56 protein-coding genes (2 of these 56 running past the window's edge) are annotated in these 55,586 nt (G+C 70.4%); 36 read left to right on the top strand and 20 right to left on the bottom strand.

Translation table 11 applies throughout. From position 1 onward, the window contains the following. The 4 genes in view from hypF to hypE are tightly spaced (at most 31 nt apart) and all read left to right on the top strand, a layout consistent with a single transcriptional unit that may run on beyond the window. Positions 1-641, top strand: the end of a protein-coding gene (hypF, locus tag ACGFWE_RS06190) for a carbamoyltransferase HypF (protein ID WP_393598244.1). 1,747 nt of this gene lie to the left of the window's left edge; only the last 641 of its 2,388 coding nucleotides appear in the window; the start codon falls outside the window, past its left edge; its stop codon occupies positions 639-641. 31 nt (positions 642-672) lie between these two features. Continuing rightward, complete coding sequence (locus tag ACGFWE_RS06185; protein WP_266444001.1) at positions 673-978, top strand: HypC/HybG/HupF family hydrogenase formation chaperone; 306 nt, start codon at positions 673-675, stop codon at positions 976-978. Further along, the gene (hypD, locus tag ACGFWE_RS06180) at positions 975-2,102 is read left to right on the top strand and encodes a hydrogenase formation protein HypD (RefSeq protein ID WP_352380976.1); all 1,128 of its coding nucleotides are present in this window, start codon (positions 975-977) and stop codon (positions 2,100-2,102) included. The genes ACGFWE_RS06185 and hypD overlap by 4 nt, the downstream gene beginning before the upstream one ends. Further along, positions 2,095-3,174, top strand: a complete 1,080-nt coding sequence (gene hypE, locus ACGFWE_RS06175; protein WP_393598239.1) for a hydrogenase expression/formation protein HypE — start codon at positions 2,095-2,097, stop codon at positions 3,172-3,174. The genes hypD and hypE overlap by 8 nt, the downstream gene beginning before the upstream one ends. A gap of 58 nt (positions 3,175-3,232) precedes the next feature. Here the strand turns inward: hypE and ACGFWE_RS06170 are convergent, their stop codons facing one another. Both ACGFWE_RS06170 and ACGFWE_RS06165 read right to left on the bottom strand, forming a co-directional pair. After that, the gene (locus ACGFWE_RS06170) at positions 3,233-3,607 is read right to left on the bottom strand and encodes a hypothetical protein (RefSeq protein WP_393598237.1); all 375 of its coding nucleotides are present in this window, start codon (positions 3,605-3,607) and stop codon (positions 3,233-3,235) included. Positions 3,608-3,736: 129 nt separating this feature from the next. Continuing rightward, on the bottom strand, positions 3,737-5,455 hold the full coding sequence (locus ACGFWE_RS06165) for a cellulase family glycosylhydrolase (protein WP_393598235.1): 1,719 nt from the start codon (positions 5,453-5,455) through the stop codon (positions 3,737-3,739). Between the two features lie 452 nt (positions 5,456-5,907). Here ACGFWE_RS06165 and ACGFWE_RS06160 point away from each other — a divergent pair, with 452 nt between their 5' ends. From ACGFWE_RS06160 to ACGFWE_RS06140, 5 genes are all read left to right on the top strand, one after another. Then, complete coding sequence (locus tag ACGFWE_RS06160; protein WP_393598233.1) at positions 5,908-6,480, top strand: ester cyclase; 573 nt, start codon at positions 5,908-5,910, stop codon at positions 6,478-6,480. Positions 6,481-6,588: 108 nt separating this feature from the next. Next, positions 6,589-7,353 carry an SDR family NAD(P)-dependent oxidoreductase gene (locus ACGFWE_RS06155; protein WP_393598231.1) on the top strand — a complete coding sequence of 255 codons (765 nt, stop codon included), beginning with the start codon at positions 6,589-6,591 and terminating at the stop codon, positions 7,351-7,353. Positions 7,354-7,378: 25 nt separating this feature from the next. Then, positions 7,379-8,359, top strand: coding sequence for an aldo/keto reductase (locus tag ACGFWE_RS06150; protein WP_352380964.1), 981 nt, complete (start codon positions 7,379-7,381; stop codon positions 8,357-8,359). A gap of 54 nt (positions 8,360-8,413) precedes the next feature. Next, positions 8,414-8,956, top strand: a complete 543-nt coding sequence (locus tag ACGFWE_RS06145) for an NAD(P)H-dependent oxidoreductase (RefSeq protein WP_352380962.1) — start codon at positions 8,414-8,416, stop codon at positions 8,954-8,956. A 204-nt stretch (positions 8,957-9,160) separates the two neighbouring features. Beyond that, on the top strand, positions 9,161-9,889 hold the full coding sequence (locus tag ACGFWE_RS06140; RefSeq protein ID WP_393598228.1) for an SDR family oxidoreductase: 729 nt from the start codon (positions 9,161-9,163) through the stop codon (positions 9,887-9,889). A gap of 127 nt (positions 9,890-10,016) precedes the next feature. Here ACGFWE_RS06140 and ACGFWE_RS06135 read toward each other — a convergent pair whose 3' ends face one another. Both ACGFWE_RS06135 and ACGFWE_RS06130 read right to left on the bottom strand, forming a co-directional pair. Next, entirely contained in the window at positions 10,017-10,682 is a 666-nt protein-coding gene (locus ACGFWE_RS06135; protein WP_393598226.1) for a TetR/AcrR family transcriptional regulator, read from the bottom strand. 16 nt (positions 10,683-10,698) lie between these two features. Continuing rightward, positions 10,699-11,457 carry an SDR family oxidoreductase gene (locus tag ACGFWE_RS06130; RefSeq protein ID WP_352380956.1) on the bottom strand — a complete coding sequence of 253 codons (759 nt, stop codon included), beginning with the start codon at positions 11,455-11,457 and terminating at the stop codon, positions 10,699-10,701. A gap of 113 nt (positions 11,458-11,570) precedes the next feature. Between ACGFWE_RS06130 and ACGFWE_RS06125 the strand changes: the two genes are divergently transcribed. Beyond that, a complete protein-coding gene (locus ACGFWE_RS06125; RefSeq protein WP_352380954.1) occupies positions 11,571-12,518 on the top strand; it encodes an NADP-dependent oxidoreductase in 948 nt (315 codons plus the stop codon). 89 nt (positions 12,519-12,607) lie between these two features. Here the strand turns inward: ACGFWE_RS06125 and ACGFWE_RS06120 are convergent, their stop codons facing one another. Continuing rightward, complete coding sequence (locus ACGFWE_RS06120; protein WP_352380952.1) at positions 12,608-13,063, bottom strand: MarR family transcriptional regulator; 456 nt, start codon at positions 13,061-13,063, stop codon at positions 12,608-12,610. Positions 13,064-13,135: 72 nt separating this feature from the next. Here ACGFWE_RS06120 and ACGFWE_RS06115 point away from each other — a divergent pair, with 72 nt between their 5' ends. From ACGFWE_RS06115 to ACGFWE_RS06085, 7 genes are all read left to right on the top strand, one after another. Then, the gene (locus ACGFWE_RS06115) at positions 13,136-13,927 is read left to right on the top strand and encodes an SDR family NAD(P)-dependent oxidoreductase (protein WP_352380950.1); all 792 of its coding nucleotides are present in this window, start codon (positions 13,136-13,138) and stop codon (positions 13,925-13,927) included. A gap of 163 nt (positions 13,928-14,090) precedes the next feature. Further along, complete coding sequence (locus ACGFWE_RS06110; RefSeq protein ID WP_393598222.1) at positions 14,091-15,626, top strand: aldehyde dehydrogenase family protein; 1,536 nt, start codon at positions 14,091-14,093, stop codon at positions 15,624-15,626. Between the two features lie 173 nt (positions 15,627-15,799). Next, complete coding sequence (locus ACGFWE_RS06105; protein WP_393598220.1) at positions 15,800-16,738, top strand: ATP-binding cassette domain-containing protein; 939 nt, start codon at positions 15,800-15,802, stop codon at positions 16,736-16,738. Next, positions 16,735-17,574, top strand: a complete 840-nt coding sequence (locus tag ACGFWE_RS06100; protein ID WP_352380944.1) for an ABC transporter permease — start codon at positions 16,735-16,737, stop codon at positions 17,572-17,574. The genes ACGFWE_RS06105 and ACGFWE_RS06100 overlap by 4 nt, the downstream gene beginning before the upstream one ends. Before the next feature lie 18 nt (positions 17,575-17,592). Then, the gene (locus tag ACGFWE_RS06095; RefSeq protein ID WP_393598218.1) at positions 17,593-18,885 is read left to right on the top strand and encodes a sensor histidine kinase; all 1,293 of its coding nucleotides are present in this window, start codon (positions 17,593-17,595) and stop codon (positions 18,883-18,885) included. Then, positions 18,882-19,550: a response regulator transcription factor gene (locus ACGFWE_RS06090; RefSeq protein WP_352380940.1), complete on the top strand. Its 669-nt coding sequence runs from the start codon at positions 18,882-18,884 to the stop codon at positions 19,548-19,550. Before ACGFWE_RS06095 ends, ACGFWE_RS06090 begins: the two co-directional genes overlap by 4 nt. A gap of 69 nt (positions 19,551-19,619) precedes the next feature. Next, entirely contained in the window at positions 19,620-20,204 is a 585-nt protein-coding gene (locus ACGFWE_RS06085; RefSeq protein WP_393598215.1) for a TetR/AcrR family transcriptional regulator, read from the top strand. A 9-nt stretch (positions 20,205-20,213) separates the two neighbouring features. Here the strand turns inward: ACGFWE_RS06085 and ACGFWE_RS06080 are convergent, their stop codons facing one another. Further along, on the bottom strand, positions 20,214-21,890 hold the full coding sequence (locus ACGFWE_RS06080) for an FAD-dependent monooxygenase (protein ID WP_352380936.1): 1,677 nt from the start codon (positions 21,888-21,890) through the stop codon (positions 20,214-20,216). A 226-nt stretch (positions 21,891-22,116) separates the two neighbouring features. Here ACGFWE_RS06080 and ACGFWE_RS06075 point away from each other — a divergent pair, with 226 nt between their 5' ends. Genes ACGFWE_RS06075 through ACGFWE_RS06055 form a run of 5 tightly spaced genes read left to right on the top strand, consistent with a single transcriptional unit; the run spans position 22,117 to position 25,901 of the window. Further along, positions 22,117-22,860 (top strand): hypothetical protein, encoded by a 744-nt coding sequence (locus ACGFWE_RS06075; RefSeq protein ID WP_393598213.1) that lies wholly within the window; start codon positions 22,117-22,119, stop codon positions 22,858-22,860. Positions 22,861-22,898: 38 nt separating this feature from the next. After that, positions 22,899-23,891: a hypothetical protein gene (locus ACGFWE_RS06070; RefSeq protein ID WP_393598211.1), complete on the top strand. Its 993-nt coding sequence runs from the start codon at positions 22,899-22,901 to the stop codon at positions 23,889-23,891. Then, the gene (locus ACGFWE_RS06065) at positions 23,888-24,502 is read left to right on the top strand and encodes an alcohol dehydrogenase catalytic domain-containing protein (protein WP_393598209.1); all 615 of its coding nucleotides are present in this window, start codon (positions 23,888-23,890) and stop codon (positions 24,500-24,502) included. Before ACGFWE_RS06070 ends, ACGFWE_RS06065 begins: the two co-directional genes overlap by 4 nt. After that, positions 24,451-24,990 (top strand): zinc-binding dehydrogenase, encoded by a 540-nt coding sequence (locus ACGFWE_RS06060; protein ID WP_393598207.1) that lies wholly within the window; start codon positions 24,451-24,453, stop codon positions 24,988-24,990. The genes ACGFWE_RS06065 and ACGFWE_RS06060 overlap by 52 nt, the downstream gene beginning before the upstream one ends. A 20-nt stretch (positions 24,991-25,010) precedes the next feature. Further along, positions 25,011-25,901, top strand: a complete 891-nt coding sequence (locus ACGFWE_RS06055) for an SDR family oxidoreductase (RefSeq protein ID WP_393598205.1) — start codon at positions 25,011-25,013, stop codon at positions 25,899-25,901. Here ACGFWE_RS06055 and ACGFWE_RS06050 read toward each other — a convergent pair. The 3 genes from ACGFWE_RS06050 to ACGFWE_RS06040 are packed head-to-tail and all read right to left on the bottom strand — an operon-like array spanning position 25,882 to position 28,010. Beyond that, entirely contained in the window at positions 25,882-26,433 is a 552-nt protein-coding gene (locus tag ACGFWE_RS06050; protein WP_352380927.1) for a TetR-like C-terminal domain-containing protein, read from the bottom strand. The two genes, ACGFWE_RS06055 and ACGFWE_RS06050, sit on opposite strands and share 20 nt — an antisense overlap. A 9-nt stretch (positions 26,434-26,442) precedes the next feature. Then, on the bottom strand, positions 26,443-26,925 hold the full coding sequence (locus ACGFWE_RS06045; protein ID WP_352380925.1) for a MarR family transcriptional regulator: 483 nt from the start codon (positions 26,923-26,925) through the stop codon (positions 26,443-26,445). 32 nt (positions 26,926-26,957) lie between these two features. Then, positions 26,958-28,010: an ABC transporter permease gene (locus ACGFWE_RS06040; RefSeq protein ID WP_393598202.1), complete on the bottom strand. Its 1,053-nt coding sequence runs from the start codon at positions 28,008-28,010 to the stop codon at positions 26,958-26,960. An 85-nt stretch (positions 28,011-28,095) separates the two neighbouring features. Here ACGFWE_RS06040 and ACGFWE_RS06035 point away from each other — a divergent pair, with 85 nt between their 5' ends. Continuing rightward, positions 28,096-28,569: a MarR family winged helix-turn-helix transcriptional regulator gene (locus ACGFWE_RS06035; RefSeq protein WP_393598200.1), complete on the top strand. Its 474-nt coding sequence runs from the start codon at positions 28,096-28,098 to the stop codon at positions 28,567-28,569. 86 nt (positions 28,570-28,655) lie between these two features. On the opposite strand, the gene ACGFWE_RS06030 is transcribed toward ACGFWE_RS06035, so the two are convergent. After that, positions 28,656-29,720 carry a zinc-binding alcohol dehydrogenase family protein gene (locus tag ACGFWE_RS06030; protein WP_393598198.1) on the bottom strand — a complete coding sequence of 355 codons (1,065 nt, stop codon included), beginning with the start codon at positions 29,718-29,720 and terminating at the stop codon, positions 28,656-28,658. Between the two features lie 318 nt (positions 29,721-30,038). On the opposite strand from ACGFWE_RS06030, the gene ACGFWE_RS06025 reads away from it, so the two are divergent. Then, a complete protein-coding gene (locus ACGFWE_RS06025) occupies positions 30,039-31,259 on the top strand; it encodes an amidohydrolase family protein (protein ID WP_393598196.1) in 1,221 nt (406 codons plus the stop codon). A 9-nt stretch (positions 31,260-31,268) separates the two neighbouring features. Here ACGFWE_RS06025 and ACGFWE_RS06020 read toward each other — a convergent pair whose 3' ends face one another. Next, positions 31,269-32,255 (bottom strand): aldo/keto reductase, encoded by a 987-nt coding sequence (locus tag ACGFWE_RS06020; RefSeq protein ID WP_393598194.1) that lies wholly within the window; start codon positions 32,253-32,255, stop codon positions 31,269-31,271. A gap of 97 nt (positions 32,256-32,352) precedes the next feature. Between ACGFWE_RS06020 and ACGFWE_RS06015 the strand changes: the two genes are divergently transcribed. After that, positions 32,353-33,219 carry a helix-turn-helix domain-containing protein gene (locus tag ACGFWE_RS06015; RefSeq protein WP_393598946.1) on the top strand — a complete coding sequence of 289 codons (867 nt, stop codon included), beginning with the start codon at positions 32,353-32,355 and terminating at the stop codon, positions 33,217-33,219. A 22-nt stretch (positions 33,220-33,241) separates the two neighbouring features. On the opposite strand, the gene ACGFWE_RS06010 is transcribed toward ACGFWE_RS06015, so the two are convergent. The 7 genes from ACGFWE_RS06010 to ACGFWE_RS05980 all read right to left on the bottom strand — a co-directional run bounded on the left by ACGFWE_RS06010 (position 33,242) and on the right by ACGFWE_RS05980 (position 39,295). Next, positions 33,242-34,201: an amidohydrolase family protein gene (locus tag ACGFWE_RS06010; protein WP_352380914.1), complete on the bottom strand. Its 960-nt coding sequence runs from the start codon at positions 34,199-34,201 to the stop codon at positions 33,242-33,244. A gap of 75 nt (positions 34,202-34,276) precedes the next feature. Further along, positions 34,277-35,863 (bottom strand): Na+/H+ antiporter, encoded by a 1,587-nt coding sequence (locus ACGFWE_RS06005; protein WP_393598192.1) that lies wholly within the window; start codon positions 35,861-35,863, stop codon positions 34,277-34,279. Between the two features lie 67 nt (positions 35,864-35,930). Next, a complete protein-coding gene (locus ACGFWE_RS06000; protein WP_393598190.1) occupies positions 35,931-36,302 on the bottom strand; it encodes a DUF2255 family protein in 372 nt (123 codons plus the stop codon). Positions 36,303-36,354: 52 nt separating this feature from the next. After that, positions 36,355-37,371, bottom strand: a complete 1,017-nt coding sequence (locus tag ACGFWE_RS05995; protein ID WP_352380909.1) for a zinc-dependent alcohol dehydrogenase family protein — start codon at positions 37,369-37,371, stop codon at positions 36,355-36,357. Between the two features lie 113 nt (positions 37,372-37,484). Then, a complete protein-coding gene (locus tag ACGFWE_RS05990; protein ID WP_393598188.1) occupies positions 37,485-37,817 on the bottom strand; it encodes a carboxymuconolactone decarboxylase family protein in 333 nt (110 codons plus the stop codon). A gap of 364 nt (positions 37,818-38,181) precedes the next feature. Then, the gene (locus ACGFWE_RS05985; protein ID WP_393598187.1) at positions 38,182-38,880 is read right to left on the bottom strand and encodes a type 1 glutamine amidotransferase domain-containing protein; all 699 of its coding nucleotides are present in this window, start codon (positions 38,878-38,880) and stop codon (positions 38,182-38,184) included. Between the two features lie 22 nt (positions 38,881-38,902). Beyond that, positions 38,903-39,295, bottom strand: coding sequence for a nuclear transport factor 2 family protein (locus ACGFWE_RS05980; protein WP_393598185.1), 393 nt, complete (start codon positions 39,293-39,295; stop codon positions 38,903-38,905). A 475-nt stretch (positions 39,296-39,770) separates the two neighbouring features. On the opposite strand from ACGFWE_RS05980, the gene ACGFWE_RS05975 reads away from it, so the two are divergent. Further along, positions 39,771-42,998 carry a family 78 glycoside hydrolase catalytic domain gene (locus ACGFWE_RS05975; protein WP_393598183.1) on the top strand — a complete coding sequence of 1,076 codons (3,228 nt, stop codon included), beginning with the start codon at positions 39,771-39,773 and terminating at the stop codon, positions 42,996-42,998. A 111-nt stretch (positions 42,999-43,109) separates the two neighbouring features. Here the strand turns inward: ACGFWE_RS05975 and ACGFWE_RS05970 are convergent, their stop codons facing one another. After that, on the bottom strand, positions 43,110-43,883 hold the full coding sequence (locus ACGFWE_RS05970) for an IclR family transcriptional regulator (protein ID WP_393598181.1): 774 nt from the start codon (positions 43,881-43,883) through the stop codon (positions 43,110-43,112). A 120-nt stretch (positions 43,884-44,003) separates the two neighbouring features. On the opposite strand from ACGFWE_RS05970, the gene ACGFWE_RS05965 reads away from it, so the two are divergent. The 7 genes from ACGFWE_RS05965 to ACGFWE_RS05935 all read left to right on the top strand — a co-directional run bounded on the left by ACGFWE_RS05965 (position 44,004) and on the right by ACGFWE_RS05935 (position 53,017). Continuing rightward, complete coding sequence (locus ACGFWE_RS05965) at positions 44,004-45,080, top strand: cupin domain-containing protein (protein WP_352380898.1); 1,077 nt, start codon at positions 44,004-44,006, stop codon at positions 45,078-45,080. Further along, on the top strand, positions 45,077-45,907 hold the full coding sequence (locus ACGFWE_RS05960; RefSeq protein WP_393598179.1) for a fumarylacetoacetate hydrolase family protein: 831 nt from the start codon (positions 45,077-45,079) through the stop codon (positions 45,905-45,907). The genes ACGFWE_RS05965 and ACGFWE_RS05960 overlap by 4 nt, the downstream gene beginning before the upstream one ends. After that, complete coding sequence (locus ACGFWE_RS05955) at positions 45,904-46,629, top strand: maleylpyruvate isomerase family mycothiol-dependent enzyme (RefSeq protein ID WP_393598177.1); 726 nt, start codon at positions 45,904-45,906, stop codon at positions 46,627-46,629. The genes ACGFWE_RS05960 and ACGFWE_RS05955 overlap by 4 nt, the downstream gene beginning before the upstream one ends. 16 nt (positions 46,630-46,645) lie before the next feature. Further along, positions 46,646-48,199 (top strand): FAD-dependent monooxygenase, encoded by a 1,554-nt coding sequence (locus ACGFWE_RS05950; protein WP_393598175.1) that lies wholly within the window; start codon positions 46,646-46,648, stop codon positions 48,197-48,199. Then, complete coding sequence (locus ACGFWE_RS05945) at positions 48,196-50,253, top strand: acetate--CoA ligase family protein (RefSeq protein WP_393598173.1); 2,058 nt, start codon at positions 48,196-48,198, stop codon at positions 50,251-50,253. Before ACGFWE_RS05950 ends, ACGFWE_RS05945 begins: the two co-directional genes overlap by 4 nt. After that, positions 50,246-51,907, top strand: coding sequence for a (2,3-dihydroxybenzoyl)adenylate synthase (locus ACGFWE_RS05940; RefSeq protein WP_393598171.1), 1,662 nt, complete (start codon positions 50,246-50,248; stop codon positions 51,905-51,907). The genes ACGFWE_RS05945 and ACGFWE_RS05940 overlap by 8 nt, the downstream gene beginning before the upstream one ends. Positions 51,908-52,069: 162 nt before the next feature. Beyond that, a complete protein-coding gene (locus ACGFWE_RS05935; RefSeq protein ID WP_393598169.1) occupies positions 52,070-53,017 on the top strand; it encodes an amidohydrolase family protein in 948 nt (315 codons plus the stop codon). A gap of 77 nt (positions 53,018-53,094) precedes the next feature. Here ACGFWE_RS05935 and ACGFWE_RS05930 read toward each other — a convergent pair whose 3' ends face one another. Beyond that, a complete protein-coding gene (locus ACGFWE_RS05930; RefSeq protein WP_393598167.1) occupies positions 53,095-53,697 on the bottom strand; it encodes a TetR/AcrR family transcriptional regulator in 603 nt (200 codons plus the stop codon). A 155-nt stretch (positions 53,698-53,852) separates the two neighbouring features. On the opposite strand from ACGFWE_RS05930, the gene ACGFWE_RS05925 reads away from it, so the two are divergent. The 3 genes in view from ACGFWE_RS05925 to ACGFWE_RS05915 are tightly spaced (each overlapping or abutting the next) and all read left to right on the top strand, a layout consistent with a single transcriptional unit that may run on beyond the window. Continuing rightward, complete coding sequence (locus tag ACGFWE_RS05925) at positions 53,853-54,410, top strand: 2Fe-2S iron-sulfur cluster-binding protein (protein ID WP_352380883.1); 558 nt, start codon at positions 53,853-53,855, stop codon at positions 54,408-54,410. Then, entirely contained in the window at positions 54,407-55,399 is a 993-nt protein-coding gene (locus ACGFWE_RS05920; protein ID WP_352380881.1) for a xanthine dehydrogenase family protein subunit M, read from the top strand. Before ACGFWE_RS05925 ends, ACGFWE_RS05920 begins: the two co-directional genes overlap by 4 nt. Continuing rightward, positions 55,396-55,586, top strand: the beginning of a protein-coding gene (locus tag ACGFWE_RS05915) for a xanthine dehydrogenase family protein molybdopterin-binding subunit (RefSeq protein WP_393598164.1). Its footprint extends 1,927 nt past the window's final position; the window shows 191 of its 2,118 coding nt (coding positions 1-191); it begins with the start codon at positions 55,396-55,398; its stop codon lies beyond the right edge, outside the window. Before ACGFWE_RS05920 ends, ACGFWE_RS05915 begins: the two co-directional genes overlap by 4 nt.

Genomic DNA, 55,586 nt, shown 5'->3' with positions numbered 1-55,586 from the left:
TGGCCCATCTGAGGGCGGCCGGGATCGACTGGTCCGACGACCTCGCCTGTACGACCGCCTGTCCTCCCCACGAACTCCACGTTCTGGAAAGGCAGTTGGAGCGCGACCTGAACTGTGTCCCCACGTCCAGCATGGGCCGCCTCTTCGACGCCGTGTCCTCGCTCGCCGGGGTGTGCCACCGAGCCGGATACGAGGCACAGGCCGCCGTCGAACTGGAGGGGGCGGCTCTGTACGCACCGGCCGACGACACCACCGCGTACGCCTTCGCCCTGCACGCGTCGCAGGAGAACCGGGACGGCGCCGTACGGGCCGATCCGGCACCCGTACTCGCGGCGATCGTCGACGACCTGCGCGGGGGCGCCGAGCCGGCCCTGGTCGCCGCGCGCTTCCACCGGGGTGTGACCGGCCTGGTGCACCGGATGTGCGCGCGGGCGCGGGAGCGGCACGGGCTGGACACGGTCGCCCTGACGGGAGGCGTGTTCGCCAACACGCTGCTCTCCTCGACTTGTGCCGCCACCCTGCGCGAGGACGGCTTCACGGTCCTGCGGCACCACCTGGTGCCGCCCAACGACGGTGGTCTGGCGCTGGGCCAACTGATGGTGGCCGCACGCGCCACCCCTGGTCCCACTCCCACCGACTGAGCAAACGCGCGACCACAGCGAGGAGAGGCTCATGTGCCTGGCGGTACCCGGCAGAGTGCTGGACATCGAGGAACGGGACGGCACCCGGATGGCCACCGTCGACTTCGGCGGCGTGGTCAAGGAGGTGTGCCTGGAGTACCTGCCCGACCTCCAGGTCGGCGAGTACGCCATCGTCCACGTCGGTTTCGCCCTGCAACGGCTGGACGAGGAGTCGGCGCGGCAGACGCTCGAACTCTTCGCCGAACTCGGCTTGTTGCAGGAGGAGTTCGGCGACGCCTGGGAGATGGCGGCGACGGAGGCGGGCGTCGACCCGGTGGAAGAGGTGCGCAACCAGTGAAGTACATCGACGAGTTCCAGGACCCTGAGCTGGCACGCCGGCTGCTCGACGACATTCACGCCGCGGTGACCAGACCGTGGGCCCTGATGGAGGTGTGCGGAGGGCAGACGCACAGCATCATCCGACACGGCATCGACCAACTCCTGCCGGACAAGGTGGAGTTGATCCACGGGCCCGGCTGTCCGGTGTGTGTGACTCCGCTGGAGGTCATCGACAAGGCACTGGAGATCGCCTCCCGACCGGAGGTGATCTTCTGCTCCTTCGGTGACATGCTGCGGGTGCCGGGCACCGGACGGGACCTGTTCCAGGTCCGCGGAGAGGGCGGTGACGTGCGCGTCGTCTACTCACCGCTCGACGCGCTGCGGATCGCCCAGCAGAACCCGGACCGCCAGGTGGTGTTCTTCGGCATCGGCTTCGAGACGACCGCACCACCCAACGCCATGACGGTCCATCAGGCCCGGAAACTGGGCATCCCGAACTTCAGCATGCTGGTCTCCCATGTCCGCGTTCCGCCCGCCATCGAGGCCATCATGTCGTCGCCGAGCTGCCGGGTGCAGGGCTTCCTCGCGGCCGGCCATGTCTGCAGCGTGATGGGCATGGGGGAGTACCCGGAACTGGCGGAGCGCTTCCGGGTGCCGATCGTCGTGACGGGCTTCGAGCCCCTGGACATCCTCGAAGGCGTGCGCCGTACCGTCCGGCAGCTGGAACGCGGTGAGCACACCGTCGACAACGCCTACGCCCGTGCCGTTCGCGCGGAGGGCAACCCGGCCGCCCGGGCCATGCTGGAGGACGTCTTCGAGGTCACCGACCGCGCCTGGCGCGGCATCGGCGTGATCCCGCAGAGCGGCTGGCGGCTGGCGCCGAAGTACCGCGCCTACGACGCCGAGCACCGCTTCTCCGTCGAGGGCATCCGCACGCAGGAGCCGGCCGAGTGCCGCAGCGGAGAGGTCCTGCAGGGGCTGCTCAAGCCGCACGAGTGCGAGGCCTTCGGCACGCTGTGCACGCCTCGTACGCCGCTGGGGGCCACCATGGTCTCCAGCGAGGGAGCCTGCGCCGCGTACTACCTCTACCGGCGGCTGGACATGCCCGCCACCAAGGTCCAGGAGGCGACCCCCGTTGTCTGACACCACCGATCTCCCCCTCCCCGCCCTGGACGTCGAGGCGTGGACGTGTCCGGCGCCGCTGCGGGACCGGCCGCGGGTCGTCATGGGCCACGGCGGCGGCGGAGTGCTCACCGCCGAACTGGTCCAGCAGATCTTCGCTCCCGCTTTCGGGGGCGAGGTGCTCGCCCAGATGGGTGACGCCGCCGTCCTGTCCCTGGGTGGTGCCCGGCTGGCGTTCTCCACCGACTCCTACGTGGTGCGGCCGCTGTTCTTCCCGGGCGGCAGCATCGGCGACCTGGCGGTCAACGGCACCGTCAACGACCTCGCCATGAGCGGTGCTCGCGCCGCCTACCTCTCCTGCGGATTCATCCTGGAGGAGGGCGTCGAGCTGGATGTGGTCACTCGGGTGTCCGAGGCTCTGGGGGCGGCCGCGCGCACCGCCGGTGTGGAGGTGGCCACCGGGGACACCAAGGTGGTGGAGGCGGGCCACGGTGACGGGATCTACATCAACACCGCGGGCATCGGTCTCGTCCCGGCCGGCGTCGATCTGCGCCCTCAGCGGGTCGTCCCCGGAGACGTCGTGATCGTCAGCGGCGCCATCGGCGTCCACGGGGTGGCGGTCATGAGCGTACGCGAGGGACTGGAATTCGGAGTGGAGATCAAGAGCGACTGTGCGGCACTCGGCGGCCTGGTCGACGCCATGCTCGCTGTCACCCCTGATCTGCACGTCCTGCGCGATCCGACCCGGGGCGGCCTGGCGGCCTCGCTCAATGAGATCGCGCAGGCCTCCGGCGCCGGGGTGGTCATCCAGGAGCGCGATGTCCCGGTCCCGCCGGCGGTGGCCAACGCCTGCGCCATTCTCGGACTGGACCCCATGTACATCGCCAACGAGGGCAAGCTGGTGGCCTTCGTCCCGCGCGAGCACGCCGACGCCGTCCTCGCGGCGATGCGCGCCCATCCTCTGGGCGCGGACTCCGTGATCATCGGCGAGGCCGTGGAGGAGCATCCCGGCATGGTCGTTGCGCGCACCGGCCTGGGAGGGACGCGGGTGGTCGATCTGCCGATCGGGGAGCAACTGCCGCGGATCTGCTGACAGGGGCGTCGCTGGACGAGGAGCCTGCCGTCCGGGCCCGGTCGGAGGGTCGATCCGGTCAGCGCCCGGGCGGCGGATCCTGTGGGTCCACGCCGGTCTTGGCGGCAGCGTCCTTCGTGCCGCTGGGGCGCTGGGAGCGGCCCTTGGGTCCGGTGTCGCGCCTGCCCTTCTCGTCCGCGTGGCCGTATTCCTCGCCGCTCGCGTTCGGGCTCTTGACCGTGTCACCGGGGACGGACTTCGTCTCCTCGGCGGACTTCGTCCGGCCCGGACCGGGCTTGCCGGCGTGCTCGGGACGGAAGGAGCGTTCGGCGCTCGGGTTGTCCTGCTGGCGCGTCTCGTCCACATCGGGCGACCAGCCGTGCTGTCCGGTGCCCTGGTGCCGGCTGGGACCCGTTCCGTGCGGTGGCTCGGACGAATGAGGTTTCTTCGACATGGTCGATCCGCCTTTTCACGGTCAGTGGGGGGCATCGGCATCGGTGACGTGTTTCCCGAGTTGAGTCGATTATTCCACCTTGCAATGTTTTGAGCATTTCACTTCAGGGAGGTGGAGCTCGTTCTTGTTTCAGGCGGAGGTACCGGTGACCGCGGTGCCGGACCTGGTCAGTGTGTACGTCAGTCGCGTCCCGCTCCAGAAGTGGAAGGTGAGGGTCACGGTGGCGCCGTCGGTGACCTCGCCGAAGAACGCGGTCGGCAAGGTGATCGTGCCCGCGGTGCAGTCCGGCGTGAAGGCCACGTTGAACTGCTTGTACGTCGTCCAGGACTGCGGGCCGGCGGGGCTGCCGTCGGCGTATACGGCTTCCATGGTCGCCAGCTTGTCCCCGTTGAACGCGGTGGGTATCACCAGCGAGGCGGTCGTACCCGTCGCGCTCGTCAGCACCGGCTTGTCATAGGTGATGACGTTGACGGCCCAGGGAGTTCCTTCCGTGAACTGGAGGGACAGGACGGCATTCGTGCCGTACTCCTGCGACGCGGTCAGCCTGCCGAGCGTCGCCGCCGCGATCGTCAGCGTGCTGCCGCTGACGGTGTAGTCCACGCCCCGGACCAGATGACGGGTGCCGACATCGATCCTCGTCAGCCTGGTGCCGTTGAGGTTCAGCGTGATCGTCGCGTCCGCCGGGGTCCTGCCCTTGGGCACGAAGAGCTGATCGGTGGAGGCGGTGCCGGAGCGTCCGGTCCAGCTCGACCGTATCTGCGCATAGAGGCTCGGGTCGTTCCATTGCAGGGTGCGGCGGTTGAAGCGACTGCCGTTGTCCCACAGCATCGTGGTCAAGCCCCGGTATCGCGCGTAGTGGCCGAGATACTCGAGGTACTTGAGCGTCTCTCCCTCCTCGACCGTGCCGGGGCCGGAGTCCCAGCCGAGCAGCCCGTACTCACCGACGACGGCCGGGATCCCGTTGGCCACGAAGGCCTTGTGGACCAGGTCGAACGTGTCGGCCAGGTCCTGCTGGGTGGCCGCGTTGAAGGTCGTGTAGCCGGCGAGGTTCACGCTGAAGGGCCAGAAGCTGTAGTAGTGGACCGAGGCCACGAGATTCGGGTCGTCGAGCGCGGCGAAGGTGGCGAGCAGGCTGTCGATCTTTGCCTGATCCGGGGTGTCCCCCAAGGTCGGCATGACAAGCAGCCGGTCGGCATTGCCTCCGCCGGTCGAGCGCACAACGGAGTGGAAGGTCGTGTTGAGCTCGTTCATCAGAACGGCGTTCTGCTCGTCGCCTGAACTGCCGGTGAAGAAGGGCTCGTTGACGCTCTCGAAAAGCAGTCGGCGCGACTCGTCCCGGAAGGTGGCCGCGATCTGCTGCCAGGTTGCCGTGTACTGGGCCAGCACCGCGTCATGCTGGGCCGGCATGTTCAGTACCCACTGCCACGCGTCACCGTGCATGTTGATCAGAACGTGGAAACCATCGGCCAGGGCCCAGTCGACCACCTCCTTGATCCTGGCCAGGAACCTCGGGTCGAGGGTGTAGGCCGGGGCCGGGCCCTCGTGCTGGCCCCAGGTCACCGGGATCCGGATGCTCCTGAAGCCCTGCGCCTTCAGCCTGCGGAAGAAGGCCCGGGTCACTCGCGGGTTGCCCCACGCCGTCTCGTCGGCGCCGATGGCCTCGAAGGTGTTGCCCAGATTCCAGCCCGGCTGCATGTCTGCGACCACGTCCAGCGCGGACGCGGACGCGGCGGAACCAGCGGACCGGTCGGCGGCCTGGGCGGCCGACGGGGTGGACAGCGCCGCGACGGCGAGGGCCGCGGAGGTCGTCATGGCCTGGCGGCGAGTGAAACCGGCTGAACTCGGCATAGAGCTCTCCATCGAGTCGAAAGGCCTGCCCTCATGTCGGGGCGTCAACTCAACGTCGAAGCGCTTCGACACGTTGCGGGAGCCTAGCGCAGCCAGGCGACAGAGAGAATGGGCTGATCCGTATGGAAACTGCATCGAGTCCGAGAAACCTTGCGTCGAAGCGCTTCCCTGTCATAGACGTCAGCTCATCCGACGCCGACGCCGACGCACCCGGGAGCGCCCGCGCAGGGCTGTTGCTGCTCGGTGGTGATCGCGGCGCTTCCGCCGGCTTGGGGGTCCCTGTCAGTGACCCCCTCAGCAGGGACTCCCACGCGCCGGTGACAACCGGTTTTGTTGGTGGTGCACCGCCCACGACGGTGTGAACGGCCCGGAACGGCGCTGCTTGCGCCGCCGGTCTCCCGCCCCCTCACGGCGCCGTCGGCGCCGTGAGCACCAGAGCCAGAAGGACGATCATGCGTCGATTCGCCAAGCCGGCCGCCGTAGTCACGGCGCTGGGAGCGCTCAGCCTCGTGGCCTTCGGATCGGGAGCCTCGGCCGACACGGCCGACCGCACCACCGGCTCCGGGTCACCGTCTCGCGTCACGGCGGAATCCGTCCCCTGGAACCACGGGAGCGCTCAGCTGAACAAGCGCATCATGGAGCGCTACACCAGCGAGTACCTGCCCGGTCGCAATCCCGCTCTGGCGAGCAGGTTCGTCAGCCCGGACATCGTCGTGCACTCCGGCGGCCGGACGTGGCAGGGCCGGGACACCTATCTCGACATCGTCGCAGCGAACCTGAAGGCGTTCGCCGACCTCAAGTGGACGGTCGAGGACATGCGGGCCGAGGGCGACACCGTGGCCGTCCGCTACACCATGACGGGCACCCACGAAGGACCCTTCGCCGGGGTCGAGGCGACAGGCAAGGCCATCCGCTCGGAGAGCATGGCGTTCTACCGCCTGTCCCACGGCAAGATCGTCGAGGAGCGCGCCCAGCTCGACATGCTCGGCATCCTTCGGCAGATGGGCGCCATCCCCGCCGCCTAGCAGCGGAGCGCGGTACTTCACCTGCATCCCCCCACGCCGAGGTGGTGACCGGCGCTTCGCCGCGCCCTCGGCACGCACATGCGGAGAACCAAGGAACAGGACACCCCCATGCCATCGAAACTGACCGGCACCGTCGCTCTCGTCACCGGTGCGAGCAGCGGTATCGGCGAGGCCACCGCCCGCCAACTCGCCGAGCACGGTGCCTCCGTGGCCCTCGTGGCCCGCCGCAAGGACCGTCTGACCGCGCTCGCCGCCGAGATCGAGAAGTCCGGTGGAACCGCGCTGGTGGTGGAGGCCGACATCACCGACCGCGCCCAGGCCGAGGCCGCCGTCGAGCAGACCGTCGCGCACTTCGGCCGGCTCGACACCCTCGTCAACAACGCCGGCCTGATGCTGCTGGGCCCGATCGTCGGCGCGGACGCCGAGGAGTGGGAACGCATGATCGCCGTCAACGTGCAGGGCCTGCTCCACACCACCCGCGCGGCCCTCCCGCACCTGCTCCAGGCCGCCGAGGACGGTCCGCGCCGGGTCGCCGACATCGTCAACATCAGCTCCATCGCCGGCCGCGTCGCCTGGAACGGCTACGGCGTCTACAACCTCACCAAGTTCGGGGTGAACGGCTTCACCGAGTCCCTGCGCCAGGAAGTCACCCAGCGGCACCTGCGCGTCGGTGTCCTGGAGCCGGGCGGCGTGAACACCGAACTGGACTCGCACAACAGGCCCGAGATCCACGGCGGGATGATCCAGCCCTTCCTCGACACGACCGAGATCCTCGCCCCCGAGGACATCGCCGACGGCGTCACCTACATGGTCACCCGGCCCCGCCACGCCTCCGTCGCCGAACTGTGGATCATGCCCACCGACCAGGCCTGACGGCCCTCACGACAAGGAGTATCCGATGAAGCACGTATCACTGGGCGGGCTCGACGTCTCGCGTATCGGTCTGGGCGCCATGACCATGGCCGGCGTCTACACCACCGGCGGAGGGCTCGACGACGCCGAGTCGATCCGCACCATCCACCGGGCCCTGGACCTCGGCGTCACCCACATCGACACCGCCGAGATCTACGGCCCCTTCCACAGCGAGAACCTCGTCGGCAGGGCCCTCAAGGGCCGCCGCGACGACGTCGTCATCGCCACGAAGTTCGGCCTGGTCTCCCACGCCGGCGACGGCCCCGGCGCCATCGACAGCAGCCCCGCCAACGTCAGGACCGCCGTCGAAGGCTCCCTCGAGCGACTCGGCACCGACCATATCGACCTCTACTACCAGCACCGCGTCGACCCCAACACCCCCATCGAGGAGACAGTGGGCGCGCTGGCGGAGCTGGTCGCCGAGGGCAAGGTGCGCCACATCGGACTCTCCGAAGCCGGCCCCGACACGATCCGCCGCGCCCACGCCGTCCACCCGGTGGCCGCGCTGCAGACCGAGTACTCGCTGTGGACCCGTGACGTCGAGGCCGAGATCCTCCCGCTGCTGCGCGAGCTCGGCATCGGCTTCGTGCCCTATTCCCCGCTCGGCCACGGCCTGCTGACCGGACAGATCCGCACCGTCGACGACTTCACCGACGACGACTGGCGCAAGACCAACCCCCGCTTCACCGGCGAGAACTTCCAGCGCAACCTGGCCATCGTCGACGAAGTCCGCGCCATCGGCGCCGAGATCGGCGCCACCCCCGCCCAGACCGCACTGGCGTGGCTGCTGTCCCGCGGCGACGACATCGCCCCCATCCCCGGCACCCGCCGCGTCACCCGCGTCGAGGAGAACACCGCCGCCGACGCCGTCGAACTCACCCCGGCCCAGCTCGACCGCCTCAACAACCTCACACCGGCCGCGGGCGAACGCCACGACGAGGCCAACATGTCCAGCATCGACCGCTGATCGCTGACCCGCGTCCGCCACCCATCTCACCGATCACTGAAAAGGTTTCTCCTCATGTCCAAGGTTCTTCTTGTCGTAGGCCACCCCGACCTGTCCCAGTCGAGGGCCAACGCGGCGCTCGTGGACGCCGTCCGCGATCTGGCCCATGTCACGGTGCACGACCTCTACGCCACCTACCCCGACTTCCGGATCGATGTCGCCGCAGAGCAGGCGCTGCTGGCCGAGCACGACGTGATCGTCTTCCAGCACCCGGTGTTCTGGTACAACACCACCCCTCTGTTCAAGCAGTGGCAGGACAAGGTCTTCACCTTCGGCTGGGCCTTCACCATCGACGGCTCCACTTCGCAGCTGGCCGGCAAGAAGGCCGTCGTCGCGGTCACGACCGGTGTCCCCGCCGATCACTACACGCCCGAAGGCTCGAACCAGGCCACCATCGAGACCCTCCTCAGCAACTGGGAGGCGACCCTGCGGCTGTGCCAGTTCGACATCCAGAAGCCGATGGTCAAGGTGTACGGCGCCGCCTTCGGCCTCTCCGACGAGGACCTGGCCACTGCCGCCAAGCAGTACAACGAACTGCTCGCTTCCTACGCAGCCTGACGCACTCCCACCACCGCGGCGCCCGCTCTCGAGGTGACGCGGTGGTGCCGGGTCACACCGGCCCGGTGAAACGGCGGGCGCTACGCCGATGCGGATCAACCGCTCGGCCGCAACCACCGTGACAGCCATGGTGATTCCTCTCACCCCTGGCCCTGACGACAGCACTTGCCTCTGACGCTGACGTCAGGTTTTAGCGTACGGGCCATGGACATCAACAACTCCGTCGCCCTTGTCACCGGAGCCAACCGCGGCCTGGGCCGCGCCTTCGCCCAGCGCCTGCTCGAACGGGGCGCCCGCAAGGTCTACGCGACGGCCCGCCGTCCGGAGACCGTGGACCTGCCCGGGGTCGAGGTGCTGCCCCTCGACATCACCGATCCCGCATCCGTGAGGGCCGCCGCCGAGGCCGCCCCGGACGTCTCGCTGCTCATCAACAACGCGGGAATCAGTACGGGGACCGACCTGGTGACCGGTTCGCTGGACGCGGTGCGGCACGAGCTGGAGACCAACATGTTCGGCCACCTGGGAATGATCCGGGAGTTCGCGCCGGCGCTCGCCAGGAACGGCGGGGGCGCGATCGTCAACGTCCTCTCCGCCGTGTCGTGGTTCGGGATCAAGGGCGCCAATGCCTACCACCTGAGCAAGGCCGCCGCCTGGGCCATGACCAACGGCGTCCGACTGGAGCTCGCCGAGCAGGGCACGCTCGTCACAGCGGTACACCTCGGCCTGGCCGACACCGACATGGCGGCGGGCTGGCCCGTGGACAAGATCGCTCCGTCGGACCTGGCCGACGCGGCGCTCGACGGCGTCGAGGCGGGCTCCGCCGAGGTCCTCGCCGACCAGTGGAGTCGCGACATCAAGTCCCGTCTGCCGCTGACGCCGGAAGAGTTCAACGCCGCGATGGACCGAGCCCTGGCGGCGCTGTTGGCGGCCTGAGGGGCCCCGCGGACCGTGTGGACTTCGGTCCGTCGACGATGGTCAGGACGGCGGGAGGTGGCCATGGTTGCGGTAGCGCCGCTGCGGAGCACTGAGTCGCTTGCCGGTTGCCCGCGGGGCGCCGGGCTCAGCCCCCTGAGGCGTTCCACAGTGCGCTGAGTTCCGCCCAGTCCGGAGGCGGGCTCTGCAACGCGGTGGGACCGTCGGTGGCCGGCGTGCGCAACCCGGCGAGGACCAGGTCCAGGTACCGCAGGTGGAGCGTGGTGGCGCGTTCGTCGGTGACGGGGATCCGTGCGGTGAGGTGTTCGAGGAGCAAGGGGACGTCGGCGGAGGTGAAGTCGCCGCGCAGCAGTCCTGCGCGGTGGGCGCCGTCCACGAGGTCGTCGAGGGCGGCCCGGAGCTGCTCGGCGGCCGCCACGGTCTCGTCGGTGGCCGGCAGCCGGCCACCGACCAGGGAGAGGAGCGGACCGCCCGCCCCCTGTTCCGAGAGCGCGTCCCGCAGGAAGCGGGCGAAGGCGGCCCAAGGGTCGGGCTCCTCGGCGAGAGCCGTGCGGGCCTGCGCGACGAGCTGTTCCATCCCCAGGATCCGCATCCGCTGAGCCAGCAGTTCCTTGCTGGGGTAACGGCGGTAGAGGCTGCCCATGCCTATGCCCGCCCGGCGGGCGATCTCCGAGACGGGGGCGTCCCAGCCGAGCTCGGCGAAGACTTCGCGCGCGGCCCGCATGAGGCGGGCGTCGTTGCGGTCCGCCTCCCGTCGGCGGCCGCGCGGTCTGCCGGTCTGCGTGTCACCCATGGACGGGTATTTTTCCCTACCGGCGGGCCAGGCCGTACCCACCGTCGACGGTGATCACCTCGCCGGTCACGAAGGCGGCCTCCTCGCCGACGAGCATCACGATCGCCCGGGCCACGTCCTCCGGCTCCGCGACCCGCCCCAGGGGCGTGTTCTCCGCCAGCCGCCGCTGGAACTCCTGCGGCATGCCCGCGCTGCTCTCCGTGCGGACGTAACCCGGTGCCACGACATTGACGTTGACGCCGAGCGGACCGGCCTCATGGGCGACGAAGCGGGCGAAGGTGTTCAAGGCGGCCTTGGCGGTGCCGTGGGCGGCCATGCCCGGGGCCGGCGGACCATCTGCCACGGCGCTGGAGACGTACACCATCCGGCCGTGGCCTTGGGCTCCCATGAGCTCCAGTGCCCGCTGGGTGAGGGTGTAGACGGATGCGAGTTCGGCCGTCATCTTCGTCCTGAAGTCGTCCCAGGCGAGGGTCTGCACAGGAGTCGGGGTGAAGCGGGCGCCGGCGTTGCAGACAAGGACGTCCAGGCGCCCGTCGACCGCGGAGCGCTCCAGCAGTTCGGTCGCCTGGACGGGGTCGTACACGTCGGCCTGCACGGCGAAGGCCTCGCCGCCGTCGGCCTCGATGAGCTTGACCACCCGGTCGGCCGCCTCGCGCTGGGAGAAGTAGTTGACGGCCACGCGGTAGCCGCGAGCTGCCAGCGCCCGCGACGTGGCGGCGCCGATTCCCCGGCTGCCGCCGGTCACCAGGGCCGTGGGCTTGGTTGTGACGTTCATGGGTCCTTCCGTGTCGGATGATCGATCACCCAATCTATCGGAGCGGAGCGCTCCGCTCAAAAAAAGTCCCAGAAAGGGGAATCGGGCTTTCCGGTGGCGCGTTGTCCTGTGACATGAGCGAAGCAGTAGTAGCGCGTGCCTACGGTGGTCCCGAGGTGCTGTCGGTGATCGACGTCGAGGTGGCGGAGCCCGGGCCGGGTCAGGTGCGCATCGCGGTCCGCGCCGTCGGCGTCAACCCTTTCGACCACAAGATGTACAGCGGCGTCTTCGGAACCGATCCGGCGAACCTGCCGATGCGGCTGGGCGCCGAAGCGGCCGGTGTGGTGACCGCTGTCGGTGCCGACGCGACCGGCCCCGCGGGTCCGGTGCGGACCGGCGACGAGGTGATCGCGTACCGGGCGCCCGGCGCGTACGCGGCCGAACTCGTCGTCCCCGCCTCGTCGGTGGTGCCCAAGCCCGCCGCTCTCTCATGGGAGCAGGCCGGAGGACTGATGGTCACGGGCGTCACCGCTGTGCACGTCCTCGAAGCGATCGGCCTGCGTGAGAACGACTCGGTGCTGATCCACGGTGCCGCCGGTGGCGTCGGCCTGATGGCCGTGCAGTTGGCCGTCGAGCGCGGCGCGAGGGTGCTGGGGACGGCGAGCCCGGCCAAGCACGACGTCCTGCGCGACCTGGGGGCGATTCCGATCGCATACGGGCCGGGCCTGGCGGACCGGGTGCGTGCGGCAGCGCCGCAGGGCGTCCACGCGGCGGCCGATCTGGTGGGCACCGACGAGGCGGTGGACGTCTCGGTGGAGCTGGTGGCGGACCGGTCCCGCATCGCGACCGTCGCGGCGTTCGAACGCGGCGCCCGAGCCGGGATCAGGCTCCTGGGCGGCGGGCCCGGCGCGGACCCCGGCACGGAAGTCCGCGCCGCCGCGCGCCTGCAGCTCACCGAAGCCGCGGGGGCCGGGCGGCTGCGCGTCCTGATCGCCGCCAGCCATCCGCTGCGCGAAGCCGCCGCGGCGCATCGGCAGATCATGACCGGGCATACGACGGGGAAGATCGTCCTCGTCCCGTAATCCGCCCCCCGGCCGCACCGGTGGCTTCACGAGTCCCGATGGGGTGCACCCGTGCCGTCACCGCGCCCGTGGCCCGCCGGCCGACGGGCTCAGGCGTTGCGCACCGTCTTGCTCACCTGGTCGAGCAGCGCCCGCAGTTGCGCGCTCTCCGCCTGTCCCAGCCCCTCGGTGACGTGGCGCTCGATGTCGGCGATCACCTGGTCTGCCGCGCGCAGCGCTTCCCGTCCGGCGTCGGTGAGGTGCAGCTCCTGCACGTGCCGGTGGCGTGGGTGCTCGCGCCTCTCCAACTGGCCGCGACCCTCCAGGCGGGCCACGAGGGAGGCGACCGCCTGGGGGGTGACGTTGAGGCGGCGGGCCAACTCCGCGCCGGCCAGCCCTGGTTCGCTGTGCACCGACATCAGCAGGGTGTAGTGCGCAGGGGCCATGCCGAGCGGGCGCAGCCGCTGTTCCTTGAGTGTCAGCACCGCCAGCTCCGCGCGGCGCAATGCCCAGGTCACGCGGTCGAGCGCGCCGAGGCCCACGGGTTCATCGTCATCACGTATCACCCGCCAAGGGTACGACACTTCATGGGTATCAAGTGTTTGACAGTAAGCCAACGTTTGAGGCATGCTCGACGTATGACACGAACGATTGCCCTCATCACCGGCGCTTCCTCCGGTATCGGTGCCGAATACGCCCGACTGCTGGCGGATGACCACGACCTCGTCCTGGTGGCGCGCCGCGCGGACCGGCTCGGCGACTTCGCGGAGGAGCTCCGCGCCCGGGGCGCGGCCGTGGAGGTGCTGCCCGCTGATCTCGGCACCCACGAAGGCGTCACCGCTGTCACCGGCCGCCTCGCCGCGGGGGATGTGCGTCTGCTGGTCAGCAACGCGGGCGCCGGCGGCTACGCCCCGCTCGTCGACGTCGACCCGGCCGACGTGGACCGCCTGCTCACCCTCAACGCCGTGGCCCCCGTTCGGCTGGTCCACGCCGCGCTTCCCGGAATGCTCGCCGCCGGAGAAGGCGCGATCATCACGGTGGCCTCGCTGCTGGCCTTCAGCGGGGGCCTCACCGATTCCCACGCACCCCGACGCACTCTCTACGCGGCGGCGAAGGCCGCCACCGTCGCCTTCACCCGGACCCTCGCGGGCGAGCTCGCCGACACACCCATCCGTACGCAGGTGCTGCTGCCCGGCGTCGTGGCCACGGAGTGGAACCAGGGCGCCGGCCACCACATCCCCTGGGCGATGACCCCGCAGGACGTCGCCTCGGCCAGCCTGGTCGGGTTGCGCCTGGGGGAGACCGTGTGCGCCCCCGGTCTGGAGGACCAGGCCGCAGCCCTCGACGCCCTGCTGACCGCGGAGTCCGCGCTGCTCACCGGCGGCAACCAGCCCACCCTCGCGGCTCGCTACCGCACCCCCGGCGCGTAGCAGCGGGCGCCTCCTCGGCGCCCCAAACCCGGCCGTGGGTCACCTCCGACGGCTGCGCCACGTCCGCCCGCCGAGAGCGCTTCCGGCTCTGCGGCTACCGGTGCCCAAGTGTCGATCGTTCGGCACGGCACACGTTCTCAATGATCCGAGTAGGGGAAGACCCATGACCGACAACATTCCGGCGAGCACACGTGACGGCGTCATCGGATACGACGCGACCGAGGTCGTCACCATCGACCAGGCCACCGGCGCCGAGTTCGCCCGCTACCCCGTGGCCGGCAAGGAAGAGGCCGCCGCGGCCGTCGCCGCCGCACGCTCGGTCACCGGGGCCTGGTGGGACCTCGGCTTCGAGGGCCGCGCGGAGCGACTGCGCGCATGGCGGCGGGAGATAGCCCGGGGCGGCGAGGAGGGCGCCGCGCTCATTCACGCCGAGAACGGCAAGCCCCTCGACGACGCCCGCGTGGAGGTGCTCGGCACGCTCGAGCACGTGCAGTACGCCGCCGACAACGCCGCACGCGCCCTGGGGCGCCGGGAGGTTCCGGCCAGTCCCACCACGCCCAACCAGCGTGCGTGGGTCGAGTACCAGCCGTACGGCGTGGTCGGCGTCATCGGCCCGTGGAACTTCCCCCTGCTCACTCCCGCGGCCATCCTCGTCGACGCGCTCGCGGCCGGGAACGCCGTCATCCTCAAACCCAGCCAGATCACGCCCGGCGTCGCCGAATGGCTCGTCCGCACCTGGCAGCGTGCCGTTCCGGACCTGCCGGCCGTCCTGCAGAACCTGAACGGATACGGCGCCACGGGGCAGGCGCTCATCGAGGCCGGCCTCGACAAGCTCGCGTTCACGGGCAGCGTCGCCACGGGCAGGACGGTGGCCGCCCAGTGTGCGCAGACCCTGACCCCCGTACTGCTGGAACTCGGCGGCAAGGACGGCGTCATCGTCGCCGAGGACGCCGACCTGGACGAAGCCGCCGCTCACGTCGTGTGGGGCGCCATGCAGAACACCGGGCACGGTTGCATCAGTCTCGAAGTGGCCTACGTCGTCGAGTCGGTGCACGACGAGTTCGTCGAGAAGATCAGCGCGCTCGCCGGGCAGGTACGCGTCGGCAGCGACGAGGACGCGGAGATCGGGCCGGTTCCGCTGCCGAGCCAGACCTCCATCATCCGCGAACACATCCAGGACGCTCTGGAGCGCGGCGCCACAGCCACCGTGGGCGGCCTCGACTCGGTGGGTGACCGCTATGTCACGCCCACCGTCCTGGTCGGAGTGACCCCCGACGCCCTCGCGGCGACGGAGGAGACGTTCGGGCCGACGCTGGCCGTCATCAAGGTCGCCGACGCCGACGAGGCCGTCGCCCACATCAACGCCGGCCGGTACGGGCTCGGCAGCGCCGTCTTCAGCCGCGACCGCGGAGAAGCCATCGCCCGTCGCCTCCGCGTGGGAATGACCAGCATCAACGACGCACTGGTGTTCTCCATGAACCCCGCGGTGCCGTTCGGCGGTCGCGGCGACAGCGGTTACGGGCGTAAGCAGGGGGAGGAGGGACTGCGGGAGTTCGCCTACGCGCACTCCTTCACCGCCAAGACCGGCCCCGCCCGGTTCTCCGCCTCGACCTTCGGCAGGCCGCAGGGAGCCATGGCAGGAGCCCTCGCCGGCGCCCTCGGCAGGATCCTGGCCGAGAGCGGCGAGAAGTCGGACTGACTCGTCGGCGGGCGTCGCCGGACAGCACCGCAGGTGGGCGCGTAGTACCGCGGTACCACGCGTACGGCGTAGATCAGCCCCCCGGTACCACCGGGTCGGGCTGATTCGCCGCTTAGCGTGGCCGGTGTGGCGTCGGAAGTGACGGACGCCGGAGCCCCAGAGGGAGAGCGCGAATGATCGACTCACGGCAGTTGACCAAGCGGTACGGGGAGAAGACGGCCGTCGACGGCCTGGACTTCGTCGTGAAGCCGGGTACCGTGACCGGCTTCCTCGGCCCCAACGGGGCGGGCAAGTCCACGACCATGCGCATGCTCGTCGGCCTCGACGCCCCGACGAGCGGCTCCGTCACCGTGAACGGTCAGCACTACGCCCGCCACCAGGCGCCGCTCCAGGAGGTCGGCGCGCTCCTGGAGGCGAAGTCGATCCACCCGGGCCGTTCGGCGTACAACCACCTCAAGGCCCTCGCGCTGACCCATGGCATTCCGGGCCGCCGGGTCGACGAGGTCATCGGCCTCGCGGGACTGGACAGCGTGGCGAAGAAGCGGGCCGGCGCCTTCTCCCTCGGCATGGGCCAGCGGCTCGGCATCGCCGCGGCCCTGCTGGGCGATCCGCAGACGGTGATGCTGGACGAACCGGTCAACGGGCTGGACCCGGAGGGCGTGCTCTGGATCCGCAACCTCCTCAAGGGGCTCGCCGACGAGGGCCGGACGGTGTTCGTGTCCTCGCACCTGATGAGCGAGATGGCCCTGGTGGCGGATCATCTGATCGTCGTGGGACGCGGCCGGCTGCTCGCCGACACCACGGTGGCCGACCTGATCCGCGAGGCGGGCGGCGACACGGTGGAGGTGGCGACGCAGGACCCGGCGCGGCTGCGGGACGTGCTGGCCGGGCCGGGCGTCGACGTCACCGGTCAGGTCGGCTCCGAGGAGCTGCAGGTCACCGGGCTGAGCGCCCGCGAGATCGGCCTCAAGGCCGCTGAGCACGGGATCGCGCTGTTCGAGCTGAGCCCGCGGACCGTATCGCTGGAGGAGGCGTTCATGGACCTGACCAGGGATGCCGTGGAGTACCACGGCACCACGACCGGCATCGACGTCCTCGGGAGGACCGCGTGAGCACCCTCACCGCAACCACCGAGGAACCCCGGACCACCCGCCCCCGCCCCGCCTACCGCGTGACCGGACGGCGTGTGCTGGCCTCCGAATGGGCCAAGCTGTGGTCCCTGCGCTCGACCTGGATCACCCTGGGCCTGGGCCTGCTGTTCCTGGTGGCCTTCGGCGTCATCGCCGCGAGCCGCTACAAGTCGGGGATCGACTCCGGAAACCTGGACCGGGACTTCGCCGACTCGACGACCGTGAGCCTGTCCCTCTTCGGTACGAACTTCGCCCAGCTGGCCCTGGGCGTCCTCGGCGTACTGGTCACGGCGGGGGAGTACTCGACCGGCATGATCCGCTCGACCCTCGCGGCGGTGCCCCGCCGACTGCCCGTGCTGTGGTCCAAGGCGGTCGTGTTCGGACTGGTCGCACTGGCGGTGGGCACGCTGGGTGCGTTCGTCGCCTTCCTGATCGGGGGCGGCATCGTCTCCGGTACGCCCGCGGCCATGGGCTTCTCGCACGCCGGTGTCCTGCGGAGTCTGCTGGGCGCCGGGCTCTACCTCGGCCTGGTCGGGGTGATCGGCACCGCCCTGGGCGCACTGCTGCGGTCCGTGGCCGGCGGGATCTCGGTCCTGGTGGCCTCCCTGATGCTGATCCCCGGCCTGATCTCCCTGCTGCCCAGCTCCTGGCAGGACGGCATCAGTCCCTACCTGCCGTCGAACGCGGGGGAGGCGATGTTCTCCCTGACCCACGACTCCACGACCCTGTCGCCGGGCGCCGGGCTGCTGGTGTTCCTGTGCTGGACGGCGCTGGTGCTGGGCGGCGCGGCGTACCGGCTCGTGCGCAGTGACGTCTGACGCCCGCACCATGGACAGGTGACGTCCGTGGCCACCGATGACCTCGGCGGGATGGGACCGCTGGTCGCCCGACTGTCCCGGGGCGGCCAGCGGCTGCGGCATGCCGACCGGGCACGTCCCTGGGTACTGGACACCGCGGTCGTCGTCCTGGTCTTCCTGATGTTCTGTCTGCCCGACCTGATCCACGGCGGTGTGGACGACGGCGACAGCCCGCGCCGTTTCCGGGTCGCCTTCACCCACCTGCCCGTCGTGGGGATGCTGGCCTTCCAGGCGGGACTGGTACTGCCCCTGCTGTGGCGGCGACGCAAACCCCTCGTGGCGTTCGCCGTCATCGCCGCGGTGTTCGTCCTGCAGTGGTCCCTGGGCGCCGCGATGCGCGCGGACATCGCCCTGTTGATCGCGCTGTACAGCCTGGCCCTGCACGGGCGGCTGCGGCAGCTGCCCTGGGCCTGTGCGGTCACGGCGGGCGCCATGGTGCTGGTCGCGGTGCGCGCGTCCGCGGCCGTGTCCGTGTGGGACGCGCTGTTCTTCCTGCTGAGCACGGCGACCGCGGCCCTCGCGCTCGGCCTGATGGTCCGCATCCGCCGGGCCCAGCTCGCCGGACTGCGCGAGCGGGCGGCCCGGCTGGAGATCGAACGCGACCAGCGCAGCAGACTGGCCACGGCCACCGAACGCACCCGTGTCGCCCGCGAGATGCACGACATCGTCGGCCACAACCTGTCCGTCATCATCACCCTCGCCGACGCCGGCGCCTACGCCAGTGACCTCCAGCCCGCGCGGGGCAAGGAGGCTCTGCAGCTCATCGGTGACACCGGCCGACAGGCCCTCGGCGAGCTGCGGCGCGTGCTGGGTGTGCTGCGTCAGGACGGGGCCGGTCCGTCCCGCGGGCCCGAACTCAGCCCGCAGCCCGGCATCGCGGACATCGAGTCGCTGTGCGCCACGGTGCGCGCCGCCGGACTGGAGGTGGTCTACCGGACGTCGGGGGAGGTGGACGCCCTGGACAGCGGGGTGCAGCTGACGGTGTACCGCATCGTCCAGGAAGCCCTCACCAACACCCTGAAACACGCCGACACCGACGCGCGGGTGCACCTGGCGATCCTCGTCGAGGACAGCCGGCTGACCATCCGAGTCCAGGACACCGGCCCGGCCGCACCGTCCGGACCGCCGAACGAGGAAGGACACGGCCTGGTGGGCATGCGGGAGAGAGCGGCCCTGTACGGCGGCACCGTCAGCGCGGGACCGGCGGCGGGCGCAGGATGGAACGTCGAGGCCGTCCTCGACCTCACGCCGGGAAGCGGCGGTGACCGGTGACCACCGTGCTCATCGTGGACGACCAGCCGCTGCAACGCTACGGCTTCCACCTGCTCCTGGACTCCGTCCCCGAGACCGACGTCGTCGGTGAGGCCGCCCACGGCGCCGAAGCGGTCCGCAAGACGGCCGAGCTGCGCCCGGACGTCGTCCTGATGGACGTCCGCATGCCCGGCATGGACGGCATCGAGGCCACCCGCCGCATCGTCGCCGCCGGCGGCCGCTCCCACGTCCTCGTGCTCACCACCTTCGACCTCGACGAGTACGTCCACGCCGCCCTGCGGGCCGGCGCGAGCGGGTTCCTCCTCAAGGACGCGCGCCCCGAGGAACTCCTCGCCGGGATCCGCGCGGTCGCCTCCGGCGACGCCGTCATCGCGCCCGCCCTCACCCGCCGCCTCCTGGAGGAGTTCGCCCAGTACGTCCCCTCGCACCGATCGGACCCCGCCGAGGACCCGAGGCTCACCTCGCTGACCGACCGTGAACGCGAGATCCTGGTGGCGGTCGGCAAAGGCTGGACCAACGGGGAGATCGCCACGCGGTTCGTGCTGTCCGAGTCCACCGTCAAGACGCACGTCGGCCGTGTCCTGGCCAAGATCGGCGCCCGTGACCGCATCCAGGCCGTGATCTTCGCCTACGACCACGGCCTCGCCCGTCCCGCCGTGGACTGAACCGACTGGGGCGGTCTGCCGGGTGTCTACACTCACGTGAGACGGGGTGAACTCACGGGAGGAGTCGGGATGCCGCGGAACCGCCAACAGATCCCCCGGGAGGAGCGCACGGGTGATCTGCTAGCCGCGGCCACCGAGCTCTTCCTGGCGAAGGGCTACGTCAAGACCACGATGGCGGACATCAGCGCCGCCGCAGGTGTGGCCCGGGGCAACGTCTACTGGTACTTCGACTCCAAGGACGACATCTTCGCCGCCGTCATGAACCGCATGCTCAGTCGCGAGCTCCGCATTCTGAACGAGGAGCAGGCCGGCGCCGACCCGCTGAGCCGCCTGGTGCGCGGGCTGTCCGACATGCGCTACTCCCGCCCGCTGCACCAGGCCATGCACGACCGGCTGCCCCATTCGGAGGCGGTCCGCGAGGCCCACAACACCTTTCTGAACTGGATCGTGGGACTGGTCGACGAGCTCATGGCCGAGCGCGGCCTCGACAACGCCTCCGGCGTCGATGCCGCGCTCCTCCGCGATGTCGCGGTCGCCGTGTTCGAAGGGGCGCACGTGCCCAACGACTGGAACAGACCGGCCCACGAGATGCTCCGGTTCCTGATGGAGTCCGTCCTGGCCAGGAGCTCGGGGGCCAAGGGCCGCGGGCGCTGAGCGCGTACCTCAGACGAGGCGGGCCCCGACTCCCGCCGGTACCGCATCCGAAACTGGGAGCGTCGCCCCGCGCAGCACGTCGAGTACGGCGACGGCGTCCGCGGGAGCCTGCCGGCCGCGCCAGCCGACGTGGCCGTCCGGGCGGACGAGAACGAGCGGCCGCTCGTACAGTTCCGCGGCGGCCGGGTCGGCGAGGCGCAGCACCGTCAAGGGCACACCGCACCGGCGGGCGGCCCGCACCAGCGGCGACGGGTCCGCGGAGCCCGAGACCACGAGCGTGAACCCGCGCCCGAAGTGGTCGAGCACCGAAGTGCCGTCGGGCAGCCAGACGTGCGGTGCGCGGCAGCCGGGCCAGGTCGACGGTACGTACTCGTCCGGCGCGTCGGGCGGCTCCGGACTGCCGTCCGGCACGCAGACCGGTGAGCCGCTGTAGCGGTAGCCGAGCTGGACGCCCGTGCAGCGGAACTCCTTGGCCCGGGACCGGCGGATCTCCTCGCCCAGCTCACGACGCAGCCGGTCGCCTTCCGCGTCCATGCGGTCGAGCACCGGATCGGGGACGAGCTGCGCGTCGGCCCTCCAGTTGCTGGAGGCCTCCGTGACGTTGCGGACCGCGATCGGCCGCCGCTCCTTCTCGTAGCTGTCCAGGAGCGCCGGGCCGCCCCAGCCCTGGAGGGTCGCGGCGAGCTTCCAGCCGAGGTCCACGGCGTCGCCGATCCCGGTGTTGGCGCCGAAGCCCCCCTTGGGCCACAGCAGGTGCGCGGCGTCGCCGGCGAGGAACACCCGCCCCTCGCGGTAGGCGCGGGCCACGACGCAGTGTCCGCTCCAGGGCTGCGCCGCGAGGATCTCCACGTCGATCGGAGCACCGGCGGCCTCGCGTATCCAGGCGACCGCGTCATCGGGGTCGGGCTCCTCGTCCAGGTAGACCGAGAGCCGCCACTCGTCCACGCCGTTGACGACCGTGATGTACGGCCTGCGCGCCGACGACAAGGTGTGGATCTGCACCGCAGGGCCGCCGAGACGCTCCCGCAGCAGGTCCAGCAGCTGTGGCGCACGGAAGTGCACGGCGAAGTTGTGCCCCTGCGCGAACATGCCCTCGAACTCGATGCCGAGCGCCCGGCGGACGCCGCTGCGGCCTCCGTCGCAGGCCACCAGGTACGCGCCGGCCAGCGTCTCGGTGGCACCGCTCGCCACGTCGCGCACAACGGCCAGGACACCCTCCAAGTCCTGCTCCACCGTCTCCAGGCGGGTGCCGTACCTGATCACCACTCCCGGCAGTTCACCGGCCGTGCGGGCGAGCAACGGCACGAAGGAGAACTTGGACAGGAACGCGGGGCCCTCCGGTGTCAGCGGGGTGTACACGCCCGAGGACCGGTTGGTGACCCCGTAGTCGAAGTCGGCGAGGACGCGCCCCGTGGCAGAGGTGGCGAACACCGTGCGGTGCGGGTAGTCGGGGGGCGGTGCCGACCCCGTGCGTGCCTCTTCCGCGCAGCCCCAGCGGCGCAGGTGTTCCATGGTGCGGGAAAAGATCGCCTCGCCTGCGGGAAAGGGGACGTGGCCGTCGCCCTGGTCGATCACGGTGACCGGTACACCACGCCACCCCAACTCGGTCGCGAGAGCGAGGCCCACCGGCCCTGCCCCCACGACCAGGACGCGCCGGGATGCGGCTCTCTCGTGCTGGTCGGACATTGAAGATCTGCCTTCCTGAGCAAGCGTCGGACCCGTTCATGGTCCCATCTCTTGAACCGGGGTCAGAGTTACACGGACGTATCGCTGCAGGGAAGACCTGGAAAAACACAAGACTTTTGGCTAATCGCGTGCGGTGCTACGCTCGTCTTGCGTTCAAGAGGGCGGCGCCCGTGGCTCCTGGGCCGAGCTGCTGCCGGCGCTTCGCAGCTACGGAGGACACGACGACATGAGTGCACAAGCCGAGAACGGCTTCGGTGGCGGAGACCCCTGGAAGTACATCCAGCCCTGGGACGAGGAGCGTTTCGGACCGGAGATCCAGGACCTCGACCGGCGGGTGAAGTGGGAAATGGCCATGGCCATCGCCGGTGGCCTGCCGTACATCTGGCAGGAGCTGGCCCGGCCGGTCTCCGAGATCGTCTACGGCCTGCTCGAACTCCGTGCCGGAGACCGGGTGCTGCTCATCGGTGAGGGCATCGCTCCCTCCGGGTGGGTCGAGGACATGCGGGCCCTGGTGGGCCCGGAGGGTGTCATCGACACCGTGGAGATCATCAAGGACGGACGGAACGCCGTCCTCGGCAAGGTCCCCGGGCGGAACGGCCAGATCGGCTGCTGGCGCTGGTCGTACACGGACGGCGTGGAGGACGAGGCCTACGACTGCGTCGCCGTGCTGCAGGCGACACAGCACTGTGACGACTGGCCCGAGACGGCCGCGGACCTGCTGCGGGTGATGAAGCCCGGGCGACGCATCGTGCTGGCCGAGGCGGTCCTGAAGGGAGCGACGTTCACGTCCCGTATCGACTCCGACGTCCACCTTCGGCAGTGGTTCGACAAACTCTTCGCGCACGTCCCCGTGGACGACATTCCCTACTACTCCGGAGAGCAGATCCGTGAGGCGTTCGGGGACAAGGTCGACAGCCCTCAGGTGATGGAGTGGAAGGGCATCGAGATGTACTGGGGCCGAAAGAGGTGACCGCCCAAGGACACGTACCCGAAGACAAGGAGGTCCCCGTGAGTGTCGTCGAAGACGTCATGGTCCTCGGCTCCGACCAGCCGTTGCGCAGCGTCGTCCGCGACGAGCACCTGCTGCTCTCGCCGCCGCATGCCCCGAAGGTGCCGGTCAAACTGTGGCAGGAGCACCCGCCGCTGACCGTGGTGCACTACCCGCAGCAGTACGAGCCGGAGGCGTTCGCCCCGCCGCGCGGTGTCTACGAGAACGACGAGATCCGCGTCGAGTGGCAGAAGATGGACGGCCGGCAGCCGTTCTACCACCGCAACTGCGACGTCGACGAGATCTCCTACCAGATCGGCGGCGGGCGGACGCTGATGTCCGAGCTCGGCGTGATCGAGTTCCAGCCGGGCGAGTTCTCCCGCATCCCGCGCGGCGTGGCCCACGACAACTACGGCCGCGAGGACAGCCATCTGCTGTTCTACATTCCGGCGCCGGTCGCCGAACTGGTCCCGGCCCAGCGGGAGTCCGCGGCCGTGTTCCCGCCGTTCCCCGGCTGGCAGCCCGGCGAGGCCAACGAGGCGATCACTCAGTGCATGGCCGCGCTCGGCCACGACATCACCGTCTTCGGGGTCGACGAACAGCTCCTGCTGGAGCAGGTGCACCAGGAGGACCGGCGGATGGCGGTGCTGCGGGCCGATCCCGGTCAGGACGTCACCTGGATGTACGCGACAGACCGCATCCGCCTCGGCATGGTCACCACCACCCCTGGCGGCGAGCGCCGCTACCGGCGCACCCTCGACGCCGACGAGATCCAGTACCAGGCCCATGGTCACCGCACGCTGATCACCCAGCGGGGCGTCGTCGACCTGGAACCGGGCGACTTCGTGCGCATCCCGCTCGGCATCTCCCACACCAGCGTCGTGACCGAGCCCGGTGGCTACGTCAGTCTTCTCTCGCACCAGGAACTGCCCCAGGTCGCCGAGACCACGCGTACGGCGGACGCCTGTACGCCAGAACGGCTCCCGAGCCTCACCGTGGAGGTCCGCCGATGACCACGATGCTTGCCCTGCGAGCGCACCAGGGCGCCGAGGCACTCGTCCTGGAGGAGGTGCCCGTCCCCGAGCCGGGTCCGCTCGACGTGGTGGTGAAGGTGGTCTCCGCCGGCCTGGCGCCGGGCATCATGCGCCTGCTGCGGATGGGGGCGCTCAAGCATCTGCCCACCACACTCGGCCATGAGGCCGCAGGCGTCGTCTCCGCCGTCGGCCGCGACGTCACGGGCCACGCGGTGGGCGACCGGGTGCGGGTGCATCCCCTGCTGAACTGCCGTGAGTGCGACTACTGCCGTACCGACCGGGACATGATGTGCGCCCAGCAGGCCATGCTCGGCCACGCCGCCTTCGGTGATGCCCCGATGCCCCTGTACGAGCAGTACCACGACGGCGGACTCGCGGAGTACGTCCGTGTCCCGCACTGGCTGATCGACTCCCTGCCGGACTCCGTCGGCTTCGACGTCGCCGCCAGGTCCAGGATCTGGCCAACGCCGTGCGCGCACTCAAGTGTGCCGACCTTCCGGAGCGGGCCACTCTCGTGGTCACCGCCGCGACCGGCACCATGGGAACCGCGACGGTCAAGCTCGCGGAGCACTTCGGCGTCGCCCGTCTGATCCTCGTCGGCCGTGACGCCGACCGTCTCGACCGCGTCGCCGGGCTCGCCGGCGACATCCCGGCCGGTGTCGTCGCGCTCGACGAACTCCCCGAGAACTGGTCGACCGACGGCACTCTCACCCGTCGGCTGCGCGAGCTGGCACCCGAGGGAGCCCATGCCGTCATCGACTTCATCCCGGAGGGCCCCGCCCTCGGCCAGACCATGGCGAGCATGGCCACCGGCGGCACACTCGTGCACATGGGCGGGAACTCCACCCCGCTGACGCTGCCCCCCATCGCCCTGATGATGCACTGCTGGCGCTTCGTCAGCACGCGCGCCTACACCCGCCAGGACGCGACGGACGTCCTGCGGCTGCTGGCGACGGGCGCCCTCACGGCGGACGAACTCATCACCCACCGGTTCCCGCTCACCGAGGCGCTCAAGGCCGTGGACGCGATACAGCAACGCGTCGACGACCCCATGTGGATGACAGTGATCAATCCCTGACAGCGAGAGGAAGCCGGAAAGTGTCCGCATCAGAAGTCGTACGCCGTCAGGAGCCGCCCCTGATCGCGGTGATCGGGGCGGCCGGGCTCTGCGGTACGTACGTGCTGGAGGCCGCGCTGCGAGCCCCCTTCCGGGTCCGGGCCGTCGTGCACGGCCCGGCAGGCCGGGAACGAGTGGCCGCCCTGGGCGTGGACGACATCGTCGAGGCCGACCTGGAGAAGCCGGACACGGTCCGTCAGGCGCTCGAGAACGCCGACTTCGTGTTCATGATTCCGCCGGCGTTCCACCCCGACGAGGACGTCCTCGCGATCAGGGCACTCGAGGCGGCCGAGCACGCGGGCGCGCGTCGGTTCGTGTACCTGTCCGTCCTCCACCCGCACACCCCCGGGCTCCGCCACCACCTGCGCAAGGCGAACGCCGAGGCGGCGGTGCGGGCTTCGCGGTTGAACTGGACGATCCTCCAGCCCTCGATGTTCGCGCAGATCGTCCTGTCGACGTGGGGGAGGGCCCCGGCGGGCCCCGTCGAGGTGCCGTTCGACGTGGACAACGAGTTCTCGTTCATCGATTTGCGCGACCTCGGGGAAGCCGGCGTCAAGGTGCTCTCCGATCAGGGGCACGACTCGGCGACCTACGAACTCGCCGGACCCGCCCTGACGTTGGCCGACGCGGTGCGCCTCGCCGGGCGCGTGCGAGGAGTGGATCTGGAGGCGAGGACGGTGGACTGGGCGGACGCACCGCTCCCGCCGACAGTGGCCGACTCCGCGTCCCGGGCCTCGGACATGCGCGCCATGTGGCAGGACTACGACCGGCACGGTCTGCGGGGCAACAGCAACGTCCTGCGGATGCTGCTCGGCCGCGAGCCCGCGTCCTTCGAGGAAGCGGCCACCGCGTTCAACCGCGCGGCGAGCTGACAGGCCGCAGGCCCTGGAGGACGGTGTCGACGATCTGTTCCGGCAGTCCGTCCGGGAGGTCGGGGTCGTGGCGCAGGAAGGAGCGGAGGAGCAGGGGGCCGACGATCATGTCGATGGCCAGGTCCAGGTCGACGTCCGCACGGAGTTCCCCGTTCAGCCGGCCTCGCCGGAGGATCTCCAGTCCGAGGTCGCGCCGGGGGGTGATCACGACGACTTGGTAGGCGGCCCATATCCTCGGGCTGCTTCTCATCCGGGCGTGCGCGGTGTGCAGGACCGCCGACGAGCGGCCGGCCAGCGCCCGTTGGCGCAGTGACTCCAGCAGAACGACCAGGTCGTCCCGCATCGACGTACCGGGGAGTTCTCGCTCGGCGGGCTCAGCGGCGCGGATGACGTCGACGAAGAGGTCCGCCAGCGGGGCGCCGTCCTCGAGAAGCAGCAGCACCGCTTCCAGGACGGCCTGTTCCACGGCCTTGCTGCGGGGACGACCGCGGGGGGAACCGAATGACGGCGGACGGCTCTCGGCACGGCTCATGGCTTTCCGTCATCCCTCTGACAGCAACGGCTGGTTCAGGGATCGGGTGTCGATGGCGAGGGCGTCGGGGTTCAGTTCCTCGACCAGACGGTGAAGCAGTCGGTGAATCGTGTTCTTGTCGTCCGGGGAGAGCGGTGAGGTCGTCTCCCGTTCGATCCGCTTCGCGATCGACGTGGCACGAGCGGCCGTCGCGTGCCCGTCGTCGGTCGCGAACAGGCGCATGCTGCGGCGGCTGGTCGGATGCGGTTCGCGTCGCAGCAGTCCCCGCTCGACGAGCTGACTCACCGCGGCTCCCATGGACTGGGCCGTGATGCCGGAGCGGCGCGCGATCTCCGCCGCGGACACCCCCGGCGTCCACAGGACCTGCTGCAGTGCGTTGTGCTGGGCCAGTGTGAGGTCCTCCGCGCGCAGTGCCCGCTCCAGTCGTCCGGCGATGATCTGGGAGAACTGCCAGGCGAGGTATCCGGTGGTGGGAAAAGCGGCGTCGGTCACGGCCGCAGTCTACGAGGCCGACGGCGGGCGGGTCAGGCGCCGGCGGTGCGGCGTGGGCCGCGGGCATCGAGCCAGAAGAGCACACCGGCGGCAACGAGGATCCACGCCGCCAGGACGCCGACCCCCGCGGTGAGCCCGTCGTTGTTGAAGTGGGACAGGCCCTGGACGGCTCGTACGCCGACTCCCACCGGGAGGATCTCCGAGAGCGGACGCAGCCAGCCCGGCAGGTAGGCGGTGGGCAGTGTGCCACCGCTCGTGCTGTTGCCGAAGGTCAGCAGGACCACGGCGGCCAGCGACATCCCGGCGCGGCCGAAGAGGCGCATGAACATCATGGTCGCGCTGCCGACGGCCGCGGCCATCAGGGCGATGACCCCCGCGATGCCCAGGAAGGGCCCGGGCAGTGCCGAGAAGCCCAGGCTCCCGGCCATCACCGCCACGATGACGCCGCCGAGGATGCTGAAGGAGGCCAGACTGACCAGCCTCCACCGGTACTCCAGCCGCGGAGCCATCTGGTAGGTCATCATGCCGAACAGGAATCCGGCCAGGACGACGCCGAACCCGGCGTAGAACACCGACATGCCGCGGGTGTCGCCCGCCGAGGCCGGCACGACGTCCTGCACGGTCAGACGGTCACCGCTCGCCTTGGCGACACCGGAGAAGGCACCGGTGACCGTCGAGGTCACCGAAGGGCCGTTGGCTCCGGCATACAGCAACTCCGCGGACCTTCCGGGGCCGGTGACATAGGCGGCGTACACCTTTCGGTCCTGCAGAGCGTGGCGGGCCGTACTCGCGTCGGGGTAGCGCCTTACCTCGAACCCGTCGGGCAGTCCGAGCTCCAGCCCTCCGGTGACCTGCTCGAGCCGTTGGGTCGTCCCGACGACGGCGACCGGCAGGTCGTGCGGGCGCGGGGCGTGAAACGCGGCCAGGAACACGCTGACAAAGATCGATCCGATGGCCAGCACGATCACGACCGGGAGCAGAACGCCCTTCAATCCGGTGGCACCCTGCGGCGCCGGAGCGCTGTCCATCGCGTGGTGGTGGTGCGTATGGCGCGGCTCGGTGGGAGTGGTCGGGGGTGTGGACATGGGAGGGGCCCTCTCCAGTTCTCTTTATAAGGTACCTTCTATTTGTACCATAGAAATATCAGGCACCTTACTTTTGGAGTCGCTGATGAGGCGCCCCGAGGCACATCCCTCGACGCGTATGGGCTACCTGGCGTGGCAGGTCGTGCACGTGATGGGGACGCGTCTCGAGAGAGCCTTGCGCTCGCTGGACCTCACGGCCGCCCAGCACAACGCTCTGCAGCACGTCGTCTGGGTCCCGGGCACCTCCGCGGCGCAGATCGCGCGTCGGACCGGCTTCACTCCCCAGTCCATGGGCGCCGCGGTGAACGCACTCGTCGACCGCGGCCTGCTGGCTCGCCGCGAACACCCTTCGAGCCGCAGAACCGTGCAACTGACCGTCACCGACAGCGGCGCGAACCTCGCCGAGCGGGCCAGGGGTCTGGTGGAACGTCTCGACGAGGAAGCGCTGGCCGTCCTCGCCCCCGCCGAGCGGGCCGTCATCCATTCCCTGCTGCTCCGGATGCTTGCCGGGCTCAATCCCGACGCACTGCCGACGATGGACGTGCGTGGAGGCAGCTGAGAGGGAGGAGTATCGCCGGCAAGGGCGTCGAATCCGGCGAACGCCGAGGGCGACGCCGCTGGGTCATCCGGCTCGCGGCGGCAGTGTCAGGGCAGGAGGACCACTTTGCCGGTCTGGCGGTGGCTTTCCAGGTAGGCGTGGGCCTGGGCCGCTTCCTCCAGGGGGTAGGCGCGGTCGATGATCGGCGTGATCTTTCCATCGGCCAGCAGTTCGAGGCACAGTTGCTGGTCGCGCAGGGTGGCGCCGCGCACGCTGGCGATGGTCACCTGCCGGCCGATGAGGGCGAGTGCGTCCAGTTCGAGGCGGGATCCCTGGTCGGTCGGTGTGCCCAGGACGATGACCGTGCCGCCGAGCCGCGTGCAGGACAGGGAGAGCTGGAAGAAGTCGTTGCCGCCGACGCAGTCCCAGACCGCGTCGGCGCCCAGGCCGTGGGTCAGCTCCCTGACCTGTGCGGGCAGCCGGGGATCGGTGGAGTGCACGATGTGGTCGTAGCCCAGCTTCCTGAGCGCTTCGTCGCGGTCCGGCTTGGTGGTGGTGCCGATGACGGTGGCTCCGCTCAGCTTGGCCAGTTGCGCGCAGGCGATCGCCATCCCGCCGCTGGCACCGGTGATGACCACCGTGTCACCGGGGCCGACGGGTGCTTGTCGCGCGCAGTTCAGGGGGGTCGTGTAGGTCCACATGGTGGCTGCGGCCGTCTCGTAGTCGACGCCGTCGGGGATGGGCAGGACGGCGTCCTGGCGGCGCGCGACGTACTGGGCGTATCCGCCGAAGACCTGGTGTCCGGGGTAGGCGGTGTCGATGCACAGGTTCTCGAGTCCGCGGACGCACAGGGCGCAGTTGCGGCACGGCGGGTGCGGGAGCTGCACCGCCCTGTCGCCGGGGTGCCACCTGGTGACGTTCTCGCCGGTGGCGACGATCTCACCGGCCGCGTCCCGGCCGAGCTGGAAGGGCAGGGGCCACGGCGGCCGTCCCGGGAGGGGCTGCGGCAGGTTGCCCGCGCGGTAGCGCAGATCCCAGCTGTTGACGGCCGTGGCGTGCACGCGCATCAAGACGTCGTCCGGGCCGATCTCGGGAATCGGCGCCTCGACGTACTTGAGCACCTCGGGGCCGCCGTGTTCGAACAGGCGGACCGCCATCATGGTCTGTTCCACTCTCACGTTCCTTCAGATCGTTGCGCGATTCGTCGCAGGACCCGGCGCAGCCGTCGGCGATGCACGGGGTTCTTGACTGTGAGTCATGAGCTGGATCGAGCCCAACCGGCCTCAGTCGCTGGTCTTGACTGAAAAGTACCCTAGAACTAGCTTGGCTCCAGTTCAAGAGATGGGAACGGGCCGCAGCTCCACATCGCCCAGGAGCGCTCTGCACCCGCCCTCGGCCCGGCCGCCGTACGCGTCCCCACCGACTCTGCGAGCCGACCTCGACCAGCCCGCCCCTGGCCATCACCCGCGCCCCCCAGAGGGAGAGTGGACATGCCCGACGACCGTTCCTTCCAAGCCGTGACTCCGCCCGGCGAGCCCCGCACCAAGCCTCCTGGCGAGGCCACCCGGCGAAGATTCATCGCCGCGACCGCCGCCGCGTCGGGAGCCGCCGTGGTCGGCGGCCTGGTCGCGGGGTCGCCCGCGCAGGCAGCCGAGGCGGCACCGGCCGAACCCGGGCAGCAGACGCCGGACCCGACGACCCGACCCGGGCGCGGCTCGAAACACCATTCCCGTACTCCGGAGGAAAAGATGCGCATCGTGGCCGTGGAAGAGGCGTTCTCCGTTCCCGGAGCGATCCGGCAGGAGGAAGCGATCCGCCGGCACATGGCCGTGCCGGAGGAGATCAAGCAGGAGTGGTTCCGCCGCCTGGACGACGTGACGGACCTGCGGCTGGCGGACATGGACGCCAACGGCGTCGACGTCCAGGTCCTCTCGTACTCCACTCCGGGCGTGGAAGTGATCGAGGATCCGGCGGAGGCGGTGGCCGACGCACGGCGGATCAACGACTACCTGGCCAAGACGGTCGCCGCACATCCGACCCGCTTCGCGGGCTTTGCCACCCTCCCCCTGCAGGACCCGAAGGCCGCGGTCGCGGAGCTGCGCCGGGCGGTGCAGGAACTCGGGTTCAAGGGCGTCCTGTACAACGACCACGTCCGCGGGCACTACCTGGACGAGCCGCAATTCAGGCCGGTGTGGGCCGAACTGGAGCGTCTGGGCGTGACGTTGTACCTGCACCCGGCTGTGGTTCCGGCCGACAACTGGCATGTCTTCGACGGGTATCCGGTGCTGGTCGGGCCGTCGTGGGGCTGGACCGCGACGACAGGTGCCCATGCCCTCCGGCTGATCTACGGCGGCGTCTTCGACGAGTTCCCGCGCGCGTCGGTGATGCTGGGACACATGGGCGAGCTGCTGCCGTACCAGATGGCCCGGCTCGACAGCCGCTACGACCATGTGCCCGCGGAGCACAGGGTGCAGCACGTGCCCTCGTACTACCTGCGGAACAACGTGTACGTCACGACCAGCGGAGTCATGTCGCATGCCGCGCTGCTGGGAGCCGTCCACGCCGTGGGTGTCGACCGGGTGCTGTTCTCCATCGACTACCCGTTCGAGTCCAGCGCCGAGGCGGTGGGGTTCCTGCGTTCCGCACCGTATGCGCCGGCCGACCTGGCGAGCATCGCGCACGGCAACGCCGAGCGCGTTCTGGGGCTGTGAGGAGCCCGGCTATTTGTCGACCAGCGACATGTGTTGCTCGTTGTACCGGTCTCCGTGCACCCCGACATGGCCGGCGAGTTCGTTGAGGTCCGCAAGCTCGTCGGCGGACAGGGGCACCGAGGTGGCGCCGATGTTCTCCTCGATACGCGCGACGCGTCGGGTGCCGGGAATCGGGACGATCGACGGATGCTGCGCGAGCAGCCAGGCGAGCGCGACCTGCCCCGGCGTGGCGTCCTTGGCCTGCGCGAGCCTTCCCACGTGCTCGACGAGAACCTGGTTCGCCGCGCGGTTCTCGGCCGAGAACCGCGGAATGGTTGTACGGACGTCGTCGTCCGCGAACGCCGTCGACGCGTCCACCGACCCCGTCAGGAACCCCTTGCCGAGCGGGCTGAAGGGTACGAATCCGATACCGAGCGCCGCACACGCCGGCAGCACCTCCGGTTCGGGGTCGCGGGTCCACAGGGAGTACTCGCTCTGCACGGCCGTCACCGGGTGGACCGAGTGGGCACGGCGGATGGTCTGCGCACCGGCCTCCGACAGCCCGAAGCAGCGCACCTTGCCCTCCTGGACGAGCTCGCCGACCGTGCCGGCGACGTCCTCGATCGGCACCTGGGGATCCACGCGGTGCTGGTAGAACAGGTCGATCGTGTCGGCCCTGAGCCGCTTGAGGGAGGCCGTGGCGACCGCCCGGATCTGCTCGGGCCGGCTGTCGAGGCCGACTGAGGCACCGTTCTCGATACGGAACCCGAACTTCGTGGCGATCACCACTTGCTCACGCACCGGGGCGAGGGCCTCTCCGACGAGCTCCTCGTTGACGTACGGGCCGTACACCTCCGCGGTGTCGAAGAAGGTGACTCCGCGGTCCACGGCGCCGCGGAGCACCGCGATCATGTCCGTTCGGTCACCGGGGTTCGGGCCGTAACTCTGGGACATACCCATGGCGCCGAGACCGATGGCCGAGACCCGCAGGTCTCGTCCGAGTGTCCGGGTGTGCATGTTTTCTCCTTGATCTCGATGGGGCCGGCTTCTACGTGCACGAACGGGGCAGGGGGTGTCGGTGCGCGGGATCGGGGCAAGGTGCAAGGCTGTGCGTGTGAACCGCGGCCCGAACCTTCACGAACTGGGGACCTTCCTCAAGGCGCGGCGAGCTCAGCTGAGCCCTGACGAGGTCGGCCTGCCCGCCGGTGAGCTCCGGCGCGTTCCCGGTCTGCGCCGCGAGGAAGTCGCTCAGCTGGCCGCGATCAGCACCGATTACTACACCCGGCTCGAACAGGGTCGCGTCCAGTCGTCCGCGGCCGTCCTCGACGCCCTCGCGCAGGTGCTCCGCCTCGATGCCGATCAGCACGATTACCTCCTGACGCTGGCGGGGAAGGCCGCCCTGCCCACGGCGGGCAGGCGCACTCGGCAGGAAGTCCAGCCGCAGCTGCGGCACCTGCTCGACGACCTCACCCTGACGGCGGGGTTCGTCCTCGGCCGCACCACGGACCTCCTTGCCTGGAACGCCCTGGCCGCCGCCCTGGTGATGGACTTCGGCCGCGTCCCCGAGGAAGAGCGCAACTATGTGCGTCTGCTGTTCACCGACCCCGCCATCCGGGTGCTGTACAGAGACTGGGCGGACATGGCCCGACTGGCTGTGGCCCACCTGCGCATGGACGGCAGGAGAAACCCCGACGACCCTCGGCTGACGGCGCTGGTCGAGGAACTCTCCGCGCTGGATCCGCAGTTCCGTAGGTGGTGGACCTCGCACGATGTCGCCGTGCGGGCCGGCGGCACCAGGCTGCTCCGGCATCCCGTGGCAGGCGACCTGACATTCCGGCGTTCGACCTTCACGTGCGCCGAGGATCCCGAACAGCAACTCGTCGTGTGGACAGCCGAACCCGGCAGTGCGACCCACGAGGCCGTGCGTGCCCTGGCCTCTCGGATCGAGACGGGGCGGGACGCGCTGAACGGCTCCGCCTGACGCAGTGCGCCGCGGCTGTCGTTCACCGCGCCGTCCCCGGGAACAGGCGCCGTGCGTTGGCCGTCGTCAGGGAACGCCATGTGGTTCCTTCCACCGGTGACTCGGCCGCGTCGATCACCGCGAGGTGGGCGTCGGCCAGTGGGGCAGGCGTCCAGCAGTAGTCACTGCCGAACAGGACGCGGTCCGGATCGACGAGCTTCAGCAGCGCCGGGACCTGGCGTGGGAAGGCTGTGCCCGCCATGTCGTAGTACAGGCCTCGTAGTTGCTCCACCGCGTCCTGGCCGGGCGTCTGCTCCGAGGGCAGGAACAGTCGCATGAACTCGTTGATGCGGTCGGCCAGGACAGGGAGTGCCCCACCGCAGTGCGGAACGATCACCCGAAGATGCGGATGGCGTGTCAGGACGCCCGCCATCACCAGGTCGGTGACGGCGCGGGCCGTGTCGAAGATGTACTCGGCCATCGGCCGCGGCCGGCCGAGTGCCGACTGTTGCCAGCACACCGGTGAGGTGGGGTGCAGGAAGACCACGGCCCGGCGCCGGTCCAGTTCCGCGAAGACCGGGTCGAGGCGCTGGTCGCCCAGGTACACGCCGTGCGTGTGGGTCAGCAGGGCCACGCCGTCGGCGTCGAGTTCGTCGAAGGCGAAGGCGATCTCCTCCAACGAGCCGTCCACGTCCGGCAGGGGCAGGGACACGAAGGTGCCGAAGCGGCCGGGGTGGTCACGGGCCAGCTCGGCGATGTACTCGTTGACCTGCCGGGCGAGGAGACGGGCCGCCTTGTCGTCACCGAAGTGCACACCGGGGGACGACATGGACAGCATCGCGGTCTCGATGCCGCCTCGGTCCATCAGGTCCAGGTGGGCCGCCACGGACCATGGTGGCCAGCCGGCCATGCCGTCGGGGTGGGCGTGGCCCGCCGCTGTCGCCTGCTGGACGTAGAAGTCGGGAAGGAGGTGTGCGTGGACGTCGATGAGCGGGGAGGACATGACAGGCGGATCCCTTCTGGTGGGCCTCGCGGGTCTCTCGTGGGTCTCGCGGCGGGGACGATCGACGGGTTCCGCTCACTCCGCCTGCTCGCGTCCGGCCAGCCGCACCTCTTCGTAGTCCAGGGCGGCCTGGAGCCGGCGCAGCACCGTGTCGTCGATGTCGCGTTCGTCGCGGAGCCGGACGATCGTCGCCCGCTTGTGGGCGATGAGGGCCAGGCCGAGATCCGTGTAATGGCGGTTGTGGAGCAGGGCGGGATCGTCGTCGGAACCCGAGCCCTTGGCCCGCGCCGCCGCCAGGTGAGCCTCGTACTCCTGACGCAGCCATTCGATGACCCGTGGGTCGGCGCCCTGTTCGGCGGCGAGCCGCGGCAGTGCCTCGATGGCTTCCTCCGTTGCCGTGGTCTCGGCGAGGATCTGCTCCTCGTCGACCGACGTGTCGCGCGGCAGCCGGGCCCAGCGCACCACGCGCGGCAGCAGCAGCCCTTGCACCACGAGCGTCACCACGATGACACCGGAGGTCACGAAGACGATGAAGGCGCGGTCCGGGAAGGGCTCACCCGAGTCCAGGGCCTCCGGTACGGAGAGTGCCACGGCGAGCGACACGGCACCCCGGAAGCCCGCGAACCCGCTGACGACACGGGCCCGGTGACTCATCCTCCGCAGCCGCTGCTGCGGACGCCGGTCGATGGCGCGGATCAGGTAGGCGGAGGAGAACAGGAACGCGAACCGGACCGCGACCAGCACCACGCTGACCACTCCGACGGCTATCAGGGCGTCCTGGAGGTCGTCCCGGCTCAAGTGGCGCAGCGCGTACTGCAGTTCCACTCCCACCAGGACGAACAGCGTGCCGTTGATGATGAACGTGGCCAGCGGCCAGAAGGCCAGCGCCTGGCGGCGATGGTCGGCCCGGATGAGACTGGGAGCCACCTGGGCCATGATCAGCCCGCTCACGACGACCGCGAGGACACCCGAGGCCTGGATCAGCTCGGCGAGCAGATACGCCGTGAACGGGGCCAGGATCATGACGAGATTGCCGAGCAGGGGATCGTCCAGGCGGCGTCGCAGGTTCATGTTGATCCAGGCGACCAGCACGCCGATCGCGGCCCCGCCGCCGTAGGCCAGGAGGAACAGTCCGCCGACGTGCGGCAAGGTGAGGTGTTCCTCGCCGACGGTCAGACCGACCGCCAGCCCGAAGATCACCAGAGCGGTGCCGTCGTTGACGAGGCTCTCGGCCCGCAGCACGGTGACCTGACGACGCGGCAGGGCACCGGCCAGGGCGCCGACCGCGGTGGCGTCCGTGGGAGCCACGGCCGCGCCCAGCACCCACGCCGGTCCCCACGGCAGCCCCAGCGCATGACCGGCGACCGACACCGCCCCCGCGGTGAGGATCACGAGGACCGTGCTGAGCAGGACGATGCCGCGCAGGTTCGAACGGATCTCCCGCATCGACGTGGTCAGGCTCTCCCAGTACAGCAGCACGGGAAGGAAGAGCAACAGCACTACTTCCGGCGGCAGTTGGGTCTGGCGGACCGCCGGGACGATCCCGAGGAGAGCGCCCACGACGAGCAGCGGGACGGGCGGCGCGAGGCCGAAGCGCTGCCCCAGGACGTTGCCCACCAGCACGGCCGCGCCGAGGGCGACGACGAGTTCTAGACCGAGCATGGCGCTTGCTCCTGTGACGGGCGGGCTGTCGGCGGGAGCTCAGCGGTCTGCACGGGGAACGTCCCGCTCATCGGGGGACCAGCCGCAGTGTCGTCGAGCGGGCGGCGACCATGGGGTCGACGTACGCGCCGCCGAAGCGGCCGTACTTGGTGCGGTACGCCGTGTCGATACGGTCATTGCTCTCGGCGTCCGCCACCTCGACGAAGGCGACGTCCTTGTCGACGCCGCCGCAGCGGATGTGTCCTTCGCGGCTCGTGCGGGCCGTGTGCCACCATGCACCGTCGGTGCCTCGGAAGGAGCGGACGTACAGGTCGTCACCGTCGCGGACCACCCAGATCGGCACCGGCCTCCGCAAAGTGCCGTCACTGAGAAGCGGCGCCATCTCCAACTCGTCGGCCCCGGCGATGCGGTTGAGCTCGTCGCTGGTCCATGCGGTCATCGGTGCTGCTCCAGTCTGCGTGATGCGGTGCGAACGGGAAGGCGGCCTCAGGTCAGGGACGCAGCAGCGCCTTGACGGCGCGGCGCTCGTCCATGGCCTTGTAACCTTCGGCGACGTCGTCCAGGGGCAGGGTGAGGTCGAAGACCTTGCCCGGGTTGATACGGCCGCTGACGACGCGCTCGATGAGATCGGGAAGGTAGGCCCGCACGGGGGCGGGACCACCACGCAGCCCGACATGGGAGAAGAAGAGCTCCTGGCCGTCGATCCGCACGTCGTGCGGCATGCCGACGAAGCCGACGTTGCCGCCGGGGCGGGTGGACTGCAGGGCCTGGTGCATCGACTCCTGGGTGCCGACGCACTCGAGGACGGAGTCGGCGCCGACGCCGTCCGTCAGTTCCTTGACGCGGGCGACACCTTCCTCACCCCGCTCGGTGACGATGTCGGTGGCACCGAACTCCAGGGCCAGCTTCTGCCGGGATTCGTGCCGACTCATCGCGATGATCCGCTCGGCGCCCAGTTCCTTCGCCGCGATGACGCCGGACAGTCCCACCGCGCCGTCGCCGACGACCACCGCCGTCGCACCGGGCTCGACCTCGGCCGCCCTGGCGGCGTACCACCCGGTGCCCATGACGTCGGACAGGGTCAGCAGACTCGGGATCAGCTCCGCGGCCGGCTGCTCCGGAAGGGCGACCAGGGTGCCGTCGGCGAGCGGGATACGGACGTACTCGGCCTGGCAGCCGTTGGGGAAGTCACGGTGCAGGCAGTTGGTCTGGTAGCCGGCCCGGCAGTTCGGGCAGGTGTTGTCGGAGGCGATGAACGAGCCGATGACGAACTGGCCGGGCCCGACGGTCGAGACGTCACTGCCGATCTCCTCGACGACGCCGACGTACTCGTGGCCGATCGGCTGCGGCCCGGTGACCGGGTTGATGCCCCGGTAGCTCCACAGGTCGGAGCCGCACACACAGGTCGCGACGGTGCGGATGACCGCGTCCGTGGGGGCCACGATCTTCGGCTCGGGGACGTTCTCCACCCGGATGTCACCGGGGGCGTGAATGAAGGTTGCTCGCATGGTGCTGTCTCAGTTCTCGTCGGATCTGGCGGGGTCAGGGACGGGTGAGGGTGCCGTGGTACTCGGTGTCCCGGTGCTTGAACCGGACGATGGCGGGCGGTTCTGGAGGGGCCTCAGCCGGACTCGTCGGCCTTGTCCACGATCTCCTTGAGCTGGTTCATCGCGGTCATGGCGTTGGGCCAGCCGGCGTAGAACGCCAGATGGGTGATGGCCTCGATCAGCTCGTCCTTGGTCATGCCGTTCTCCAGCGCCTTGCCGAGGTGGAAGGCGAGCTGGTCGGTGCGGTACAGGGAGGCGAGTGCGATGACGGTGACCAGGCTGCGGTCGCGCGGGGACAGCCCCGGCCGCTCCCAGATGTCGCCGAACAGGACCGTATCGGTCACCTCCGCCAGCTTGGGAGCGAATTCCTGGATCGCGGGCGGCGCGAATTTCTTCCGGTCGGGCATGGGGGTTACTCCTTGCGTATGTTCTGTATTCAGGCCGCCGGGTATTCGACTGACGGCTGGCTCGCCCAAAGGGCTGGAATTAGGGAAGCCGACCACGTCATCGACCCTGCCAGCATTGCGCGAAGCCGCAATGGGGAGAGTTCCACCCTGGGAAAGACTTATCCAGGGAAGGATCCTTCCCCCCCTTGCGAGGACCGGGCACCGAGACAATGGACGCGCGCCTGGAGCAGGGGCGTGTCCCCGTGAAGAAGCCTTCTTGGTGCACTCGCCCGTGCCGACGTCGTGCTCGGCCCACCACATGACACGCCGGCCCAGTACGCAAGGGTGCGTACTGGGCCGGCAGAAGATCCACGCAGCTGGGGCGTCAGCTCAGCGCCTTGAGCACCTCTCGGGCCAGCGGAGTCGCCGAGCCCGGGTTCTGGCCGGTGAACAGGGTGCGGTCGACCACGACGTGCGGGGTGAACGGATCGGCCTCGCGGTAGTCCGCCCCGAGATCGCCCACGAGACGGTCCTGCAGCAGCCATTTCGCACGGTCCGCGAGACCGTTCTGCTTCTCCTCGGCATTGGAGAGGCCGGTCAGGCGGTAGCCGGTGAACGGGGACGTCCCGTCGGGGCCGATGGTGGCCAGCAGGGCGGCGGGGCCGTGGCACACCAGGGACACCGGCTTGCCCGAGGCGAGCCACTCGGTGAGCAGTTTCCCGGACTCGGCGTTGTCGGGGAGGTCCTCCATCGGGCCCCAGCCGCCGGGGTAGAAGACGGCCGCGTAGTCGTCGATGTCCACGTCCTCGATGCGCAGCGGGTTCGCCAACTCGGTGGCCTTCCGCAGTGCGGTCCGCATGCGCTCGGCGCCTTCCTCGCCGCCGTTGAAGTCCGGGGTGAGGCTGAGGGCGTCGGCGGTGGGGGGCACGCCGCCGGGGGTCGCGGCGGCGATCTCGTGTCCGGCCTCCTTGAAGACCTGGAACGGGCCGAGGGCTTCCTCGGCCCAGAACCCGGCCGGCTGGCGGGTGCCGTCGGCCAGCGTCCAGTGGTCGGACGCGGTGATCACGAAGAGGATCTTCGCCATGGGTAATCTCCCGGTGCTGGTCTCAGCCGTTCAGGGCTTCTTGGAGGAGGTGGCTGTCGGCGGCCTGCCGCATCCGTGCGAGCCTGCCCTCGCGGACGGTCCACAGGTGGATGAACCGGACGTCGGCCTTGTTCCCGCCCTTCGTCTCGGCGTGGTAGTGCCCGTGCACGAAGACGTGGTCGTCGTCGGCTCCGTAGAACTCCTCGGCCACCGCGCCGAAGGACTCGTAGCTCGGCATCATCACGCCGAAGAAGTCCTGCGCCACGTGGTCCCAGCCGTGGTAGACGCCGCTGTTCGGGAAGCCCGGAGTGATGTCCCAGACAAGGTCGGGGGCCATGACTTCCTTGGTGACCTCGGGCGCCATTCCGGAGTCGTACAGCCGGCGGACGAGGGCGACGTTCGGGGAGTCGGACATGGTGCGCTCCTTACGGGTGGGGGAGTGGAGAGGCGAATGCTGGAAAGGGGGACGCGCGCCCAGTGCTCCGCGGTGGCGAAGTCCGATGTGGGGACCGATCCAGTACAGGCCGTGCCGACGCGACGATCTTGCTCGGTGCGTTACCGAGCTTTCCACGGGAAGAGCGCCGTGTGAGGGGGAAGAATTTTTCCCCTGCATATCCTTCTCCGGGCAACCGATCCCCCTTCCGGGACCGGCGGAAAGGCACGGACCTCGGGAAATATTGCGCCCGTGCCGGTGCCGCCTCCGGCCGTCGCCGGTCCGCGCCGCTGGACGCTCCCACGGGCTCGGTCCAACCTGTTGACGTGTTACACGTCACATGAGTACCGTCCTGGCAATTCACTCCGCTTGAAACGATTCAATCCATGAGGTTGCCGTGCTCCGTAAACGCTCGCTCGTCTTTCGACTCCTCAGAGGTTTTGTCGTCCTGGCCGTCGTGGCAGGCGTGCCCATGCTGCGGGACCCCGTGTCCGCCGCCGCATCGGCGCCGGACGCGCCGTTCACCGTGCAGGCGCTGACCGCCAACGGCCGGGTGAATCCGCTGGGCATCGGGGACGAGGAGCCCGTCTTCGGATGGCAGTTGGCGTCTTCCCGGCGGGCGGCGTCGCAGAGGGCCTACGAGGTCCAGGTCGGACACAGGCCGGGCTCGACCGACGTGTGGTCGTCCGGCAAGGTGGCGTCGGGCCGTCAGGTCGGCGTGCGGTACGGCGGGCCCGCCCTGAAGGCGGGCACTCGTTACCACTGGCGCGTCCGGGCCTGGGACGACAGGGGAGTCGCGAGTCCGTGGAGCGCGACCGCCTATTTCGAGACCGGCCTGCCGGCTCCCGCCGACTGGGGCGGCGCCCAGTGGATCACTCGCCCCGCGGCTCCGAGCGAGCTGGACAAGTGGACCGACTACACCGCCACGGTCGAGTTCAAGCTCGACAGCGCCGCGTTCGGCATGTTCCTGCGTGCCTCGGACGTGAGCAACGGGTACATGTGGCAGTTCAACGTCACGGGCCCGACCCCGATGCTGAGACTGCACAAGCAGGTCAAGGGCAACTACACCGTGGTTCAGGAGGTTGATCTCGCGTCCTACGGCTTCACCGACGCGAGTCTCCTCGCCGACCGGCACACCGTCCGCTACGACGTGGCGGGGGACACCATCAGGACGAACCTCGACGGCAAGCTGGTCAACACCTTCACCGACTCCACGTTCGCGAAGGGTTACGTGGGTTTCCGCACCCACGCATGCTGTGGGGAACGCGGCACCGTCTACGACGCCGTCGTGACCGGCGCCGACGGCGGCACGCTGCTGGACACCGACTTCGGGTCGGGCCGCAACCCGTTCACCGGTGGTGAGATTGTCGACTCCGCCCTCGTCGTGTCCGGCACCACGGACGCCCTCTACGCATCCGCGTCCCGGCCCCTGCCGCTGCTGCGCAAGGACTTCACGACCAAGGCCGGCAAGAGGATCGCCTCCGCGCGCGTCTACGCCTCCGCGCTCGGCCTCTACGAGCTGGAGATCAACGGCAGGCCGGTCGGCGACCAGGTGCTCGCCCCGGGCTGGACGGACTACGAAAAGCGCGTCCAGTCCCAGACCTACGACGTGACGAAGCTGCTCGACAGCGGCGACAACGTCATCGGCGCATCCCTGGCGGACGGTTGGTGGGCCGGCAAGGTCGGGCTTGGCTGGACCCACCAGTACGGGGACACCCCCGCTCTCGTGGCGAAGATCCGCGTCACCTACACCGACGGCTCCGTCCAGTGGATCGCCACGGACGGTTCATGGAAGGCGTCGGACGGGCCCTTCGTGAAGGCCGACCTCCAGGACGGCGAGACGTACGACGCCCGTCTGGAGCCGTCGGGCTGGAGCCGGCCGGGCTTCGACGACGCGAAGTGGGAGCCCGTCGCGAGCGTGGACTCGCGAACCGCACACCTGGTCCCGCAGAGTGACGAGCCGGTGCGCGAGACCCGGATCCTCCCGGCCCGGAAGATGACCGAGCCCACCCCCGGGACCTACGTCTACGACCTCGGCCAGAACATGGTCGGCGTGTCACGGCTGAACCTGACCGGCTCCGCCGGACGGACGGTCAGGATCCGCTACGCGGAAGTCCTCAACAAGAACGGCACCCTCTACACCGACAACTTCCGCAGCGCCAAGGTCACCGACCGCTACACCTTCGCCGAGACCGGCACGGTCACCTACGAACCCACCTTCACCCAGCACGGGTTCCGCTACATCGAGATCACCGGCGTGAACCAGCCTCCCGCGCTCTCCGACGTCAAGGGCGTCGTATGGGGATCCGACCTCCCCACCACCGGCACGCTGAAGACCTCGGACAGCATGCTCAACCAGCTGGTGAGCAACATTTCCTGGAGCCAACGGGGCAACTTCCTCTCCATCCCCACCGACACGCCCGCCCGCGACGAACGCCTGGGCTGGACGGGGGACATCAGCCTGTTCGCGCCGACGGCCAACTACCTGGTCGACACCCGCGCGTTCCTGTCCCACTGGATGGCGGACGTACGCAACTCCCAGTACCCCAACGGCGACCTGCCGGCGGTCGTACCGGCCCCTCAGGGCCAGTTCGGCGACAGCGGTGTCGGCTGGTCCGACGTGATGATCACCGTGCCGTACTCGGTGTGGCACGCGTACGACGACACCAGCATCCTGCGGGAGAACTACCCCGCCATGCAGAAGTTCTTCCAGTTCGTGCGCGACAGCGCCGGACCGGACCTTCTCGAGCCCGGCCGTACCACCTTCTTCACCAACGACTGGCTGAACCTGGACGACCCGACCGAGCAGGGCGTCCTGGGCACGGCCTACTACGCCGAGAACGCCCGCATGATGGCGGAGACGGCCAAGGCCCTGGGCGATGACGCGGCGGCGTCCGACTACGGCAAGCTCTCCGCCGACATCCGAGACGCCTTCACCAAGGCCTATGTGGCCGCCGACGGCACGGTCAAGGGCAACTCCCAGACCGGGTACGCGATGGCCCTCGCCATGAACCTGGTCTCGGATCCGGCACTGGTCGACAAGGTCGGGAGCAGGTTCGTGGCCAAACTGGCGCTCACCGACTACCACCTGCGGACCGGCTTCATCGGCACACCGCTGCTGCTGCCCGCGCTGAGCAGGATCGGCCGGGACGACCTGGCCTACAAGATGCTGCTGCACACGGACTACCCGTCCTGGGGCTACGAAGTCGCCCATGGTGCCACCACCGTGTGGGAGCGCTGGAACTCGATCATGCCCAACGGCGACTTCGGCCCGGTCGACATGAACTCCTTCAACCACTACGCCTACGGCGCCGTGGGCGACTGGATGTTCCAGAACATCGGCGGCATCTCCGCGCTCGAGCCCGGCTACAAGCGCTCCCGGATCGCGCCGGTACCCGGCGGGAACCTGACGGAAGGCACCGGAAACCTCACCACCGTCCACGGCCGCCTGTCCTCGCGGTGGAGCATCCGCAACGGCACCTTCGATCTGGAGGTGAAGATCCCGGTCAACACCGTCGCGGAGGTCCACATACCGGCGACGGGCCGGTCGGCGGTGACCGAGGGCGGCCGACCGGCCGAGAAGGCCAAGGGCGTCCGGTTCCTCCGGATGGAGAACGGAGCTGCGGTGTTCGAGGTCGGCTCGGGAACCTACGACTTCGCCGCAGACGCCGCCCTCGGCGGCTGAGTGGCCGAAGAGGGGCTGCCCGGCTCCACGGTTCCGGTCACGATCAGTGGCCGGAACCGTGGCTTTGGATTGCCGTGCCCTTGAGGCGACGGTGCCGCACGCCGCCGCCGTTCACAGACTCTGACCGATCTCCCGCACGGCCGCCAGCAAGGGGCGGGACAACTCCGCCAGGCTCGCGCGCGTGCACCGGACCGACGGAGCCGCGACCGCCACGGCGGCCACGGCGGTGCCCGTGCGGTCGCGCACGCATGCGCCGATGGCGTGCACCCCGCGCTCGCTCTCCTGCAGATTGATCGCGTAGCCGGACCGCCGCACCGACACCAGCTCGTGGAACAGGCGCTCCACGTCGTCGGATGCGTCGGCCCGCTCGCCGGGGAGCCCGTTGGGGTAGAGGGCTCGCAGCCGGTCCGCCGGCAGCGCGGCGAGCAGGGCCTTGCCGCCCGAGGTCACGTGCGCGGGCAGGAGGGTGCCGGTGCGGTAGCTGACGCGCAGCGCCTGGGGACCCTCCACGCCGTCCAGGAAGCGGGCCGCGTTGCCTTCGAGCACCATCAGGTGGGTCGTCTCGCGGACGGCGTCCGCCAGCCGTTGCAGGTGAGGGCGGGCGATGGTGATCAGGTCCGGGGGAGGGCCCGCCTGGCTTCCCCTGATCGCCTGGAGGGCCGGGCCCGGCCGGTAGACCTTGTGGCGGTCCTGCGCCGCGAATCCCTCGAAGACGAGCATCGCCAGGATCCGGTGCGCGGTCGAGCGCGCGACGCCGAGCCGGTCCGCGACGTCCATCACCCGCAGCTCGTCGAGCTCGTGCAGCAGCCGTACGACGCGCAGGGCGTTGCCGGCCGCGCTCACCGGATACGAGGGGCTGGGCGAACGGTCCGTCGAATTCTCCATAGCGGAATCCTACCCTTCAGCGATTCCGGTGAGGGGAAACGTCGGCGTAGCGTCAGGGAAACAGCGCCGCAGATGCGCGCTTGTTCCGGCGGTCGCCGCACACACGACGTGGAGGTTTCCGTGACCGATACCACCAGCGAACAGACCGAGCGCAAGCTGCTCGACGAGCTGTACGCGGACTTCGAGGACGCGGGTCTGATCCCGCTGTGGACCCAGGTGGACGGCCTCATGCCGATGTCGCCGCAGCCCGCCGCGGTCCCGCACCTGTGGCGGTGGGCGCAGCTGCTGCCCATCGCGCAGCGCTCCGGAGAGCTCGTGCCGGTGGGCCGTGGCGGCGAGCGCCGCGCCATGGCCCTGTCCAACCCCGGGCTGCCGGGCCTGCCTTACGCCACTCCGACCCTGTGGACCGCGATCCAGTACCTGGGCCCGCGCGAGGTCGCCCCCTCGCACCGGCACAGCCAGGGAGCCTTCCGGTTCGTGCTCGAAGGCGAAGGCGTGTGGACCAACGTCGACGGGGACGCGGTCGCGATGCGGCGCGGTGACCTGCTGCTCACACCGAGCTGGGCCTACCACGAGCACCAGAACGTCACCGACCGGCCGATGGCCTGGCTCGACGGCCTCGACATCCCGCTCGTCTCCCAACTCGACGGCGGATTCTTCGAGTTCGGCCCCGACGAGCTCTCCACCCGCGCAACTCCCGAGCGCTCGCGCGGCGAACGGCTGTGGGGACAGCCCGGACTGCGTCCCATCAGCCGGCCCGACCAGCCCAACTCCCCGCTGAACGCCTATCGCTGGGAGCACACCGACGCCGCCCTGACCGCCCAGCTGGAGCTGGAGGACGAAGGCGTACCCGGCGTGATCGAGCCCGGGCATGCCGGGATCCGCTTCTCCAACCCCACCACCGGCAGGGACGCCCTGGTCACGATGCGCACCGAGATGCGCCGGCTGCGGGCCGGCACCCGGACCGCCCCGGTGCGCACGGTCGGCTCCGCGGTCTGGCAGGTGTTCGAGGGCGAGGCGGTCGCCCACGTCGGCGACAAGGTCTTCGAGATCGCCAAGGGGGACCTGTTCGTCGTCCCGTCCTGGTGCGAGGTCTCACTGTCCGCCCGTACCCAGGTCGACCTCTTCCGTTTCAGCGACGAGCCCGTCTACGAGGCCCTCGGTCTCGCCCGTACCTCCCGAGGAGAACACAAGTGAAGCTCGCCACCATCCGGGTCAACGGCGGCACGCGTGCCGTCCGCGTCGACGAGGACAAGGCCGTCGACCTCGGCGAGAGCGACCTGGTGGCCTTCCTGCGCCACACCGACTGGGCGGCGCGCGCCGCGGACGCCGCCGGTGAGACGTACGAAGGTGCCCTGGACTACGCCCCCGTGGTCGTCGCCCCGGAGAAGGTCGTGTGCGTCGGCCTCAACTACCGCACCCACATCCTGGAGATGGGGCGCGAACTTCCCTCGCACCCCACACTGTTCTCCAAGTTCGCGCGGGCGCTGGTCGGCGCCTACGACGACGTGACGCTGCCCGCCTCCTCCGCGCAGATGGACTGGGAAGCCGAACTCGGCGTCGTCATCGGGGCCGAGGTCCGGCACGCCGACACCGAGCAGGCAAGGGCCGCGATCGCCGGGTACACCGTGCTCAACGACGTCACCGCCCGCGACTGGCAGTACCGCACCACCCAGTGGGACCAGGGCAAGACCTTCGAGGCCACCACCCCCATCGGCCCCTGGCTGGTGACCGCCGACGACCCCGCGGTGTCCGCCCAGGGCCTGAGCCTGACCTGTGAGGTCGACGGCGACACGGTCCAGAAGGCCGACACCGGCGACCTCGTCTTCGACCCGGCCACACTCGTCGCGTACCTGTCCGAGATCGTCACGCTGGTGCCCGGCGACGTCATCGCCACCGGCACTCCGGGCGGGGTCGGCCACGCCCGCAAGCCCGCCCGCTATCTGCAGGACGGTACGCGCCTCGTCACCCGGATCGAGGGCATCGGCGAGACCCGCAACACCTGCCGCCGGGAGACGCGGTGAGCGCACGCCCGGCAGCGATGCTGGAGCAGGCGGCCAAGGGCACGGCGGCCTTCGAGGCCGCCGTGCACGGGCTGACCGACCCGGGACTCACCAGGCCCTCGTACCTGCCGGGCTGGAGCCGGGCCCACCTCGTCGCCCATGTCGCCCGCAACGCCGACGCACTCGTCAACCTGCTGACCTGGGCGCGGACCGGTGTCGAGACGCCCATGTACGCCAGTGGCGACCAGCGTGCGCGTGAGATCGAGAAGGGCGCCCGGCGCCCGGCCGCACAACTGCGTGCGGAACTGCTCGCGGCCGACAGTCGTCTCGTCGAGGAACTCGCCGCGCTGCCCGACGCGTGCTGGACGGCGACCGTCCGCACCGCGCGAGGCCGTGAGGTGCCCGCCTCCCAGGTGCCCTGGATGCGGGTGCGCGAGGTATGGGTCCACGCCGTCGACCTGAGCGTCGACACCAGTTTCGACGACGTCCCGCACGACGTGTGTGCGGCCCTCGTCGACGACGTGGCCGCTTCCTTCCGGGGGCGGCCGGACTGTCCCGCCGTCCGGTTGCGGTCCGAGGACGGGCCCCACACCTGGCTTCTGGGCGACTCGGCCGGCGCCGAGCCGGTCGTGGTCCGTGGTGACCTGCCCAGCCTGGCCGCCTATGCGACCGGGCGCCCCGTACCCGGCCCCCTGTACCCCGCCGGCGGGGGAACCCTGCCGAAGCTGCCCGCGTGGCTGTGAGCACGAAGGAACGACGATGAAAGTTGCCTGCATCGGCGCAGGCCCCGGAGGCCTGTTCTTCGCCACGCTGCTCAAGCGCAGCCGTCCTGACGCCGAGGTCGTCGTCTTCGAACGCAACCGTCCCGACGACACGTTCGGCTTCGGAGTGGTCTTCTCCGACGCCACCCTCGACGCCATCGACGCCGCCGACCCCGTCCTCAGCGAGGCGCTGGAGAAGCACGGCCGGCACTGGGACGACATCGAGGTCCGGGTGCACGGCGCCCGGGAGCGCGTCGGCGGTATGGGCATGGCGGCCGTCGTGCGCAAGACGCTGCTGAGCCTGCTGCAGGAGCGGGCCCGCGCCGAGGGCGTGCGGATGCGCTTCCAGCACGAGGTCCGCGATTCCGCCGAGCTCGACGACTTCGACCTGGTCGTGGTGTGCGACGGCGCCAACAGCCGCTTCCGTACCCTGTTCGCCGAGGACTTCGGACCGGCCGCCGAGGTGGCGAGCGCGAAGTTCATCTGGTTCGGCACCACCTACCTGTTCGACGGGCTCACCTTCGTCCACCAGGACGGCCGGCACGGTGTCTTCGCCGCCCACGCCTACCCCATCAGTGACTCGCTGAGCACCTTCATCGTCGAGACCGACGCCGAGTCCTGGACCAGGGCCGGACTCGACGCCTTCGACCCGTCGACCCCGCCGGGCACGAGCGACGAGAAGACCAAGAGCTACCTGGAAGACCTCTTCCGCGAACAGATCGACGGACACTCGCTGGTCGGCAACAACTCCCGGTGGGCCAACTTCGCTACGCGCAGGGCCAGTTCGTGGCGGCGCGGGAAGTGGGTGCTGCTGGGCGACGCGGCGCACACAGCGCACTTCTCCGTCGGGTCCGGCACCAAGATGGCCATGGAGGACGCGGTCGCCCTGGCCGAGGCCCTGGGGGACGTGTCACACAGCGTGCCGGAGGCACTCGCCCTGTACGAGGAGCGCCGCCGCCCCGAGGTCGAGAGGATCCAGAACTCGGCGCGGCCCAGCCTGTCCTGGTGGGAGCACTTCGGCCGGTACGTCCGGACACTCGACGATCCGACACAGTTCGCCTTCCACTTCCTCACCCGCAGCATCCCGCGCGGCAAACTCGCCGTGCGTGACGCGGCGTACGTGGACCGCGTCGACGCATGGTGGCGGGACCTCCATGAAGCGCCGCCCCTGGAGACACCTTTCCGTGGCGGCCCTTTCCGGCTTCCCGCACGCCGGGTGACGGTCGGCGACGATCTCCTGACCGGGACCGACGGCACAGCGATCCCGATGCTCCCCTTCAGCGGTGAGTCGTCGAGCGCGGGTGTGTGGATCGACGCCCCGGACACCGAGGAGGGACTGCCGCTCGCCCTCGATAAGGTACGCGAGGCGGCAGAGGCAGGCGCCCCGCTCATCGGCGTACGCGGCGGTACGCCGCTGACCCGCGTGCTCGTCGCGGAGGAGGCCCGGCTCGCGCACGGTCTGCCCGCCGCGGTCATCGGCGAGTACGACGACGACACCGCGACCACGCTCCTGCTCTCGGGCCGGGCAGACCTCGTCGGAGGTACCAAGTGACCGCCCTGGAACCGCTGTTCGCCCCCCGCGCCATCGCCGTACTCGGCGCTTCCGCCGCGCCCGGGAAGCTCGGCGCGGCGATGACCGACTCTCTGGCCTCCTTCCCGGGGCCGGTGATGAAGGTCAACTCCGGCCGCCCGGACCCCGATCGGGGCTTCTTCTCCTCCATCGGGGAGGCGGCCGAAGCCCAGAGCATCACACCCGACCTGGTCATCTCCTGCATTCCGGCCGCCGTGACCGCCGGCGCCCTGCGCGAGGCGGCAGCCGCCGGAGCCCGCGCCGCGCTCGTGTGCGCCGGCGGTTTCGCGCAAGCCGGCGGTGACGGGGTGCTGCACCAGCGGGCGTTGGCCGAGGTGGTGCGGGATACCGGCATCCGTGTCCTCGGGCCGAACACCTCGGGGTTCCTCGCCCCCCACCGACGCCTCACGGCCAGTTTCGTCCCGGGCGCGCCCGACCTGGAACCGGGTCCGGTGGCGGTCGTGGCGGCAAGCGGGGGAGTGAACCACGCGCTGGCCTTCGCCCTGGCCGAGGCGGGTGTCGGCCTCCGCCTCGGGGTCGGCCTCGGCAACAGCCTGGACGTCACCCAGGCCGACGTCCTGAACCACCTCGCCGCGGACAACGGCGTGCGCGCCGTCGCCCTGCACGTGGAGACCGCCGCGGAAGGCCGCCGCCTCACCGAGGCCGTACGGCGCCTGACCGATCGTGTCCCCGTGGTGGCCCTGGTCGTGGGCCGCAGCGACATCGGCGACTTCGCCCGCTCCCACACCGGCGCCCTGGCCACCGGCTGGCGCGTGACCAGGACGGCCCTGCGCCAGGCCGGAGCCGTCCTCGTCGACGACGAACGCGACCTCGTCGACGCCGTCACGGCACTCAGCCGCATACGGCTCCCCGCCCACGCACGCCCGGGCATCGGCCTGGTCACCGCACAGGCCGGACCGGGACTGCTGCTCACCGACGACCTGCGCTCCCACGGCGTCCAGGTTCCCCCGCTGGTCGAACGGACGGTGAAGGAGCTGCGCGAGCTGCTCCCGGCCCTCACCTACCTGAACAACCCCGTCGACACCGGCCGCCCCTCGACCGCGCTCACGCAGGTCGTGGAGCGGGTCTCGGAGGACCCCGGCATCGACGTCACCGCCGTGTACGGGCTGCTGGAACCCACCACCGTGGACCTCCCGGCCGCGCTGGCCGCCGCCCGCACGGCCACCCCGCTCGTCGCCGTCGTCGGCGGACCCGTGGAGCAGGCGCGGCAGGCCCGCCGGGAACTCGGCGCGGCCGGCATCCCCTGCGCGGCCACGCCGGCGTCCGGTTCGGTCATGGTCCGCGCGCTCGTCGAGGACGCGGCGGCCCGCACCCGACGGGAGGCCGTCGTCACCGCCTCCGATGCACCCGCCCTGCCCCCGCCGGGCCCGGTCGACGAGCACACCGCCAAGGGCGTCCTCGCGGACCTGGGCATCCGCACGCCCGTACGCCGCGTGTGCGCGGGACCTGCCGCGGTGCACGCGGCTCTCGACGAGCTCGGCGGAGCGGTCGTCGTGAAGATCCTCGACGCGGAGATCCTGCACAAGACGGAGGTCGGTGGGGTCCAGGTCGGCATCCGCACGCACGAGGAGCTCGACGACGCCCTCGCCCGCATGCCCGCGAGCCCCGCCCTGCTGGTCGAGCGGATGGCGCCCGCGGGACCCGAACTCATCGTCGGCGTACGCCGAGACCCGGTCTTCGGCCCCGTCCTGGCACTGGGCGCAGGGGGAACGGCCGCCGAAGTCCTCGGCGACGTCTCCCTGCGCCTGGCGCCCCTGTCCGCGCACGAGGCGCACACCATGCTCGACGACCTCGCCACCCGCGCGATGTTCCTCGGCGCACGAGGCGCCGCCCCCGTCGACCGTGCACGACTCACCCACGTGCTGCTGGCCCTCGCCTCCCTCGCCGCCGAGAACACCGTGGCCGAGTGCGAGATCAACCCTTTGCGCGTCCTGCCCGACGGCGACGTCGTCGCGCTCGACGCCGTACTGCTGCTGCGTGACCCCCGGGACCAAGGAGGATCCGACGATGCGTGAGGGATTCGTCCCCTGGCCCAAGGAGGCGGCCGACCGCTACCGCGAGGCCGGGTACTGGCGGGGCAGGCCGCTCGGTTCATATCTCCATGAGTGGGCCGAGACCTACGGCGACGCGGTGGCCGTCGTCGACGGCGACACTCGTCTGACGTACCGTCAACTCATCGACCGAGCCGACGGATTGGCCTGCCGTCTGCTGGACTCCGGTCTCGACCCCGGTGACGCGATGCTCGTCCAGCTGCCCAACGGCTGGGAGTTCGTCACCCTCACCCTGGCCTGTCTGCGGGCCGGCATCGCCCCTGTGATGGCCCTCCCCGCACACCGCGGTCACGAACTGCGGTACCTGGCCGCGCATGCCGAGGTCACGTCGATCGCCGTACCGGACCGGCTCGGCGACTTCGACCACCGGGCCCTGGGGCTGGAGGTGGCCGAAGCGACGCCGAGCGTACGGGTGCTGCTCGTAGCGGGTGGCACGGCCGGCACCTTCGGTGCCACGGATCTGCGCGCCCTGGCCGAACCGGCCGACGACCCGGCCGCCGCACGGGCCCGGCTCGACCGGATCGCCCCGGACAGCGGCGACATCGCCGTGTTCCTGCTCTCCGGCGGTACGACCGGACTGCCGAAGCTCATCACCCGCACCCATGACGACTACGAGTACAACGCGCGCCGCAGCGCCGAGGTGTGCGGCCTCGACTCCGACACCGTGTACCTGGTGTCGCTGCCCGCCGGACACAACTTCCCCCTGGCCTGCCCCGGCATCCTGGGCACCCTCATGAACGGCGGCCGGGTGGTCCTGGCCCGCACCCCGGACCCCGACAAGGTGCTGCCTCTCATGGCCGCCGAGGGCGTGACGGCCACCGCCGCCGTGCCGGCCGTCGTCCAGCGCTGGATCGACGCCGTGGCGTCCGGCCGCCACCCCGCCCCGCCCGCCCTGCGACTGCTGCAGGTCGGCGGCGCCCGCCTGGCCCCGGAGGTCGCCCGTCGCGCCGAACCCGTGCTCGGCGGCACACTCCAGCAGGTGTTCGGCATGGCGGAGGGACTGCTGAACCACACGCGCCCCGACGACCCCGACACCGTCAAGATCGAGACACAGGGACGCCCCATGTGCGCCGACGACGAGATCCTCGTCGTCGACGCCTCCGACCACCCGGTCCCGCCCGGCGAGATGGGCGCCCTCCTCACCCGCGGCCCGTACACCCCACGCGGCTACTACCGGGCCGACGAGCACAACGCCCGCGCGTTCACCCCCGACGGCTGGTACCGCACCGGTGATGTCGTCCGGCTGCATCCCTCCGGCAACCTCGTGGTCGAAGGACGCGACAAGGACATGATCAACCGGGGCGGCGAGAAGATCTCCGCCGAGGAGGTCGAGAACCTCATCTACCGCCTGCCCGGTGTCGCCCAGGTCGCCGCCGTCGCGAAGTCCGATCCGGATCTGGGGGAGCGGGTGTGCGCGGTCGTGGTCGTCGAACCGGGGACCGACCTGACCCTCGCATCGGTCCGCGGCGCCCTCACCGCGATGCAGGTGGCCCGCTACAAACTCCCCGAGGACCTGCTGGTCGTGGACGAGTTGCCGCTGACGAAGGTCGGCAAGATCGACAAGAAGCGGTTGCGGGACATCGTCCGTGGCGAGGCGGACTTCGTCGAGGAGACGTGACCGCGCGCTCCGCCGCCCGGTGTTCAAGGTCAGTGCCAGGATTGGCCGCAGACGTGAAGGCGATGACCGCGGCAGAGGTAGTCCGGCGCCCCCTGCACCAGCATCGCCGGAATCCGCCCCCCTTCTCCCTCCCCCTCCCCTCGACGATTGAGGAACCCCTTCATGCGCATCGACACGCACGCACACGTCTACCCCACCGACTACCTGGACTTCCTGGCCGACTCGGGCGTCACCACCACCGGCGGCCAACGTGGGCTCGGGGCCGACGACACCGACAAGGAACTCGATGCCCGCTTCTCCCTGATGGACCGGGCCGGTGTGGACCGGCAGGTGATCTCCGCCTCCCCGCTGACCGGCGCGCTGCCGGATCCGGGCCGGGCCGCGGCGGCCGCACGCATGATCAACGACCGGTACGTCGATCTGGTGGACCGCCACCCCGACCGCTTCCTGGCCTTCGCCGTGCTTCCTCTGCCGCACGTCGACGCGGCCCTGGCCACCGAACTCGACCGCGTCCTCGACGCGCCGGGGGTGGTGGGCGTGGCCCTGGCCACCTCGGCCGCGGGCCGGGCGCTGACCGACCCGGCCTTCGCGCCGGTGTGGCAGGAACTCGACCGCCGCGGCACCGTGTTGTACCTCCACCCCGCCGGCGACGGCGTCGCCTCCCCGCAGATCACCGACCACCACCTCACCTGGATGGTCGGCGCGCCCGTCGAGGACACCGTCGTGGCGGCCCAGCTCATCACCCAGGGGTTCGTCACGCGCTTCCCCCGCGTGCGCATCCTCAACTCCCACTTCGGCGGTGCGTTGCCCATGCTGCTGGAGCGATGGGACAATCTCGCCCACTTCGAGGCCCCTGACGCGCCCCTTCCGCCGAGCCAGGCGGCGCGCCGGATGTGGTACGACACCGTCGCCCACAGTTCCCAGGCGGCACTGCGGGCCGCGGTCCAGGCAGTCGGTGCGGACCGGCTCGTCCTCGGCAGCGACTTCCCGTACCAGGGCGGCGAGCACTACCTCGACACCGTCGCCTACATCGAACGGGCCGGCCTCGACGCGAGGGACACCCAGGGCATCCTGGCGGGCAACGCCGAAGCGCTTCTCGGACTGGGCTGATCCTCGGGGGGGGGGGGGGGGGGGGGGGGGGGGGGGGCCCGCGCCCCCCCCCCCCCCCCCATCCCGTGGAGCAGCAGTCAACGCCCTTGGCCGGCCGGCCCCTGCGCGAGTCCGGGTGCCCCCGCGCGCAACCCGTCCATGACGATGTCCAGCAGGCGCGTCGCCCTCGACTGCCAGTCATCGTGCGGGGCGAGCTGCCACAGGCCGGCGATGGCCAGCATGAAGTCGTCGGCCGTGACGCCGGGACGGATCGTGCCGGCCTCCTCGCAGGCGCGGAGCAGGAGGTCGGCCGCGTCGGTCACCGGGGTGTGGCCCGGCTTCGCCGCCTTCCCCGACGAGGTGGCCTGGCGGATCGCCTCCGCCAGGCCGGCCTTGGTCATCGCGAACCCGGCGAGGTGGTCCATCCACGCCCGCAGCGCCTGGTCGGGTTCCCTGGTCTTTAACAGCTCGGACGCGGAGTCGGCGATCTGCTGCACCCCGTGGCGGTAGAGCTCGAGGACGAGCGTCTCGCGGTTGGGGAAGTTCCGGTAGAACGTGCCCTGGCCGACGCCCGCCTTCTTGGCGATCGCGCTCAGCGGGGTGTCGGCGGCCCGGGAAAGTTCGGCGAGGGCCACGTCCAGGATGCGTTCGCGGTTGCGCTGCGCGTCCGAGCGCAGGCGCGGGTCGTCCTTCTGCCGCACTCGTCCTCCTCGCCGGCTCGTGTCCGAAAGCGGTCCTTGAGAACCGGACAGTTGTCCACTACGTTCGGACCGATACGGACAGTTGTCCGCTTGAGCTCACTCTAGCGTCGGACCGACGCCCCGACGTGTCCGGGACACGTGAAAGAAGGCTGAACATGGCCCCAGCCCCACCGTCTACGTCCAGCGACATCACCCTGCACATCAACGGCGAGAAGCACACCCTGCCCGTCGACCATCGCACCACCCTGCTCGACGCCCTGCGCGAGCGCCTCGACCTGACCGGTACCAAGAAGGGCTGCGACCAGGGGCAGTGCGGCGCCTGCACGGTACTGCTCGACGGGCGCCGGGCCGTGTCCTGTCTGCAACTCGCCGTGGCCGCCGAAGGGCGCGAGATCACCACCATCGAGGGCATGGCCGAGGGCGACCGGCTGCACCCGGTGCAGCAGGCGTTCCTCGACCTGGACGGCTACCAGTGCGGCTACTGCACCCCCGGCCAGATCTGTTCGGCGATCGCGGTGATCGAGGAACACGCGGCCGGCTGGCCGAGCGCCGTCACCGACGACGTCCGCCCCGAGGCCGGACCACCACCCCTGAGCGCCGAGGAGATCCGGGAACGGATGAGCGGCAACCTGTGCCGCTGCGGCGCGTACGTCTCGATCGTCCAGGCCGTGGCCCGGGCGGCGGAAGCGAAGTCCGAGGAGGCGGCAGCGTGAGGGAGTTCCTCTACGACCGGGCCCCCGACGTCTCCGGGGCCCTGGCCCTGCTGGACGCCGACCCCGACGCCCGGTTCCTCGCCGGCGGCACCAACCTCGTCGACCTGATGAAGACCGGCGTCGAGCGGCCCACCCGCCTGGTCGACGTCCGCGAACTCCCGCTGGACGACATCGAGGTGACCGCGGACGGCGGCCTGCGCATCGGCGCGACCGTCACCAACAGCGACCTCGCCGCCCACCCCGAAGTCCGCCGCCGCTACCCGGCGTTGGCCCAGGCCGTGCTGGCCGGCGCCTCCGGGCAGCTGCGCAACATGGCCACCGTCGGCGGCAACCTGCTCCAGCGCACCCGCTGCGGCTACTTCACCGACGTGACCAAGCCCTGCAACAAGCGTGTGCCCGGCAGCGGTTGCCCCGCGATCGAGGGCGAGCACCACAACCACGCCATCCTGGGCGCCTCCGAGCACTGCGTGGCCACCCACCCCTCGGACATGGGCGTCGCGCTGACCGCCTTCGACGCGGTCGTCTCGTACGAAACCGCCGACGGCCCGGGCGAAGTGCCCCTCGCCGACTTCTACCTGCCGGTCGGTGACACCCCGCACCGCGAGACCGCGCTGCCGCCGGGCGCGCTGATCACCGGCGTGATCCTGCCGCCCGCTCCGGTGGCTGCCCGCTCCCGCTACCGCAAGGTGCGCGAGCGTGCCTCGTACGCCTTCGCCATCGGCTCGATCGCCGCCGCACTCGACGTCCGGGACGGCGTCGTACGCGACGTACGCCTCGCCTTCGGGGCGGTCGCGTCCCGGCCCTGGCGGGCATCGGAGGCCGAGCGCGTCCTGACCGGAGCGCCGGCCGACGCCGGGAGCTTCGCCGCCGCCGCGGACGCCGAACTCGCCGCCGCGAAACCGCTGTTGCACAACGCATACAAGGTGACCCTCATGCGCAACCTCGTCGTGGCCGTGCTGACCGAACTCGCCGAGGAGGCCGCCCGATGACCACCGCCCCCACAGCACGCGAGAACGCCGTAGGCACCGCGCACACCCGCGTCGAGGGCCGCGACAAGGTCACCGGAGCCGCCCGCTATGCCGGTGAGATCCCGTTCGCCGACCTCGCGTACGGCTGGCTGGCGCTGTCCACGGTCGCCCGTGGCCGCATCCGCTCCATCGACACCGCCGACGTCCT

Source organism: Streptomyces sp. NPDC048523, from assembly GCF_043199815.1.
Lineage (GTDB): Bacteria > Actinomycetota > Actinomycetes > Streptomycetales > Streptomycetaceae > Streptomyces.
This window is presented reverse-complemented; position numbering and strand designations above follow the sequence as displayed.

What these genes read in the sequence shown, in the direction of transcription:
- ACGFWE_RS06185 (WP_266444001.1), top strand. Translation starts at nt 673, where the DNA reads ATGTGCCTGGCGGTACCCGGCAGAGTGCTGGACATCGAGGAACGGGAC.
- ACGFWE_RS06170 (WP_393598237.1), bottom strand. Translation starts at nt 3,607, where the DNA reads ATGTCGAAGAAACCTCATTCGTCCGAGCCACCGCACGGAACGGGTCCC.
- ACGFWE_RS06165 (WP_393598235.1), bottom strand. Translation starts at nt 5,455, where the DNA reads ATGCCGAGTTCAGCCGGTTTCACTCGCCGCCAGGCCATGACGACCTCC.
- ACGFWE_RS06160 (WP_393598233.1), top strand. Translation starts at nt 5,908, where the DNA reads ATGCGTCGATTCGCCAAGCCGGCCGCCGTAGTCACGGCGCTGGGAGCG.
- ACGFWE_RS06155 (WP_393598231.1), top strand. Translation starts at nt 6,589, where the DNA reads ATGCCATCGAAACTGACCGGCACCGTCGCTCTCGTCACCGGTGCGAGC.
- ACGFWE_RS06150 (WP_352380964.1), top strand. Translation starts at nt 7,379, where the DNA reads ATGAAGCACGTATCACTGGGCGGGCTCGACGTCTCGCGTATCGGTCTG.
- ACGFWE_RS06145 (WP_352380962.1), top strand. Translation starts at nt 8,414, where the DNA reads ATGTCCAAGGTTCTTCTTGTCGTAGGCCACCCCGACCTGTCCCAGTCG.
- ACGFWE_RS06140 (WP_393598228.1), top strand. Translation starts at nt 9,161, where the DNA reads ATGGACATCAACAACTCCGTCGCCCTTGTCACCGGAGCCAACCGCGGC.
- ACGFWE_RS06135 (WP_393598226.1), bottom strand. Translation starts at nt 10,682, where the DNA reads ATGGGTGACACGCAGACCGGCAGACCGCGCGGCCGCCGACGGGAGGCG.
- ACGFWE_RS06130 (WP_352380956.1), bottom strand. Translation starts at nt 11,457, where the DNA reads ATGAACGTCACAACCAAGCCCACGGCCCTGGTGACCGGCGGCAGCCGG.
- ACGFWE_RS06125 (WP_352380954.1), top strand. Translation starts at nt 11,571, where the DNA reads ATGAGCGAAGCAGTAGTAGCGCGTGCCTACGGTGGTCCCGAGGTGCTG.
- ACGFWE_RS06115 (WP_352380950.1), top strand. Translation starts at nt 13,136, where the DNA reads ATGACACGAACGATTGCCCTCATCACCGGCGCTTCCTCCGGTATCGGT.
- ACGFWE_RS06110 (WP_393598222.1), top strand. Translation starts at nt 14,091, where the DNA reads ATGACCGACAACATTCCGGCGAGCACACGTGACGGCGTCATCGGATAC.
- ACGFWE_RS06105 (WP_393598220.1), top strand. Translation starts at nt 15,800, where the DNA reads ATGATCGACTCACGGCAGTTGACCAAGCGGTACGGGGAGAAGACGGCC.
- ACGFWE_RS06085 (WP_393598215.1), top strand. Translation starts at nt 19,620, where the DNA reads ATGCCGCGGAACCGCCAACAGATCCCCCGGGAGGAGCGCACGGGTGAT.
- ACGFWE_RS06080 (WP_352380936.1), bottom strand. Translation starts at nt 21,890, where the DNA reads ATGTCCGACCAGCACGAGAGAGCCGCATCCCGGCGCGTCCTGGTCGTG.
- ACGFWE_RS06075 (WP_393598213.1), top strand. Translation starts at nt 22,117, where the DNA reads ATGAGTGCACAAGCCGAGAACGGCTTCGGTGGCGGAGACCCCTGGAAG.
- ACGFWE_RS06065 (WP_393598209.1), top strand. Translation starts at nt 23,888, where the DNA reads ATGACCACGATGCTTGCCCTGCGAGCGCACCAGGGCGCCGAGGCACTC.
- ACGFWE_RS06060 (WP_393598207.1), top strand. Translation starts at nt 24,451, where the DNA reads ATGGGAACCGCGACGGTCAAGCTCGCGGAGCACTTCGGCGTCGCCCGT.
- ACGFWE_RS06050 (WP_352380927.1), bottom strand. Translation starts at nt 26,433, where the DNA reads ATGAGCCGTGCCGAGAGCCGTCCGCCGTCATTCGGTTCCCCCCGCGGT.
- ACGFWE_RS06040 (WP_393598202.1), bottom strand. Translation starts at nt 28,010, where the DNA reads ATGTCCACACCCCCGACCACTCCCACCGAGCCGCGCCATACGCACCAC.
- ACGFWE_RS06035 (WP_393598200.1), top strand. Translation starts at nt 28,096, where the DNA reads ATGAGGCGCCCCGAGGCACATCCCTCGACGCGTATGGGCTACCTGGCG.
- ACGFWE_RS06025 (WP_393598196.1), top strand. Translation starts at nt 30,039, where the DNA reads ATGCCCGACGACCGTTCCTTCCAAGCCGTGACTCCGCCCGGCGAGCCC.
- ACGFWE_RS06020 (WP_393598194.1), bottom strand. Translation starts at nt 32,255, where the DNA reads ATGCACACCCGGACACTCGGACGAGACCTGCGGGTCTCGGCCATCGGT.
- ACGFWE_RS06010 (WP_352380914.1), bottom strand. Translation starts at nt 34,201, where the DNA reads ATGTCCTCCCCGCTCATCGACGTCCACGCACACCTCCTTCCCGACTTC.
- ACGFWE_RS06005 (WP_393598192.1), bottom strand. Translation starts at nt 35,863, where the DNA reads ATGCTCGGTCTAGAACTCGTCGTCGCCCTCGGCGCGGCCGTGCTGGTG.
- ACGFWE_RS06000 (WP_393598190.1), bottom strand. Translation starts at nt 36,302, where the DNA reads ATGACCGCATGGACCAGCGACGAGCTCAACCGCATCGCCGGGGCCGAC.
- ACGFWE_RS05995 (WP_352380909.1), bottom strand. Translation starts at nt 37,371, where the DNA reads ATGCGAGCAACCTTCATTCACGCCCCCGGTGACATCCGGGTGGAGAAC.
- ACGFWE_RS05990 (WP_393598188.1), bottom strand. Translation starts at nt 37,817, where the DNA reads ATGCCCGACCGGAAGAAATTCGCGCCGCCCGCGATCCAGGAATTCGCT.
- ACGFWE_RS05985 (WP_393598187.1), bottom strand. Translation starts at nt 38,880, where the DNA reads ATGGCGAAGATCCTCTTCGTGATCACCGCGTCCGACCACTGGACGCTG.
- ACGFWE_RS05980 (WP_393598185.1), bottom strand. Translation starts at nt 39,295, where the DNA reads ATGTCCGACTCCCCGAACGTCGCCCTCGTCCGCCGGCTGTACGACTCC.
- ACGFWE_RS05970 (WP_393598181.1), bottom strand. Translation starts at nt 43,883, where the DNA reads ATGGAGAATTCGACGGACCGTTCGCCCAGCCCCTCGTATCCGGTGAGC.
- ACGFWE_RS05950 (WP_393598175.1), top strand. Translation starts at nt 46,646, where the DNA reads ATGAAAGTTGCCTGCATCGGCGCAGGCCCCGGAGGCCTGTTCTTCGCC.
- ACGFWE_RS05940 (WP_393598171.1), top strand. Translation starts at nt 50,246, where the DNA reads ATGCGTGAGGGATTCGTCCCCTGGCCCAAGGAGGCGGCCGACCGCTAC.
- ACGFWE_RS05935 (WP_393598169.1), top strand. Translation starts at nt 52,070, where the DNA reads ATGCGCATCGACACGCACGCACACGTCTACCCCACCGACTACCTGGAC.
- ACGFWE_RS05925 (WP_352380883.1), top strand. Translation starts at nt 53,853, where the DNA reads ATGGCCCCAGCCCCACCGTCTACGTCCAGCGACATCACCCTGCACATC.